Annotated in this window: 56 protein-coding genes, 3 pseudogenes and 1 other annotated feature (1 of these 60 running past the window's edge); of the genes and pseudogenes, 37 read left to right on the plus strand and 22 right to left on the minus strand. The window is 47.3% G+C overall.

What is annotated here, in order from left to right; genetic code table 11:
* Nucleotides 1-204 precede the first annotated feature (204 nt).
* From C8R34_RS16485 to C8R34_RS09695, 14 genes and pseudogenes are all read right to left on the minus strand, one after another.
* On the minus strand, nt 205-369 hold the full coding sequence (locus tag C8R34_RS16485) for a hypothetical protein (protein ID WP_165872596.1): 165 nt from the start codon (nt 367-369) through the stop codon (nt 205-207).
* Nucleotides 353-781, minus strand: coding sequence for a DUF5681 domain-containing protein (locus C8R34_RS09635; RefSeq protein ID WP_110340226.1), 429 nt, complete (start codon nt 779-781; stop codon nt 353-355). The genes C8R34_RS16485 and C8R34_RS09635 overlap by 17 nt, the downstream gene beginning before the upstream one ends.
* A gap of 255 nt (nt 782-1,036) precedes the next feature.
* Nucleotides 1,037-3,223 carry a DNA-primase RepB domain-containing protein gene (locus C8R34_RS09640; RefSeq protein ID WP_110340228.1) on the minus strand — a complete coding sequence of 729 codons (2,187 nt, stop codon included), beginning with the start codon at nt 3,221-3,223 and terminating at the stop codon, nt 1,037-1,039.
* Complete coding sequence (locus tag C8R34_RS09645) at nt 3,223-3,480, minus strand: hypothetical protein (protein ID WP_165872597.1); 258 nt, start codon at nt 3,478-3,480, stop codon at nt 3,223-3,225. The genes C8R34_RS09640 and C8R34_RS09645 overlap by 1 nt, the downstream gene beginning before the upstream one ends.
* A gap of 77 nt (nt 3,481-3,557) precedes the next feature.
* Nucleotides 3,558-4,604, minus strand: a complete 1,047-nt coding sequence (locus C8R34_RS09650) for a hypothetical protein (RefSeq protein WP_110340230.1) — start codon at nt 4,602-4,604, stop codon at nt 3,558-3,560.
* A 112-nt stretch (nt 4,605-4,716) separates the two neighbouring features.
* A complete protein-coding gene (locus tag C8R34_RS09655; protein WP_207896496.1) occupies nt 4,717-4,899 on the minus strand; it encodes a hypothetical protein in 183 nt (60 codons plus the stop codon).
* Between the two features lie 11 nt (nt 4,900-4,910).
* Entirely contained in the window at nt 4,911-5,213 is a 303-nt protein-coding gene (locus C8R34_RS09660; RefSeq protein ID WP_110340232.1) for an addiction module antidote protein, read from the minus strand.
* Complete coding sequence (locus C8R34_RS09665; RefSeq protein WP_110340234.1) at nt 5,210-5,536, minus strand: type II toxin-antitoxin system RelE/ParE family toxin; 327 nt, start codon at nt 5,534-5,536, stop codon at nt 5,210-5,212. Before C8R34_RS09665 ends, C8R34_RS09660 begins: the two co-directional genes overlap by 4 nt.
* Before the next feature lie 41 nt (nt 5,537-5,577).
* Nucleotides 5,578-6,879 carry an integrase family protein gene (locus C8R34_RS09670; protein ID WP_110340236.1) on the minus strand — a complete coding sequence of 434 codons (1,302 nt, stop codon included), beginning with the start codon at nt 6,877-6,879 and terminating at the stop codon, nt 5,578-5,580.
* Between the two features lie 230 nt (nt 6,880-7,109).
* The gene (locus C8R34_RS09675; protein ID WP_132467149.1) at nt 7,110-8,108 is read right to left on the minus strand and encodes a site-specific integrase; all 999 of its coding nucleotides are present in this window, start codon (nt 8,106-8,108) and stop codon (nt 7,110-7,112) included.
* Nucleotides 8,018-8,326: pseudogene (locus tag C8R34_RS17030) on the minus strand (helix-turn-helix domain-containing protein); the annotation flags it as partial. The gene C8R34_RS09675 and the pseudogene C8R34_RS17030, both read right to left, overlap by 91 nt.
* Before the next feature lie 52 nt (nt 8,327-8,378).
* Nucleotides 8,379-8,807, minus strand: a complete 429-nt coding sequence (locus C8R34_RS09685; RefSeq protein ID WP_110340240.1) for a conjugal transfer protein TraM — start codon at nt 8,805-8,807, stop codon at nt 8,379-8,381.
* A complete protein-coding gene (locus tag C8R34_RS09690; RefSeq protein WP_110340242.1) occupies nt 8,804-9,535 on the minus strand; it encodes a conjugal transfer protein TraL in 732 nt (243 codons plus the stop codon). The genes C8R34_RS09685 and C8R34_RS09690 overlap by 4 nt, the downstream gene beginning before the upstream one ends.
* On the minus strand, nt 9,535-9,858 hold the full coding sequence (locus tag C8R34_RS09695; RefSeq protein WP_110340244.1) for a TraK family protein: 324 nt from the start codon (nt 9,856-9,858) through the stop codon (nt 9,535-9,537). Before C8R34_RS09695 ends, C8R34_RS09690 begins: the two co-directional genes overlap by 1 nt.
* A 347-nt stretch (nt 9,859-10,205) precedes the next feature.
* Between C8R34_RS09695 and traJ the strand changes: the two genes are divergently transcribed.
* From traJ to C8R34_RS09795, 20 genes and pseudogenes are all read left to right on the plus strand, one after another.
* Nucleotides 10,206-10,574 (plus strand): conjugal transfer transcriptional regulator TraJ, encoded by a 369-nt coding sequence (traJ, locus tag C8R34_RS09700; protein ID WP_110340246.1) that lies wholly within the window; start codon nt 10,206-10,208, stop codon nt 10,572-10,574.
* Between the two features lie 40 nt (nt 10,575-10,614).
* Entirely contained in the window at nt 10,615-12,240 is a 1,626-nt protein-coding gene (gene traI, locus C8R34_RS09705) for a TraI/MobA(P) family conjugative relaxase (protein WP_110340248.1), read from the plus strand.
* On the plus strand, nt 12,240-14,084 hold the full coding sequence (locus C8R34_RS09710) for a type IV secretory system conjugative DNA transfer family protein (protein ID WP_110340250.1): 1,845 nt from the start codon (nt 12,240-12,242) through the stop codon (nt 14,082-14,084). Before traI ends, C8R34_RS09710 begins: the two co-directional genes overlap by 1 nt.
* Nucleotides 14,085-14,113: 29 nt before the next feature.
* Nucleotides 14,114-14,653 carry a conjugative transfer signal peptidase TraF gene (traF, locus tag C8R34_RS09715; protein ID WP_107786267.1) on the plus strand — a complete coding sequence of 180 codons (540 nt, stop codon included), beginning with the start codon at nt 14,114-14,116 and terminating at the stop codon, nt 14,651-14,653.
* A gap of 25 nt (nt 14,654-14,678) precedes the next feature.
* Complete coding sequence (locus tag C8R34_RS09720) at nt 14,679-14,900, plus strand: conjugal transfer protein TraD (protein ID WP_107786268.1); 222 nt, start codon at nt 14,679-14,681, stop codon at nt 14,898-14,900.
* Entirely contained in the window at nt 14,887-17,727 is a 2,841-nt protein-coding gene (locus C8R34_RS09725) for a zincin-like metallopeptidase domain-containing protein (protein ID WP_110340252.1), read from the plus strand. The genes C8R34_RS09720 and C8R34_RS09725 overlap by 14 nt, the downstream gene beginning before the upstream one ends.
* A 20-nt stretch (nt 17,728-17,747) precedes the next feature.
* On the plus strand, nt 17,748-18,863 hold the full coding sequence (locus C8R34_RS09730; RefSeq protein ID WP_110340255.1) for a JAB domain-containing protein: 1,116 nt from the start codon (nt 17,748-17,750) through the stop codon (nt 18,861-18,863).
* 76 nt (nt 18,864-18,939) lie between these two features.
* A complete protein-coding gene (locus C8R34_RS09735) occupies nt 18,940-19,242 on the plus strand; it encodes a helix-turn-helix transcriptional regulator (RefSeq protein WP_110340257.1) in 303 nt (100 codons plus the stop codon).
* The gene (locus tag C8R34_RS09740) at nt 19,239-20,489 is read left to right on the plus strand and encodes a type II toxin-antitoxin system HipA family toxin (protein WP_110340259.1); all 1,251 of its coding nucleotides are present in this window, start codon (nt 19,239-19,241) and stop codon (nt 20,487-20,489) included. The genes C8R34_RS09735 and C8R34_RS09740 overlap by 4 nt, the downstream gene beginning before the upstream one ends.
* Nucleotides 20,490-20,654: 165 nt before the next feature.
* A complete protein-coding gene (locus C8R34_RS17035) occupies nt 20,655-20,837 on the plus strand; it encodes a hypothetical protein (protein ID WP_258195646.1) in 183 nt (60 codons plus the stop codon).
* Nucleotides 20,838-21,140: 303 nt separating this feature from the next.
* A complete protein-coding gene (locus C8R34_RS09750; RefSeq protein ID WP_207896474.1) occupies nt 21,141-22,295 on the plus strand; it encodes an AAA family ATPase in 1,155 nt (384 codons plus the stop codon).
* Nucleotides 22,292-24,511, plus strand: coding sequence for a S8 family peptidase (locus C8R34_RS09755; protein ID WP_110340261.1), 2,220 nt, complete (start codon nt 22,292-22,294; stop codon nt 24,509-24,511). Before C8R34_RS09750 ends, C8R34_RS09755 begins: the two co-directional genes overlap by 4 nt.
* A 50-nt stretch (nt 24,512-24,561) precedes the next feature.
* Nucleotides 24,562-25,353, plus strand: coding sequence for an RNA polymerase sigma factor (locus tag C8R34_RS09760; RefSeq protein WP_110340263.1), 792 nt, complete (start codon nt 24,562-24,564; stop codon nt 25,351-25,353).
* Entirely contained in the window at nt 25,343-25,927 is a 585-nt protein-coding gene (locus tag C8R34_RS09765; protein WP_107786276.1) for a hypothetical protein, read from the plus strand. Before C8R34_RS09760 ends, C8R34_RS09765 begins: the two co-directional genes overlap by 11 nt.
* 3 nt (nt 25,928-25,930) lie before the next feature.
* The gene (locus C8R34_RS09770) at nt 25,931-29,353 is read left to right on the plus strand and encodes a UvrD-helicase domain-containing protein (protein ID WP_107786277.1); all 3,423 of its coding nucleotides are present in this window, start codon (nt 25,931-25,933) and stop codon (nt 29,351-29,353) included.
* Nucleotides 29,354-29,441: 88 nt separating this feature from the next.
* Nucleotides 29,442-30,575 carry a multiubiquitin domain-containing protein gene (locus tag C8R34_RS09775; protein ID WP_107786278.1) on the plus strand — a complete coding sequence of 378 codons (1,134 nt, stop codon included), beginning with the start codon at nt 29,442-29,444 and terminating at the stop codon, nt 30,573-30,575.
* Complete coding sequence (locus C8R34_RS09780; RefSeq protein ID WP_107786279.1) at nt 30,572-31,963, plus strand: ThiF family adenylyltransferase; 1,392 nt, start codon at nt 30,572-30,574, stop codon at nt 31,961-31,963. The genes C8R34_RS09775 and C8R34_RS09780 overlap by 4 nt, the downstream gene beginning before the upstream one ends.
* Before the next feature lie 158 nt (nt 31,964-32,121).
* Nucleotides 32,122-32,301: a DUF6527 family protein gene (locus C8R34_RS17040; protein ID WP_258195647.1), complete on the plus strand. Its 180-nt coding sequence runs from the start codon at nt 32,122-32,124 to the stop codon at nt 32,299-32,301.
* Nucleotides 32,295-32,420 (plus strand): hypothetical protein, encoded by a 126-nt coding sequence (locus C8R34_RS17045; RefSeq protein WP_258364449.1) that lies wholly within the window; start codon nt 32,295-32,297, stop codon nt 32,418-32,420. Before C8R34_RS17040 ends, C8R34_RS17045 begins: the two co-directional genes overlap by 7 nt.
* Before the next feature lie 12 nt (nt 32,421-32,432).
* Nucleotides 32,433-33,493, plus strand: a pseudogene (locus C8R34_RS09795) (IS3 family transposase).
* Nucleotides 32,711-32,827: a sequence feature (AL1L pseudoknot), on the plus strand. It overlaps the preceding pseudogene by 117 nt.
* Before the next feature lie 230 nt (nt 33,494-33,723).
* On the opposite strand, the gene C8R34_RS09800 reads toward C8R34_RS09795, so the two are convergent.
* On the minus strand, nt 33,724-34,071 hold the full coding sequence (locus tag C8R34_RS09800) for a KfrB domain-containing protein (RefSeq protein WP_258364450.1): 348 nt from the start codon (nt 34,069-34,071) through the stop codon (nt 33,724-33,726).
* A 63-nt stretch (nt 34,072-34,134) separates the two neighbouring features.
* Entirely contained in the window at nt 34,135-35,190 is a 1,056-nt protein-coding gene (locus C8R34_RS09805; RefSeq protein ID WP_107786284.1) for a ParB/RepB/Spo0J family partition protein, read from the minus strand.
* A gap of 593 nt (nt 35,191-35,783) precedes the next feature.
* Between C8R34_RS09805 and C8R34_RS09810 the strand changes: the two genes are divergently transcribed.
* The 14 genes from C8R34_RS09810 to flgB all read left to right on the plus strand — a co-directional run bounded on the left by C8R34_RS09810 (nt 35,784) and on the right by flgB (nt 47,405).
* A complete protein-coding gene (locus C8R34_RS09810; protein ID WP_110340267.1) occupies nt 35,784-36,164 on the plus strand; it encodes a helix-turn-helix domain-containing protein in 381 nt (126 codons plus the stop codon).
* Between the two features lie 72 nt (nt 36,165-36,236).
* Complete coding sequence (gene trbB / locus C8R34_RS09815; RefSeq protein ID WP_375342120.1) at nt 36,237-37,196, plus strand: P-type conjugative transfer ATPase TrbB; 960 nt, start codon at nt 36,237-36,239, stop codon at nt 37,194-37,196.
* 21 nt (nt 37,197-37,217) lie between these two features.
* Nucleotides 37,218-37,607, plus strand: a complete 390-nt coding sequence (locus tag C8R34_RS09820; protein ID WP_110340271.1) for a TrbC/VirB2 family protein — start codon at nt 37,218-37,220, stop codon at nt 37,605-37,607.
* 10 nt (nt 37,608-37,617) lie between these two features.
* The gene (locus C8R34_RS09825; protein WP_110340273.1) at nt 37,618-37,929 is read left to right on the plus strand and encodes a conjugal transfer protein TrbD; all 312 of its coding nucleotides are present in this window, start codon (nt 37,618-37,620) and stop codon (nt 37,927-37,929) included.
* Complete coding sequence (locus C8R34_RS09830; protein WP_110340275.1) at nt 37,926-40,463, plus strand: VirB4 family type IV secretion/conjugal transfer ATPase; 2,538 nt, start codon at nt 37,926-37,928, stop codon at nt 40,461-40,463. Before C8R34_RS09825 ends, C8R34_RS09830 begins: the two co-directional genes overlap by 4 nt.
* Nucleotides 40,460-41,224 (plus strand): VirB8/TrbF family protein, encoded by a 765-nt coding sequence (locus tag C8R34_RS09835; RefSeq protein WP_110340277.1) that lies wholly within the window; start codon nt 40,460-40,462, stop codon nt 41,222-41,224. The genes C8R34_RS09830 and C8R34_RS09835 overlap by 4 nt, the downstream gene beginning before the upstream one ends.
* A gap of 14 nt (nt 41,225-41,238) precedes the next feature.
* Nucleotides 41,239-42,147, plus strand: a complete 909-nt coding sequence (trbG, locus tag C8R34_RS09840) for a P-type conjugative transfer protein TrbG (protein WP_110340279.1) — start codon at nt 41,239-41,241, stop codon at nt 42,145-42,147.
* 2 nt (nt 42,148-42,149) lie between these two features.
* Nucleotides 42,150-42,647 carry a conjugal transfer protein TrbH gene (locus C8R34_RS09845; protein ID WP_013648916.1) on the plus strand — a complete coding sequence of 166 codons (498 nt, stop codon included), beginning with the start codon at nt 42,150-42,152 and terminating at the stop codon, nt 42,645-42,647.
* A gap of 12 nt (nt 42,648-42,659) precedes the next feature.
* Nucleotides 42,660-44,072 carry a TrbI/VirB10 family protein gene (locus C8R34_RS09850; protein ID WP_013648915.1) on the plus strand — a complete coding sequence of 471 codons (1,413 nt, stop codon included), beginning with the start codon at nt 42,660-42,662 and terminating at the stop codon, nt 44,070-44,072.
* Between the two features lie 17 nt (nt 44,073-44,089).
* Nucleotides 44,090-44,890, plus strand: coding sequence for a P-type conjugative transfer protein TrbJ (trbJ, locus tag C8R34_RS09855; RefSeq protein ID WP_013648914.1), 801 nt, complete (start codon nt 44,090-44,092; stop codon nt 44,888-44,890).
* A 23-nt stretch (nt 44,891-44,913) separates the two neighbouring features.
* Nucleotides 44,914-45,105 (plus strand): hypothetical protein, encoded by a 192-nt coding sequence (locus tag C8R34_RS09860; protein ID WP_013648913.1) that lies wholly within the window; start codon nt 44,914-44,916, stop codon nt 45,103-45,105.
* Between the two features lie 32 nt (nt 45,106-45,137).
* Complete coding sequence (gene trbL / locus C8R34_RS09865; RefSeq protein WP_013648912.1) at nt 45,138-46,226, plus strand: P-type conjugative transfer protein TrbL; 1,089 nt, start codon at nt 45,138-45,140, stop codon at nt 46,224-46,226.
* A 28-nt stretch (nt 46,227-46,254) separates the two neighbouring features.
* A complete protein-coding gene (locus C8R34_RS09870; protein WP_041363329.1) occupies nt 46,255-46,698 on the plus strand; it encodes a conjugal transfer protein TrbN in 444 nt (147 codons plus the stop codon).
* Between the two features lie 287 nt (nt 46,699-46,985).
* Nucleotides 46,986-47,405 carry a flagellar basal body rod protein FlgB gene (gene flgB, locus C8R34_RS09875; RefSeq protein ID WP_013648910.1) on the plus strand — a complete coding sequence of 140 codons (420 nt, stop codon included), beginning with the start codon at nt 46,986-46,988 and terminating at the stop codon, nt 47,403-47,405.
* Nucleotides 47,406-47,904: 499 nt separating this feature from the next.
* On the opposite strand, the pseudogene C8R34_RS17370 reads toward flgB, so the two are convergent.
* The 6 genes and pseudogenes from C8R34_RS17370 to C8R34_RS09910 form a co-directional block, all read right to left on the minus strand.
* Nucleotides 47,905-48,952 (minus strand): annotated as a pseudogene (locus C8R34_RS17370) (IS5 family transposase).
* A gap of 183 nt (nt 48,953-49,135) precedes the next feature.
* On the minus strand, nt 49,136-51,841 hold the full coding sequence (locus C8R34_RS09890) for a DUF3570 domain-containing protein (protein WP_110340281.1): 2,706 nt from the start codon (nt 51,839-51,841) through the stop codon (nt 49,136-49,138).
* Between the two features lie 54 nt (nt 51,842-51,895).
* On the minus strand, nt 51,896-52,129 hold the full coding sequence (locus tag C8R34_RS09895) for a DUF4266 domain-containing protein (RefSeq protein ID WP_110340283.1): 234 nt from the start codon (nt 52,127-52,129) through the stop codon (nt 51,896-51,898).
* Nucleotides 52,130-52,163: 34 nt separating this feature from the next.
* A complete protein-coding gene (locus C8R34_RS09900) occupies nt 52,164-52,670 on the minus strand; it encodes a TlpA disulfide reductase family protein (protein WP_258364451.1) in 507 nt (168 codons plus the stop codon).
* Between the two features lie 124 nt (nt 52,671-52,794).
* A complete protein-coding gene (locus C8R34_RS09905) occupies nt 52,795-53,256 on the minus strand; it encodes a hypothetical protein (protein ID WP_013648906.1) in 462 nt (153 codons plus the stop codon).
* 204 nt (nt 53,257-53,460) lie between these two features.
* The gene (locus C8R34_RS09910; protein ID WP_013648905.1) at nt 53,461-54,210 is read right to left on the minus strand and encodes a hypothetical protein; all 750 of its coding nucleotides are present in this window, start codon (nt 54,208-54,210) and stop codon (nt 53,461-53,463) included.
* A 591-nt stretch (nt 54,211-54,801) separates the two neighbouring features.
* Here C8R34_RS09910 and C8R34_RS09915 point away from each other — a divergent pair.
* The 3 genes from C8R34_RS09915 to C8R34_RS09925 form a co-directional block, all read left to right on the plus strand.
* Nucleotides 54,802-55,068: a hypothetical protein gene (locus tag C8R34_RS09915; RefSeq protein ID WP_258364452.1), complete on the plus strand. Its 267-nt coding sequence runs from the start codon at nt 54,802-54,804 to the stop codon at nt 55,066-55,068.
* A 122-nt stretch (nt 55,069-55,190) separates the two neighbouring features.
* Nucleotides 55,191-56,618 (plus strand): TolC family protein, encoded by a 1,428-nt coding sequence (locus C8R34_RS09920; protein ID WP_013648903.1) that lies wholly within the window; start codon nt 55,191-55,193, stop codon nt 56,616-56,618.
* Between the two features lie 24 nt (nt 56,619-56,642).
* Nucleotides 56,643-57,671, plus strand: partial view of an efflux RND transporter periplasmic adaptor subunit gene (locus tag C8R34_RS09925; RefSeq protein WP_013648902.1) — the 5' portion only. 507 nt of this gene lie beyond the right edge of the window; only the first 1,029 of its 1,536 coding nucleotides appear in the window; its start codon is at nt 56,643-56,645; its stop codon lies off the right edge, out of view.

A 57,671-nucleotide genomic window follows, 5' to 3' on the forward strand; every position in this document is an offset into this window, starting at 1 on the left:
CTCCGACTAAATGTCGGATATTTAACAATCCTGGGTGGAAACTTTTCAACGCCGATTTACCCAAAATCCCGGTAAGTTTTGCACGCCGATTGACAATGCAAAACTTTCAAAATATCTTTAATTGTCACATTCACACCTAACTTGGTTTCCAGTTTCGAAAGTCGGTTTTTCAGCATCGCCATCTTATATCAGCCTATTAATTTATTAAACAAATTCAACCATTATAATTTTTTGTTCATTTGCTTTGGCTTCATCGATTTGTTGCTGCTGTTCAGGAGTCCAAGCATCCTCAAATTTAATCATAACCAAAGGTGTTTGTTGAGGCCTGAGCATTTGCCCCAGTTTCATCAATCTATTTTTTAGATTCATTGGCTTGCTCAAGTGCAGTTAAACGTTTCTCCAACTCATCCATTTCTTTGATCCTTGCCAATGTTCCTAAGCTGGTTAGTAGTGAGCTACCTTGACTTGGAGCAAGCGTTCCATTAGCAACCGCCTGAATAATTGATTGACCTTGAGTTGATATATCCGCATCTACCGGGAAGCTGATCTTTACGGATTGTTCCATTGATTTAACTGGCGGTATAACCCGCTCCAGTAGTAACCTGGTTGCTTGTGAATCGCCTTCCTTAGCTTTGATGACCAACTGTTCGATTATTTCCGGTAGATGTTGAGTAATGTTCTCCCTTAACCGCGCCACCTTTCCAGTACCAGGGGTGCGGCCACGCGGATTACCGCTTTTCCCTTTCTTCCAGCGTCCACGTTCTTTTTTTGCTGTTGTCATTGCTTTTCTCCTGCTTTAACAAGTGAGGGAGTTCTCAATTCTCTTCATAGTTCTCGCCCTGAGAGAACTGGATTTCCCATACTGGACAATGACTTATGCTTACAGTTCTCCAATTCTCCAGTCCTCTATTACACCCCCATAAAAAAGTAATTTTATACTTAGTAGAGAGACAGAGAGAGAATAGAGAACTATTGTTTAAAACCCTTGCCCAGCAACGATTTCCCAGTTCTCTACGGTGAGAGAACTGGAAGAGAACTAGAGAACTGAAAAACATTTAGTCCCCTCATCATCACATTGCCTAATTTGGCGAGTTTCCAATAAATAAATAATGACCTCGTCAATATCTTTGGATTTTGCTTTCAATAACTTCGTTAATTTGCCTCGTGGCATTAAACCCCGTCGGCAATACTCCCCAAATTGTTTATCATTTGAGTAACTGATGGCATTCTTAATAAAATCCAATGCCTTCGCAGCCTGCTTCTGGAACGGGTTTTCTGCTAAGTCCTTATTAAGCTTTTGTGCGAAAGCTTTGATTGATCCGTTAACATAACTCCATGCCCAGGTAATATGCTCTCGTTTAATAACCCCTCCGTCACCAATCGCAAGTAATCCGGCTACTCGGATCGTTTGTTCTTCTGCACGGCTCCATAAATTTGCAAATTGATCATTTTCATTTAACTGTTCGGCGAATTGAATGAGCAAGTCGTATGCACCCTCCTCATAATCAATGACCGAAGTGTCAATAGCGCGGATTGCTGCCATTTTGTGTTTGAGTTCGTCACTTATCCAAGTATCAGGCTTTCGATTAATCGGGTTTTCTTTATCGGCTTGAACAAATATAATCCTGTTCAACAAGCCGTTATCAATCATCCTGGGTGTAATGCCATCCAGCAGCTCAAGCGGCGTCGTAGTACCGATCAGATTGATATAAGGATTGTCAATCTGGCCGATGTTTTGCTTTTTGTCAGCATAGGCCTTACCTGCAAAAAATGAGCGGCCTAGTCCGTATAAAGTCATTAAGTCTTTGATCAAATCCTTTTGATGGATTGATCCACGTTCTGATAGCGCGGTTTGCAAATAAATGCCAAACTCATCAATGAGGATTAACGTTGACGGATTTCCTTCAAGGGAACGTAACAGTGCTGCGCCGCTTGCTATGCTCTCGTGAATACTTTCTCCCCGAGGCACATTTCTCACCGAATCAATTAAACGTTTAATTGCTTTTCTAGGATCTTCCTTACCGCGTCCTGTATCACCAACTAAGCATATGTACAGGTTCAAAGCTGTATCGCTTCCTCCTACATAAGCTTTATTACTATTCAAATAAGAGATGGTAGTTAGGGCGCCAGCAATGGCAAAAGATTTAACTGGCATGCGACTGCTTTGGATAATATATTTCGCTATTTCCCCAACGAGTTCAGGCGGGTATTGTAGGCAAGAGATTGCCTCCTCTTCCGTTACTGGCTTTTCATTGAATTCTGGTAGCGAGGGCAGATCATTGCCCCTTAGCGCGGCCTTCCTGGCGCTGTGCAGTGTTGCCGTAACCTCCGAAGGCTCAAGACCAATTCTACTGGCGGCATCTTCCAGTTTACTTGTCACTTGATCCTCATCCAATCTGCCCGCCTTAACGAATCCATATGCACGATATGCGACTTTGTTAAGTGTATCGTTACGATTTCCCTCAACGGCTGACAAAAGCTTATGTAGAAGATTATCAAACTCAATTACCACATAAAAGTCATCCTGCACACATGGTATCGTTATAACTGGCACGGGCTTGTTCGGAATTCCTTCCAGATTACCCACACCAATCCAGTCTTTTAGCGCTTTAGCGGTATACCGTTTACCTGAGTTAAACACCTCTCGCACCATGAATGGTTTCCCCTTTTGATGCAGGAATCCAGGAACGCGCATAACGCGGGGCAGGTCGCATATCTTTGGGTCAGAACCGAGCAGGTTAGCCAAAGCCTTCTGGCACCCTTTAAACTCATTCAGGGGAAGTGTGTCTTCTATTATCCAGTAAGCGTGGTGTTTCCCGGGAGACGACTCAATTACTATTGACGGGACTAAGGGGAGATTGTCAAAAGTGCGGTTAAAGTCTTGCGTATCAAAATCTGCAACTAATGCGCGCACCCTGACCACATTGTTTGTAGCTCTTCCCTGTAGGTCTGTTTCATTGACGGTAAAGAATATGCCAGCACCACGGCGATTAAGTTCTTCTAGCTCAGGTCGGCGCTCCTCTAAGGTGCCGTGCGTGACCCGAGCCAGACTATTACTTTTGTCCTTATCCCCGAAGGTTTGAAAAGTATGACTTTTACCCAAAGCATCAAGAATAGAAGCTTGACTAATTACTTGATTATGAGTATATTTTGATTTGCAAAAAGCTTCAAAACTACTCGCCTCGTGCCTACCAGCATCCGGGGCGTTTTCATTAGTGATCATTATTCACCGCCAGATAGCAAATTTCTGATTTCGCTAACATTCCACGCCAGGCGGCCATTTATACGCACCGGTCGCAGTGCTCCATTTTCAAGGCAAGCCAAGGCACGTAAGGTTTGGGGTCTGCGATTCAAATAAAACGCTGCGGCATCTGTTGGAACTGTTGGACGCGTTACCGATTCGAGCGGCGGGAATATTAGTTGATTATGCGAAGCGAGTGCTTCTGATGGGGTGAAGTTATGATTTGTGTCTATTTGCATTTTGCACCTCGTTTTTTTGTTGAGGTGCGAATGATTTATCAAATAAAGCTATTTACTGCTATGCGCGGCAGCTATCGTCAACAAACGGTATTTGGCGGCATTTGGCGGCGCTTTAGACGTTTTCCTAATGCAGATCTACTAAGCTTTGCTTGTATGTCATTCTCGTTTGTATAGCACAAAGCATCACCCTCAAATATGCCGGTGAAGGGGGGGCATTCATCTTTGGCCAGTTCCTTCAGTTGCAAGTAAACATCTGCCAACTCTGTGGTTCCAGCCTTTTTTATTGCTTCTTCTATCGCTGGGTCTAAAATATTCCGGCGAAGTTTGTTAACTCTTGCTACAGATATCTGTGGCGTAACTAGTATAGATTCTGCTTGTTTAAGTTCTTGTTCGTTGTTTGAATTTGAATAACCAAGAAGTTCTTTCAGTTCAATTTCTCGTTCTTCAAGTTCTTTTATTTTGGTATCGATTATTATTTGCTCACTAGCAATTCCATTTGGATTAAGTCTTTGCCAATTAAAAATTTGATCAGGAATAGATTGTCGCTCTAGCTCCCAGTCACAGTATTGATTTACTGTTTTTTCATAGTCTGGCTGCAGACTGGCATCAAAATCACGTGCCATTTGCTTACGTTGTTCTGTCGATATTTCATCCCATTTCTGGAAAATATCAACAGAAGCAATATTCATTCTCATTTCTTGCGGCAAGTCTGAAAACTTTGTTTTTAGATATGGTGTTATAGCCTCCGCTAATTTACTTGATGCTACTTTTTTTCTAAAGCCAAAGCAATTTTTAAAATCATACCTTGCCACCGCATATTCACGTTCTAAGGGTAAAAGTTTGTCCCAAATGTAATAATGTTTCGATTTTGTTTTGGTTCTTATTCCCTTGCCTTTTCTTATTCCTTCACCTTCTTCAATTTCTTTTACTTCATCATCGTAAAGATGTTTGTCTTCCGCCTCGATATATGCCCATTCAAATTCTTCGACTCCATCGGGGGTTTCCTCTGTTTCTTTACCCATGCCAGCAAGTGAAATTTTTTCTTGTATATCTTTTGGTATTTCAGAAAAATGATTTTTTAAATAAGGGGTAATTTGGTCAAGTAGCAATTCATAGGTATCCATACCATTCTTTATCGATATTTTGAAAAGGTATTTTTAAGCAAAAGATAAATCATTCTGCAGTAATACACTAAGACTTCATCATGCAGGCGGAATGGCATAATCATCCTGCGCTTTACGCTGTCAATCTTTCCAGTGATTTAATATCCGGTTTCGGTGGTTTTTTTTCTTTCAACGCCTTGGAAAGCGTGACACAGGAAACCTGCAATTCCTTCGCCGCTTGTGTGACGGTCATTTGTTCCGGTAACCACTCTTTTAATACTTCTCCGGGGTGCGCTGGGTTGTGCATTCTGCTCATGCTAAATTTCTCTATCGGTGTACAGACAACTTTAAACCCGCCGCATTAATCACAGCTAGCAAGGTTTTTATTGTCGGATTGCCTTTTGTGGATAATGCCCGGTAAAGGCTCTCTCTCGGGATTCCGGCGCGTTCCGCTACGGTGACCATGCCTTGCGCTTCCGCGACATGACGCAATGCCGCTAATAAAGCTTCGCGTCCTCCAGGTTGATTTGCTTCATCAAGTGCAGCGGTTAGGTATTCATCAGCAAAAGCCGGATCATTTTGTAGCAATTCCACTACGACTTCATCATGTGGGCGGGATGATTTAATCATGCTTTATTTTTCCTCTTCCAGTTATTCCAATATTCAAGAGCGGTTTCAATGTCAGTTTGCTGTCTCCGTTTATCGCCACCTGCCAGGATTAAAATCAGTTTTTCTCCGGCTTTGGCGTAATACACCCGATAGCCTGCGCCATGATCTATTCGCAATTCCCAGATACCTTCGGCAATCGGTTTGCAATCTCCAAAGTTTCCGGCTGCTAGTCGTTGTATTCGTACCAAGATACGCGCTCTGGCTTGTCGATCTAACAAGCTTTCCAGCCATTTCTTAAAAGGATCATAGCCATCATCAGAAATGTAATCGGAAACTTTGAGCATTTTGTGAATTATAAGTTACATTCCGACAAATACAAGCACTATTACTTCACTCTATGAAGCACGGTTATTGTTGGCGAGAAATCTATCCCGGCTTGCTCTAATATCCATGACTCAATCTTGACGTGCCACATCCGCAGCAGATCAAGCGGGCGGCGTATGTAATGCTTTTCCCTTACCCCTTGCGGCTTGTGTCCTTGAATTTGCGCGGCTATCCCGGCAGGTGTCTCTATCCATTCGCACAGGCTGGCAAATGATCGCCGCAACCCGTGTAATGTCACGTCCAAACCAGCAATAGCACACGCTTTATCGTGTGCAATACGCGGCTCGACTAAGTGTCCACTTGCTGAAGTCAGGCTACTGAATACCCATTCATTACGGCGTGGCAAGGCAACCATGAGGCGTGCTGTATACGGGGTTAATGAAATTACCCGCAATCCTTCGATCTTGTCTCTGATGGTCAAAGTGTTCCATTGAAAATCTACATCTTCCCAGCGAACAGAAACTAACTCATTAGGACGTACGCCAGTTAGTAGCAAGGCTTGCAGATATGCAGATATAACAGGATTTTGAATTTGTTTGACTGCATTAAACCATGCGGGCAATTGTTCACGCTGCAATGCGTCATTTTTGGCTATCGGTTTGCCTAGATGCCTTTTAATCTCTTTGCTCTGCGCGGCGTTATTCGTAACAATTTCACCGTAGACAGAATGAGCTATACACCAATTCAGAAATGTACTTAATAGGGTTCTGGCATTACGGGCGCGGGCTGGTCTTTTTGTTCCCTCTACTTTTGCCCATGCTGTTATGCGCTCAGTGGTCAGGTCAATAAGCCGCATCTCTGCCAGCGACGCAAGTGTACCCGGCTCAGTTAGTTTTTTGCTTCGTGTTCTTTGCTCTCCACCGGCTTGCATGGCGCGTACATGGTCATGCAAGTGAAGCGCTCCCCATGTGGGCTTCATAGCAGTTACGTACTCATCCCAGGCCTTGCCTATCGTCAAAGTTTCGCGGGCTTCCTGTGCTTTCTTGGCAGCGTCTGCGGTTTCCTTAGCGGCTGCTTTATCAGCCTTTACTTCGCGTGGGTCATTGCCTTGGTCAATTATGGTTTGAAGGCGGCGTGCTTCTATTTGAGCATCCACAATGCTCCATATACTCACATCACCAATGGTAATCCGTCTTGTTTGCTTGTTAACTTTGGATTGAAAAATATAACGATTGCGGCTTGATCCAGGTGTTGCACGTACTGCAAGACCGGGCACTTCATCGCACCATAAAAAGACTTGTGCAACATCATCAGGGCATTTAAAGCGAGTAACCCGCCCGAAAGTTAGTTTTACCTTTGCCATAATATCGCCCCTAATATTTGTAACCGTTTTGTAACCGCTTTTGCAGTATACAGACGAATATTAATCAACACAATAATCAAGGGTAGTGCTGTTTAGTGTATGAATATTAATATAATTTAATTTATATAGAATGGCAATCAATACAGATAAATAGTTCTTTACTGGGACTCATAATCCCTTGGTCGCTGGTTCGAGTCCAGCCAGACCCACCAACAAATCAAGAGGTTAGATTAATTTCTAACCTCTTTTTTCTTAGGGTGTGCCAAATTTGTGCCAATAAAGACATTTGAAACCAGTTCGGCATGCTGTAAAAGTTGGGGTTTTGATAGGTGAGCATACCGCCTGACCATCTCCTCCGATTCCCAGCCACCGAGTTCCTGTAATACATTCATCGGTGCGCCCTGTTGAGCTAACCAGCTTGCCCAGGTATGGCGCAGGTCGTGCCATCTGAAATTTTCTATTCCGGCTCGTTTTAAAGCATTTCTCCATGCGCTGGTATTTGCCCAAGAAATTGAGCAACCTTTGTAAGTAAATACTCTGCTTGGATGCTTGCCACTTTGCCGAAATAAAACAGCCAAAGCTATTGAATTTAACGGCACATGGATTGCCTTTCTTGCTTTTGCCTGATCAGGATGAACCCATGCAGCCTTGCGTTCCAGATCAACCTGGCTCCATTCCAAGTTAATTACGTTTGATTGTCTTAAGCCAGTTGATAAAGCAAAAATCACCATATCCTGCTGATGAATGGGTAATTCCTTAAGAAGCATTTTCACCTGCTCAGGGGTTAACCAGCGAACTCGATGTTTGGGTTCCGGAAATAATCTAATTTTAGGAACCTTGTCAGTCCACTCCCAGTCATAGCATGCCTTGCGCAAAATTGTCCGTATCAGCGCTAAATGCCGATTAGCAGTTGATGGGCTAGTTTCTTTGGCCTTGGTGTGTGCAATATGATCTATTAGCATCCGATCAATCTCATTCAATAGCTTTTTACGTAAAAACTGCTGTAGCCATCGTAATTTCTCCTTGTCGCGTTCATGCGTCGCTTTGTGCTGTGTTTCTAACAAAAACTTGCATGCCGCTTCATCCCAAGTCCGCTTTGGCTTATCCCCCAGTCTTGCAACACGCCAGGATTCCGCTTTCAGCTTATCGTGGAATTCTTGCGCCTGGGTTTTATCTTCAGTTGCAGCAGAGCATCTAACTCGCTCGCCGCTTGGTGTGGTGAAACTAATCCACCACGTCTTACCACGTTTACAGAGTGACATAATTGTTTCTCCTCATGTCCCACTTGCAACGCTTGCCGAGTGCAAGCATATAACGAGCGAATGTGGTCAGCAAGATCATCTTCAATAAATGTCCACCGTTTACCTAATTTCGCACCCGGAATGATTCCCGCTTTAGCACGACGGCGCACTTCTTCAGGATGCAACTTCAAGAATTGGGCAGCTTCACTTAAATTTAATGTTCTCCTGGACTATCCAACTTATTTTTAGAAAATCTTGCTATAACAAAATCAAAAATATGGTTACAACTGAAACCAAGTTTAAAGCTGATGCCAGTAAATTAATGATGGCCGCCTGCCTGGAAATTCTCGCTAGATCATAAGTTTCCTGATCCACCCCGCTTTTTATCTTTTCATCGATCAGCTGAATACAGCTTTCCAGGAATTGGTTTCGTGTTAATTGCGCGTTACTCATGGATGCGCTGATAATGGTATTGGATTTCTTGGTAGAGTACTCACACCACCGATTAAAGTTCTCTTCCAATATCGCCTGGTAATTGCTTAGCAGCTCAGCATGGGCTTCTTTATTTTGTTCCAGCAACACTTCATTCAAGGTGTGCATCATCAATACCGGATCATCCTGTGATAGAACGATGCCGTGTTCCGATGCTACTCGCTCAATAAGTGCATCTAATTTGTCATTACTCATGTTAAAACCGCAGCCACATTTTCAATGCTGGTGAAGAGCTGTCTGCGGATAATCGTTAATCGTTGTCGCACCATCACCGGCAAAGCACTATTTTTAAGCGCTTCATCAAAGGTAATTTTTGATTGCAAGATTTCACTTAAATCCTTGCCGAAAGTCTCAGGCTTGTAGTGCGGAATTCGGATAATGGCGGATACTCGGGCTTTGTTATCCACATATGCTTTCATTTCCTCAAACTGCTTGCCATTCATGGTGATTTCACCCCAATAGGGATTCAACCAGACAACAAACAGTGCTTCTTTCGGAAACTGTTTAATCAGATGTACAAAACCGTTCAATGTATCCAGTAAAGCCTGACTACCTGTGATGACGGTATGTACAACCAGTTCATGCCCCATATCCAGGAGCAAGGCAGGTATCTGATTGCTGATGAGGTAATGTGACATGGGCACAAAGGTGCTGGCACCATTATCAATAATGACGTCATTGTCTGCTTTAGCGATCAATTCAATTAAGTCATCAAACTTTCTCGGATCAATCTCATCATTGTTCATCACATTAATCTGCTTAACATTGAGTTTTTTAAAGCCATAAAAAGTGGCATTAACTGGGTCTGTATCAATGCATAATGGATTGCCGCCTTTGGCAAACTTATGTTGTGCTAGCGTGGATGATATGAACGATTTGCCTACTCCGCCCTTCCCTTGCAAAATCATATGAATTTTAGCCATTAAACTAACTCCTCTTTTTCAGTTGCAGAATTAAAACGAAATCCTTCATGACCATTCCCAGCTGATTTTCCTTGATCAATGCGCGAATGTTGCTTTCTGTCCTCGCCAATATGTCGATTGACCAAAGTCCTGAACCATTGATAAGAACATTTGATTTTTTCTTCCTGGTGCAAAATGTTCCAGATCTGGCGAATCGTCCAACCATCCTTTAATGCTTGTTCAATATCAGGCTTCAACGCAATGAACGCCGGTAAAAATTGCTTACCGGTACTTTTGTTTTTATCCGCATAAAGTGCGATTCGATCTGATAAGGATTTAGTCATCACACAATTTCCACAAAAATATTTATCTTGGCGTCCAAACAGTTCTTGAGTTTCTTTTGAATTATTTCTTGTTTCTTTTTGTTGCTTTCAGTTTATTTGAATTGCTTATCCTTTCTTTTTGTTTGCAAGTGACTGTTATTTAGTTGAATGAAGCTTCTTTCAAGCGTTTTTGCATTGTTTGAAATTATGATATAACGAAAATAAACTATTTGCAAACATCGATTATAGTGTTAGTATATTTCTTGAAACTCACAGAACCGGGCAAGATATGTGGAGATGGCCATCTCCGCCCCAACTTATTCGCACTTTGTGCTCAACGTTGATCTTGCTCTTCGAGGAAAACTGGAATGATTGCCAAAAAGAACCCCAACACAATCAAAAAAGAAAGAAGAGATAAGAAGCTCAGGGTTCCTGTTTTGCCAATCGAGGAGACTGAAATAAAGAGTAAAGCAACGGATGCCGGATTAACCGTGGCAGAGTACCTGCGCAATCTGGGTCTGGGTTATCAAGTGCCCAGTGTTATAGATAACCGGAAAGTGGATACTTTGTTAAAAATAAACGCGGATCTTGGCAGGCTGGGTGGATTAATCAAGCTCTGGCTCACCAACGACAAGCGTACAAAATTAATTGGCAAGTCGCAGTTGCAGATGACCTTGGACAGTATCCGGAATACGCAAAGCACGATGCTGGATGTCATTATGAAGCTTAAAAAATAACTTTCGGAATAGTCATTTTTACTTAAGCAGCTTAAATACGATGATCGCTAAAATCATACCCATCAAATCAGTGCGCAAAAGCAGCTTCTCTGTGCTGATACAGTACTTAACTGATCCTCAGGACAAGAGTGAACGTGTCAGCCAGATCAATGTATCAAACTGCTATACAGACGATCTAACGGCTGGCTTACTTGAAATTCAAAACACACAGGAAATGAATAAGCGCGCCAAATCAGACAAAACCTGCCATCTTGTATTGAGTTTTCCTGAAGGAGAGCGTTTATCCCTTTCTGATTTGAATGCCATTGAAGAGCGATTTTGCGAGGCTCTGGGTTTTAACGGTCATCAACGCATCAGCGTAGTCCACGATGATACCAATAACCTGCATATGCATATTGCGATCAACAAGATACATCCTAGAAGCTTAACAATCCATAACCCCTATTATGATTACAAGAAAGTAGCCAAGCTTTGTGAGCAAATCGAACAGGAATATGGCTTAACAACAGTTAATCATGAAACTGTGAGTGATAAAGCAGCCAGAGTGGCGCAGGAAATTGAAATCCGAACCGGTGTGGAGAGTTTGCTGGGCTGGCTCAAGCGTGAGTGCTTGGATGAATTGAAGCAGTCGGACAACTGGCAGGATTTAAATCGGGTGCTTAAAACACATGGCCTTGAAATCAAGGAGCGCGGCAACGGGTTTGTATTGGTTGCCAACAATGGTGTGGCTGTTAAAGCCAGTTTAGTTGATCGATCTTTGTCCAAAGGCAATTTGATCCAGAGACTGGGTGCATTTATACCTGGTGTGCATCTTGCACAATCTTCCCGTTCAGACACCAAACAATACCAGCCAAGACCGCTACAAAGCCAAATGGATACTTCAAGGCTCTATGCAAGATACCAGCAAGAGCAAGCGAATAGCGCCAGACAGCGTTCAAGCCAGTGGGCAATATTGCGACAAAACAGAGATCAACTCATTGACCGCACCAAACGGGAAGCCAAACTCAAGCGCAACATCATAAAAAGCATCAAAGCTGGGAGATTGGCTAAAAAAACGCTATATGCAACCGCACATCAGCAATTCAAAATAACGATAGCAGTCATTAAAAGCGATTACCAGAAAGACTATCAAAGTTCTAAAACCCGTCATTCCAGAATGGGATGGCTGGATTGGTTAGCAAAAGAAGCAAAAAATGGCAATGCTGAAGCATTGGCTGTTTTGCGATCCAGAAGAGTGGGTCAATTTAAGGGTAACCAGGTATCGGCCAAGAAAAGCCATGATGGTTTCAGCACTGATGGCCACTTCAAGGATAGTTTGGTGGAATCGATCAGCAAAATCGGCACAGTCACTTATAAAGCAGGATCAACCACCATTCGTGATGACGGTAAACGGCTCATCGTGCTGCCGGATACATCAAGGGAGGCCTTGAAAGATATTTTGCAAGTGGCCATGAAGAAGTACGGCAGCCACCTGGCGATCAATGGGACAGAACAGTTTCGCCTTCAGATAGCACAGGTTGCAGCGCAAAACCAAATGCGCATCACTTTTGATGACAAGCGGCTGGAACAATATCGTCAGCAGTTGATGAAACAGTACAAAGTATCCAGAGCGCAATCGGTAGGTGGAATACGATCCATACCCTCAACTCCCAGAAGGAGTCTTTGATGAATAAGAATAGTCTGTTATCTCAAAACAATAGGAAAGTTAAGAAGGATAGGTTCATCGTTCGACTATTATCCGTTGTGTGTCTGATCGGAGGGTTGCAGGTAGCTACCCAGTATTTTGCCCACCAATTCAATTACCAGCCGCAATTAGGCGCGCACTTTTTTAACATTTATGAATCCTGGGCAATTCTGCTATGGGCAAATAAATGGTATGGCGAGTATTCAGGCATCTTCGATCTGGCAGCAGGTTTCGGCATTTTATTTTCCAGCATTGGTTTGATACTGGTTCTGGTCATTAAAATGGTGCTGGCTAATTCATCCAGAACTAATCAGGGGTTACATGGATCAGCCAGATGGGCAGATAAGCAGGACATTGTAGCCGCAGGACTGCTTTCAACAGGCAAGAATAGTAAAAGTAACCAGAGCGACGCCGTTTATGTCGGCGGCTGGCGGGATAATTCCGGCAAAACCCACTATCTGAAACACAGCGGCCCGGAACATGTGTTGTGTTATGCCCCGACCCGCTCAGGCAAGGGGGTGAGTCTGGTTATACCCACCCTGCTTTCTTGGACTCAGAGCGCAGTCATTACTGATCTCAAAGGTGAATTATGGGCACTCACTTCCGGTTGGAGAAAGCATCATGCCAAAAACAAGGTGCTGCGCTTTGATCCGGCATCAACCATTAGCGCGCATTGGAATCCTCTGGATGAAATCCAGATTGGCAGCGGCATGGAAGTCGCTGATGTGCAAAACCTGACCACCTTAATCGTCGATCCAGATGGCAAGGGATTACAAACGCATTGGCAGAAAACCAGCCAGGCATTGCTGGTAGGTGTTATTTTGCATGTTTTGTATAAATCAGAGCGAGAAGGATCCCCTGCCACATTATCGACTGTCGACTCAATGCTGTCTGATCCAGATCGCGATATCAGGGAGCTGTGGATGGAAATGGCCATGCAGGATTATCTGGTTGGCAAAAGTCATCCGGTTATTGCAGCCAGTGCGCGTGACATGCTGGATCGCCCTGAAGAAGAAGCCGGTTCCGTGTTGTCGACGGCCAAATCGTATTTGTCCTTGTACCGCGATCCGATCGTCGCCAACAATATTAGTGCATCGGATTTTGCAATCCGTGATTTGATGCACCATGAGAGTCCCGTCAGTTTGTATATTGTGTCGCATCCCAATGACAAATCGCGGTTGCGTCCTTTAATCCGCATTCTGATCAATATGATCATCAGAAAGCTGGCCGATAGAATCACGTTTAAAGACGGTCAACCAGCCGCGCATTACCAACACAAGTTGCTATTGATGCTGGACGAATTCCCAAGCTTAGGGAAACTTGAAATCTTTCAGGAATCACTCGCGTTTATCGCAGGCTACGGTATGAAAGCCTATTTGATCTGCCAGGATTTAAATCAACTCAAAAGTCGCGAGACCGGCTACGGGCATGATGAAGCAATTACGTCTAATTGCCATATCCAGACCGCTTTTGCACCCAACCGGATTGAGACAGCGGAGCATTTATCCAAACTGACCGGACAGACCACGGTTATCAAAGAGCAGATTACCACCAGCGGCCGCAGGTCATCGATGATGCATGGACATGTTACCCGTACCCTGCAGGAGACGCAGCGCGCGTTATTAACGCCGGATGAGTGTATGCGACTGCCCGGCCCCATGAAAGATGCTGAAGGCAAGATCACCCGACCGGGTGAAATGATTATTTATGTGGCTGGTTTCCCTGCCATCTATGGAACGCAGCCTTTGTATTTCCAGGATGAAACCTTTACGGCACGGGCACAAGTCAATTCCCCAAGCTTCAGCGATAAATTAACCGGATTGTGAGATACCCCGCACGCATGAGAATCAACTTCATGAAAAAACCCATCAAAATCCTGATTGTTTTGATTCTGACCATGAGCGCTAGCCTATTTGTACTGAGTATTGGTGCACGGATCAGCGGGATTTATATCAATACCACACCCAGCTTGCCAGTGGGTTTTTACAAAGTCGTTGATGAACCGATTGTAAACGGCGCTTATGTCGCTTTCTGTCCACCGCAAATTGAGGTTTTTGATATGGCTAAGGATAGATCCTACATCAATCAAGGTAATTGCCCTGGTGGCTATGGTTTGTTGCTCAAACGTGTGCTTGCACAATCCGGAGATCGAGTTTTGATCGCTCAGGCTGGCATCTATGTGAATGGTGAACATTTGCCGAATAGCGCCCAGCTAACAGCCGATGCTGAGGATCAACCATTGCCGCAATATCGGCTTCAAACTGTGCTGGATGATTCTGAATACCTACTGCTATCCGATGTGAACCCCCAATCCTTTGATGCGCGCTATTTCGGATTGATTGCGCGTGATCAGATTAAGCAAGTTGTTCGTCCAGTTTTTACCTGGAGTCATTAATCAAAAATTAATAGGAGTCAAAGCCATGCATAGACCACCGATTGATGCTGAAACAAACAATCCTGACATTCAAGAGCAGGTGATACAGGAAAAGCAACTTGATGCAGAAATACCGGGCTTCCAAGCTGAATTTGATCCCTTGGAGGCAGAAAGGCTGGGCGCATTCAAGGAAGATGCCTTAACCGAACAGGATGCACTGGATAGCACGATTGATTATGTAGAGGAGGTTGACGATGAAAGAGGCTAAGAAGGCTTTTCATGAACAAGTCGCCGAGAATCTGATTGAGCAACTCAAAAAAGGTGTTGCACCCTGGCAAAAACCTTGGAAACCCGGTGATCTGCTGGCTGCATTACCTGTCAATCCAACAACCGGCAAACGCTACCGGGGAATTAATAGCCTGAATCTGATGAGCCGTGCGTATACGGATTCGCGTTGGTTGACGTATAAGCAGGCAATAAACATTGGCGCACAGGTGCGCAAAGGTGAAAAAAGCACACTCGTGCAATACTGGAAATTTACCGATGAACGCATCAAAACCGATGACAACAATAATCCTGTACTCAATAGTGAAGGCAATCCTATTAAAGAACAGGTGAGACTAGAGCGCCCCAGGGTGTTTTATGCCGCCGTATTTAATGCGCAGCAGATGGATAATCTGCCAGAACTTGACATTAAAGCTCCTGATTGGGATCCGCTGGAGCGGGCTGAGCACATATTACAAGCATCCAATGCCGTGATCCGTCATGGCGAAGCTGATCGCGCATTTTACCGGTCATCAACTGACAGTATCCACTTGCCACACAAACACCAGTTTCCGACACCCGATCGTTACTACGCAACAGCACTGCATGAACTGGGCCACTGGACTGGCCATGAATTGCGCTTAAACCGTGATCTTGCGCATCCATTCGGAAGCGAAGGCTACGCCAAAGAAGAATTGCGTGCCGAGATTGCCAGCATGCTACTCAGCGGTGAACTGGGTATTGGGCATGATCCGGGGCAGCATGTGGCTTATGTGAGTTCATGGATCAAAGCGCTACAGGAAGATCCGACAGAAATATTTCGTGCCGCTGCTGATGCGGAAAAAATCCAGGATTATGTACTGGCATTGTCACAACAACAGGAAATTGCACAGAGAATTGATACGCAGGAGGCAATCAAGATGGATCAAATCAAGCAAAACACCGCCACTTATTTGCAGAATCTCTCGCCTGATCTGGCAACTATCGCATCCCACAATATCAAACGGTTTAATGATCTGACACAGGCTATGCCAAAAAAGGATCAGGATGCCATCATTCTGGTTGCTGATGCACTCAAGTTTTTGAGAGGCGGCGGTATTGATAACCTGGAGTTTGAAGAGGTAGCAGAAGACAAACTGAGTTTTAGAATCCCGGCTGACTGGAATGGACAGATGCAGATTCAGGGTAATGCGATTCGAATCGATGAAAATGGTATTGAGTCTATAGTATCCGCTGATTCAATAAACACGGAGCCACAATTCTGGGGCGTGTATACGCAGCGTGATGATCAAACTTTCCAATGGGTGAAAGACTGTGAATCCAAGCAAGAAGCGCAAGATTTAACGGATCTGCTCGCACTCATTGATGTCGCCGCAGAACAAAATGAGTATGAAAAGGCCGTTAAGCTTGCCCACATCCATGAAAACCGCATTCGAAATGATCCAATTAGCACTGAAGTATCGATATCAGGAGCCAAGACCGAGCAAAGCGATGACAATGCTCGTCAATATTTGATTGTTCCTTATACGGAAAAAGATTTGGCAAAGGCCGCTGGCGCTCGTTGGGATAAAAAGACCCGTGCCTGGTACGTAGGGTCAGAAGCAGATATTCAAACATTACAGCGTTGGCTACCGGAGAATGTTGCCAATCAACAGGAACCTGCGATAGATCCTCACGTGGAATTTGCTGAATTGCTGCGCGCAAATAGTTGTCTGGTTGATGGCAATCATCCGGTGATGGATGGCAGCAAACACAGAATTAAAGTTGAAAGCGACAAGTCCGGTGAGAAATCGGGGTTTTATGTGGCGCATCTGGATGGGCATCCTGCCGGGTATTTCAAGAACAATCGAACCGGTATTGAGACCCGTTGGAAAGCCAAGGGGTATTCGTTAACGGATGAGCAGAAAGCAGAACTGATCGCACAGGCCGCTATCAAGCAGCAAAACAGAAAAGCTGAACAACAGGCACAGCAAAATAAGGTTGCTGATGCAATTCAACAATTGCTGACTATCGCACCAGTTGCCGATGCTGAGCATCCTTATTTGAAAGAGAAGCATGCCCGGCCAGGCGATTTGAGAATCGTGCCGCAGAATGCGGATGATTTACCCCGTGACTCAATCATCAAAATTGGTCAAAACTGGCAGGAAGTCAAAGCACTACGAGAAAAAAATCCAAACAGTATTGTACTGACAGCCGGTGATTTGTTGCTGGCCGCACAAGATGTTCATGAAAAAATATGGGGTGTACAAACGATACAACCCAGTGGTGCAAAGCTTTTTGCAGCGGGTAGCAAGAAAGAGAATAACTTTCATGTGGCGGGTAATGCAGGTCAGCGATTGGATGCAGCAATTAACAAATTACCTGCCATTGTAATTGCTGAAGGTTATGCCACCGCAGACACGCTATCCCAAGCGCTGGACTATCCTGTCATAGCCGCTTTTGATTCGGGTAACTTATCCAAAGTAGCTAAGGATTTACATCATAAATACCCGCACAAGCCAATCGTCATCGCAGGTGACGATGATCATCACCTGGAATCCACCCTTGGCAAAAACCCCGGCAAGGAAAAAGCGCTGGAAGCAGCGGCATTGGTAAATGGTGTAGCGGTATTTCCGGTTTTTGCGCCAGGTGAGCAGGCCTCAAAGAAATTAAATGATTTTAATGATCTGGCCAATAAAAGCGCGCTAGGTATTGAGGCGGTTAAACGTCAGGTTGGATCGGTTGTTGAAAAAATATCTCAGCAGGCTAAACAGGACAGCTTATTGAAGTTACAAGTCCCTATTGAACCTAAGCAGCAGGAAATCAAGCAAAAACGAGTATTGACCAGGTAATCTTTTAAGGAGGCTACAAGATGCGCGATAATAGGCTGAAGATTCCAGGAACCCCATCCAATTCTGATGAAGGTGATCTTTATGAAAAAATTGAGACTCGTCCCGGTACTACCGAAAAGCAAAAGGAAGCAGGAAGAGGCGCCTATACAGAACGGCTCGAATCTCATGCTCGATGGGCAGGTGGCACCTTACTGGGTTGTGATTTCCCAAAAGACTTCAAAGAAAAAGGAGGAACCACTTTCCTGAATCAGCGCATCAAGTCAGGCCATGATCTGGCAATAATGGCGCAAATATTACGCGATCCGCGTTATGAAACACTGAGAATCTTCTATACCCGTATGAATCGCATCGTTCATCATACGGCTGTGAGTTCCAGATTACCGGGCGCAGTCTATCTGGAAAAGATTGGGCATGACAAACATGATCTGGGTGTTTTGGTAGAAAAGACTAAACGTCATGTTAAAGCAGATGGTTATTGGTTATTGCATAACCATCCATCGGGTAATGCTACGCCATCGAGTCAGGATGTCAGACTCACGGAAATTCTTGCATCAACTGTTCCGAGTTTCAAAGGCCATGTCGTTATCAACACCAGTCAATACAGTGTCATTGATAAAGACGGTCATGTCGATTTTGTGGATTGGATGGGTAATCAGGCAGGAGGTTATCAGAATAATCATTATAAAAGTCATGAACTGCTCCTGGAGAAAATAGCCTCACCGGAGGATCTGGCAAAGATAGGCCATGCTTTAAAAAAGCGAGACCAGTTTTTTAACTTGATAGGCATCAGTGCAAATGGTTTTGTATTGTCGTTAAGTGAATTACCTCTATCTGTACTGAATCGTCCTCAAAATCTGCTGCTGGCGCGGCTACAAAATTTTGCACGCAATTCCGGCGTCAATACGGTATTTGCCATCACGAATGCCAATGATTATAGGCACCCGGTATTATCCAAAGCCTGTGAAGTTGGCATACTAAAAGATGTGCTAACCGTAGAGGGCTCTGATTATCGTTCATTGCGGGAAGAAGGGTTATTTGCATCGATATCTGGTGAAATAAGCGCCATTTTTAGGAAACCCAGAACCTTTGTGAAGGAAGATGGCGGATTGAGCAAACGCAGAAGTCGTACACGCTGACAATTATTCGGTATTTGATATCTATAGTATACTATAATGATCTTTATATCATTGCATGTGTGCTATAGTATTCATTATGTCTGTCAGATCATTTCGTATTGAACAAGTCCTGAAGAAACTCGGTGGTGACATTCGTGACGCAAGAAAGCGCCGGGGAATTACTGTGCAATTGATGGCTGAGCGCATGGGCGTCACACGGGTTACGGTTGCAAAAATTGAACGCGGTGAGCCTAATACCAGTATGGGCAATTACGCGATGGCGTTATACATCCTTGGCAAAGCCGATGAACTCGAAATGCTGATGGATCGTACCCATGATACTCTCGGTCTGGATCTGATGGATGAAAAACTACCCAAACGGGTCAGGGTCTCTAAATGAGTGATACGCACCTGCTTGTCTCATTAGATTGGCAAGGACAATTGCATCGCATTGGTCACCTGGAAATTCATAAAAGCCGTGGCAGGGAAAATTACCGCTTTATCTATGAACGCTCCTGGATCAAACACCCCAATCGCTTTGCCATTGACCCGGAACTCCCTTTACTGGTTGATATGCCGTATTTGAACAACCGCTTATGGGGTGCTTTCCAGGATATTTCACCAGATCGTTGGGGCAGACTGATTCAGACACGCACAACTGGTATTTTTTTAAGTGACAGTGACTATATGTTGGGTGTTAGTGATTACATGCGCATGGGTGGACTTCGCTTAAGTCACAGTCATATGCCGGACGTGTTTCTTGCAGAACATACAAATATCCCAAAGCTGATTCATATGCGACAACTTGAAACCGCAGCCAGACATTTTGAGAGCGGTACTGAGACCGCAGCTGATCTTGCCATGCTTGCGCAGCCTGGTTCATCACTTGGCGGAGCGCGACCTAAAGCGGCGATTGAAGACGCCGGTGAACTGTGGATTGCCAAGTTTTCTTCACAGAACGATACCGAACGAGTCAGTTTATGGGAAGCCGTTATGCTGGATCTTGCACAACAAGCCGGAATTGAGGTAACAGCATTCAGGGTTTTAAATGCAAAGAGTGATTCACCTGTTCTACTGGTCAAGCGATTTGACCGTGAGAAAACACTGCGTACCCCTTTTATGTCCGCCATGACGCTATTAGGACGCAATGAAGATACCAAGGAGGGTGCGAGCTATCTGGAAATTGCCGATGCCATTAATCGTGAATCTGCACAACCAGGACAGGATCGCCTGGAATTATGGCGGCGCATGACATTCAACGCCATGACCGGCAATATTGATGATCATCTCCGTAATCATGGTTTTTTGCGTGTTTCCCAGGGATGGCGGCTGGCACCTGCTTATGATTTAAACCCAACAACCCAGCCTTTTACCCAACGAGTGCATCAACTGGCGTTTAACCAAAGCGTTAAGCCATCATTAGATACTTGTCGGGAGCTGGCAGACTACTTTGCATTAAATCAATCAGTAACCGATCTTGCATTAAAAAAGATCGGGAAAAGTCTGGGTAATTGGCAGCTGACCGCAAAACGCCATCAATTACGCAGCGATGAAATCAAGCGTATGGCACCGTCCTTTGAGCATGAAGATAGTCAACGGTTAATCACAATGACTAGACAAACAATTTCACGTTCACGTAACACGTAATGGCCGACTTATTATGTGCGGCGGAATTGAATATCAGGGTGAAAAGATATATTTCCCGCAACCGAGTGCGCGGTTGCCGGTGCGTTTGCGAGATGGCAGAGTTACTTGGATGGCGTGGGGTAGGCGCAAGGATGAAGCCACCGGTAAATTTCCGCTGACCAGTTCATGGAAAAAGACCATGACAATCAATCCCACTGGATAGAGCTGGATAAGCGGATGGTAATTCAGGGATTATTGGCAGAAAGAGACAAAGAAACTCGGGTTTATGTGGTGACTATCGACACACCACCTGAATATGCCTGGATACATGACCGTTGGCCGAGGTTGGTGCGATTGACGGATCAATAATCTGGTCTTAGTTTTCCGAACAAAGACCATTTATGAAACAAACCTACTTCGCCCATTTTAAACCTCTGGAAACTCATATCCAGGGGCAAATTTGGCACTGGAAACGCCATAGAGTGCTAAATGATTTCTTAACCACAGTCAGTATTCTTTGACTTGCAGCATTGACCACAACCGTTGCACCCCTCTTGACATCACACACGTCGTTCTTCACATCTCAGTAAAAACGTGAGAAAATACATATATTCCGTTTTTAAAAACTAAAAACAAAATTAGAATCAATAAATTGAAAACATGTTGGACGAAATGAATGAAGTTCAATCTGATTTAGCCCAGTTAATCAGGCTGGCGCTCGCCGAGCAAACAGAGGACGTGCGACTGTTCGTGGCTCGGCTCGTGCGCAAGTACCGCAATACCGATCCAGAACTGGCTGAACAGATGGATTTGTATCTGCGTGCGAAGACGCCTCGCTCAAGCGCTCCCATGCGCAAGGTCATGCAGCCCGCACTGCCGACGCAGACCTTGCCGGTCGACGACGAATCGAGACTGTCATTGCTGAAGGTTTTCAAGGACGAGCCCAGTCGCGAGCAGCCCCTTCTCTCACTTGACCTCGAAGAAACTTTGAGTCAACTGATTCAAGAGCGTCGTCAAACGGAGCGGTTGGCATCAATGGGCCTGAGCCCAACACGATCCGCCATTTTTGTGGGACCGCCAGGTGTCGGCAAAACGCTCACGGCGCGTTGGTTAGCCTCGCAATTGGGTGTGCCGCTGTATGTACTGGATCTGACCGCTGTGATGAGCAGCCTGCTCGGACGCAGCGGAAGCAATCTGCGTACAGCACTTGATTTCTCGAAACGTGGCCCTTGTGTATTGCTCCTGGATGAGGTCGACGCCATCGCCAAGCGCCGCAGCGACGACGCCGATATCGGCGAGTTGAAGCGACTGGTCACCGTCATCCTGCAGGAAGTCGATGAGTGGCCTGCCACGAGTTTGCTGCTGGCTGCCACTAATCATGCAGAACTGATCGATCCCGCGTTGTGGCGACGCTTCGATTTGGTGATCAATTTCAAGGCACCAGAAATGCCGGCCGTCAAACAGGCGATCAAGCGCTTTCTGGGTCAAGACTACGCGCTGTTCGGGCGCTGGATTGACATTCTGACCTTCGTCTTCAATGGTGAATCATTTAGCGACATTGAGCGGGATCTTCAACGATTCCGGCGTGCCGTCGCATTAGGTACAGCCTCGGACGCCGATCTGATCGAAGAATTCGTCAAATCGCGCGCGCTCGTCCTGGAGCGTCAGGGGCGTATTGATCTGGCGGTGTTGCTGGCTAAGCAGACTCGTCTTTCGCAGCACACGATCTCCGACATCACCGGGGTAAGCCGCGACACCATCCGAAAGTACACGAGCGAGCAACCGCCTGCCGCCAAGAAATCTTCAAAAAGGAAGCCTGACGCATGAGCCAAACCAATTTTTTGATCGGACGCGGTGAACTGCTGACCCACGACATCAAGGGACCCAAACGCATGCCGGGCAAGACCGAGGTGTACACCCTCGCGCAAGCCGCGCAGCGGCTAATGCCCCAGTTCTTGGCGACCGCCACCGCACTCGACGCTTTACCTGCGCATGCTTGCCCCGGCGATTTCGGTGTTGCAAGGCTGACGATGAATCCCAGCTACATCGCCCGGTCGTTCTTTCCAGTGGCGATGCTGCGCACCGTCGGCCTGGAGTCGGTCGGTAGTCGTACCGTGAAAGTAACACCAGGCGGCTGGACCAAGAAGGGAGCGCCACAGGAATGCACGACGACCGAATTATTCGTCGCCGGTAAGCGGCAAGCGTTTCGCCACCTCAATGACTGGACTCAACAAATCGAGCCCGAATCCGATGAGGCGCTGGACCTGGCACACATCGAGCAGTTCTCCGCTTTCACACCCCATGAGCGCGTTGCCGACTATGGCAGCACCAAGGATCGTTTCTTCGAGGTGGGTGTCCATTTGCTACCTGATGAGAGCCGCCTCTTCGTCCAGCAGTCCTTCGTGAAATACGCCAAGGAGGTCGGCGTCAAGGTTTACAGCGACCTTGGCTTCACAGCGAGCAACTTGTGGTTCGTGCCGGTCGAAGGCAAGCATGACCACATCGAACGGCTTGCCGAATTCGTGTTCGTGCGCGTCATCCGCCCGGTGCCCAAGCTGCGTGGCATGCGGCCTGTACAACGCACCGGCGAAGTGTCGGTGGGCTGCAATCTGCCGACTGAGCAGCCGCTGTCGTCGGAGCCCAAGGTTGCCATCCTTGATGGCGGCTTGCCCAAACAGCACGCAATCGGCCCGTGGCTGCGCTCGTACCGCGTTCTCGACGAAGATGCGCAGGACGATCCAGCAGGCATAGAACATGGCCTTGCCGTCAGCTCCGCATTCCTTTTCGGTCCCATCCAGCCAAACGGCACTGCGGCCCGTCCCTTTGCTTATGTCGATCATTTGCGCGTACTCGACAGGGACGCCGATAAGGAAGATCCGCTGGAGTTGTACCGGACCTTGGGCTTTGTCGAACAGGTTCTGCTCTCGCGGCAGTACCAGTTTATCAACCTTAGTCTCGGACCAGACTTGCCGATCGAGGATACCGATGTACACGCCTGGACGTCGGTCATTGACGACCTGCTGAGCGACGGTGACACCTTGATGACCGTTGCCATCGGCAACAACGGTCAGATGGACCGCGCATCCGGCAATGCTCGCGTGCAAGTGCCTTCGGACTGTGTCAACGCATTGGCAGTAGGTGCCGCCAACAATACCGAGGCGAGCTGGGCACGCGCGCCATATAGCGCGGTCGGTCCCGGCCGAAGCCCTGGTGTTGTCAAGCCGGACCTGATGGCGTTCGGCGGTAATGCCGGTAACTATTTCCACGTGTTGTCGCCGGGTAAGAAGGCTGTGCTTGCGCCTCAGTTGGGCACCAGTTTCGCCTCCCCGTACCTGCTACGCAGTGCTGTCGGTATTCGATCCATCCTAGGCGCGGAACTGTCGCCGCTGGCGATCAAGGCACTGCTGGTTCACGCCGCAGACATCGCGAAGCACGACAAACTTGAAGTGGGTTGGGGCAAGGTGCCCGAGGACTTGATGAGCATCATCACTTGTCCGGAGGGCGTGGCGCGCATTGTCTATCAGGGCGAGTTAAAGCCTGGCAAATACCTGCGCGCCTCATTGCCACTGCCAGCGGGCGGCCTGAATGGCAGCATCCGTCTCAAGGCGACTTTCTGCTACGCCTCGCCGACCGATCCACAGGACGCAGCGGCGTACACGCGTGCTGGCCTAGAAGTTGTATTCCGTCCCAGCGACGAGAAGATCAAGGATGGCAAAGCCAACGCCGACACCAAAAGCTTCTTCGACATGAAAAAGTACGCGACCGAGGAAGAGCGGCGCTCCGACATGGGCAAATGGGAAACCGTCTTGCACAGTGCTAAGAACATGCGTGGCAGCAGTCTCAAGAATCCGGTGTTCGACATCCATTACAACGCGCGCGAAGCAGGCGGTCGAGCCACCGGTGCCGAAAAGATCCGCTACGCGCTAATCATCACCGTCGAAGCCCCCAAGCATGCGGATCTCTACAACGAGATTCTGCGCGCTTACGCGAAGACGCTGGTGCCAATCCAGCCGCAAGTGTCGCTGCCGATCCGCATTCGGTAGAGCGATGTTGACCCCTCAATCGATTGAGCTACCTATAGCGGAGGCAACGAATGCCGGAACCCCTTAAACGGAAAAAAAAGGACGGTACCTTGTATGAGCGTCCTCCCGAGATTGAAGCGTGGCTCAAGAAGCTGGAGATGGTTGAGGTCGCAGAGCGGCTCCGACAATTCGCGACGCTGTCCACAAAGAGCATTGATTATGTGCCGTCGGAGGCACTGATTTACTTTCTGCGAAGAGCTTGGGCAAACGGAATGCAGGGAGATTTTAAAGAAATATTCTGCATTCTTATGAAACGGATTGAGCAGTCGTTGTGCTCAGCTATCTCTGATTCACGCATGGTCGGTGCCCGAGGCATCCGGGAAGAGATCATGGGTCGATTCGCGGAACGAATCGCCAAAGACTGCAAAGGGCGAACTGGTCTGCTGGACTTCTATGAAATCCGCTTCGACAAAGCGTTTTCGGCTTCTCGCACCTCCGCTCTGCGCCAGATTGGCCCGACGGTGGTGGACACGGTGTCTTTGGGCACGGATGAAGACGATGGCTTGGAGATTTCAGCCGAGGTGGAGGCTGCTGCTGCCGACTTTCTAAGTAGCGATCCCGAAAAACTTGACGATCCTGCTTTCCGGTTGGCGCTAACTGCAGCGATTGACTGTCTGCCAGATGATCAAAAGCAAGTCATCGGGCTACTACTGCAAGGTTTTCAGATTGATTCTAAGGATAAAAACATTATGAGCATTGCACGCATTCTACAGTGCGACGAAAGGACGGTTCGCAACCGCCGTGATCGTGCCTGCAAGGCGCTCAAGGCCATTCTTCAAGAGGAGATGCACAATGACTGCTGAAAAGCACAGTGAGGAAGAGATTCTTCTGGCCTTTTCCGTCGAACCGACGCATGACCGCGAGACGTTGGAGCAATACCTAATTGAGTATCCAGAGCATGCGAAGGCACTCGTTACCTACTCGATTGAATTGATGGTTGATGCAACGCGCAATGACGATGCTGTAGTTACCTCTGAAGGTGCGGTCGATCGGGCTTGGCAGCGGTTTCAAACGGCTGTTGATCAGCCCGGCAACGTGTTGGTCACAAACCCGTTTGCCACACTCAACCCAACCGCTTTCAGGTCGCTCGCAAAAAAACTCGATATCACCAATCTGCTGCTAATACGTCTACGTGATCGGGCTATTGTCGCAGCAACGATACCGAGACGCTTTGTTCATAGGCTCGCAACCGAATTGGGCGCGACTGCAGAAGTGGTTACGGACTATCTGCAAAGTCCGCCAGCAATTGTTTCCGGCCACAGTTTCCGATCAACTGTGAAGCCGGCGGTCACCGAACAGATTTCTTTTACGGAGGCTATTGAGACGTCTCAACTCGCGCCGACCCAGCTGGACGCCCTCAAGGCACTACAGGACTAGGTCATGGACGCGACCGAGGCCGCTCGCCGAGAAGCAGAGCGCATTCACCGAGCGGCGGTCGCAGCAGGTGATGATCCGTGGAGATTGCTTGATTTTGTCCGACGGGAAGCGATTCGAAGAGAGTTGGATGTGTATGCCTTGCCGTCCGGTGACTCCCAACTGAAAGGCGGGCGGGCGGCCTTCGATAGTCAGGCCGGGATCATTCTGTATGAAGACAAGGGGTCCGAATTTGACCGCGCTTTTCTCATTGCCCATGAGCTCGGGCATGTTGTCTTGGAGGGTGGCACGCAGGACATTGTGACAGAGCAAGTTGAACCGGATCGCTCTGTCCAGGATGCGCCGGTCGGCATTGAAAAGGTACTTGACTATGGCGCGCGGGAGCGGCGGGAAATCCGGATGGACCTCTTTGCCCGTGAATTCCTCCTGCCACGTTCGTTGGTCCGACATCTTCATGTGAGCAATGGTCGTTCTTCGACGGACATTGCCACACGCCTCGGTGTACCGCTGCAGGTGGTTCAGCAACAGCTTCTGGATGCGCTGTTGCTGCCTGAGGATTCCTCGATCGAATCATCAGTGGTTCCTGCCGCGACGTTGACTCCCGATCCAACTCAGATTGCTGCGGCCGAACATCGCAATAGTGCGTTCCAATTGCAAGCTGGGCCTGGCACTGGCAAAACGCGAACGCTTGTGCGTCGTATCGAGAGTTTACTAGCCGAAGGTGTGGACCCCATGTCCATCCTTGTCCTCACCTTCTCCAATAGAGCAGCTAATGAACTGAGTGAGCGACTGGCTGCGAGCAGCCCCACGGCTGCCGCAGCGATGTGGATCGGCACGTTCCACGCTTTCGGTTTGGATATTGTTCGCCGCTTTCATGACAAATTGGGACTGCCGCCGGATCCGCGCCTAGTCGACCGGTCGGAAGCGATCGAGCTGCTCGAAGATGAGCTGCCACGACTTCCGCTTCGTCACTATCGCAACCTGTGGGACCCGGCACTCGATCTCAGTGACATGCTCCATGCGATATCGCGCGCTAAGGACGAGGTCATCGATGCGGCTGGATATCGAACGTTGGCGCAGGCCATGGCAGACAACGCCGGTTATGATGAAGAAGCGACCATACGCGCGGAAAAGTGTCTGGAGGTCGCGCTGCTGTTCGAAACTTATGAACGGCTACTGGCAGCAGGGCACTTGATCGATTTCGGTGATCTGGTTGCGCTACCGGTGCGTCTGGTTGAAACCGATACCGAGGTGAGAGCGGCGCTAAAGGCTCGGCACCATCATGTTCTTGTCGATGAGTATCAGGATGTCAATCGCGCCTCGGTGCGATTGCTGAAAGCCATCGTGGGTGATGGCCGGAATCTTTGGGTTGTGGGCGATGCGCGCCAGTCCATCTATCGGTTTCGTGGGGCATCGGCCACCAACATGGCGCAGTTCGCCGTTGATTTTCCCGGCGCGCAGTTGCGTCAATTGGGAGTCAACTATCGCTCGGGGCGAGAGGTCATCGAGGTTTTTACAGCGTTCTCCAGCACGATGAAGGCGTCGGCGGGTGCCTTGCCGCTGCAACTGACGGCTGATCGCGGTGTCTTGAATGCCAGGCCGGAATTTCGGGTAGTCAGATCAACCGAGGATGAGATTTCTGCAGTTGCGGCCGTGATTCAAGCGCAGCAGGAGGCAGGAATTCCATATCGCAGGCAGGCGCTACTTTGTGCATCCAATGCCCGCTTGAGTGACATCGCCGAAGGCCTGGAGGCCAGAGGCATTCCGGTGCTGCACTTAGGCAGCCTCTTTGAGCGTCCGGAGATTAAAAATCTGCTTGCCTTACTTTCGATGTTGACGGACCCGCATGCAGTCGGACTGGTGAGGGCCGTTACGATGCCGACGTACGAGATGCCGTTGCAAGAGGTCACGCAAATCATCGGACATCTCAGGGAAAGCAAAGCTGCTGCCCTCGACTGGAGGCAGGCCGGCGCGAAGCTACCGAGTCTTGCGACAGAAAGCCAGACTGCGTTGTCGCGCGTAGCCGCCCTTTTTACCGGATTGAACCCGATGGGCACTCCTTGGACGATCTTGGCCACGTGGGTGATTGACCAGCTTGGATTGGCGAAGACTCTGTATCTGGCGCGCGACCCGCAAAGCCGAATGAAGGGTCTTGCGCTGTGGCAGTTCCTCAACTTCTGCCGCCACCAGCCATCGGGAGCGGGCATTCCCAGTGTGCGTCTGCTAGATCGCATTCGCCGTCTTGTTTTGCTGTCAGAAGATCGCGGCCTTCGACAACTGCCGGGAGTTGCAGAAGGCATTGATGCGGTGCGTCTAATGACCATCCATGGCTGCAAAGGTCTCGAATTCGACATCGTGCATATCCCCGGCATGGTGACCTCCGGTTTGCCGCGCAACAACATGGCACCACGCTGCGTGCCGCCGGATGGATTGATTCACGGTTCCCAGGGATTAACCGGACTGGAAGCGATCAGGGCAGGACATGATGAGGAAGAAGAATGCCTATTCTTTGTCGCACTGTCACGTGCCCGAGATCGGCTTTTTCTCTATGCATCCTCAGTTCAGTCCGATGGCAAGGTACGCAACCCTTCAAAATTTATTCCTGCGATCAATCATCTGCTTGTCCGTCCCGCCAATCCGGCACAGCGGAACGGAACTGCGAGACCGGCAACTACGGTCGGAATTACTTGGGAGGAGAAGCCGGTCTGGACCGAGAACCAAGTTAACCTGTTCGAGCGATGCCCTCGCCGGTTTCTGTACACGCATGTGCTCAAGCTCGGCGGACGCCGCACAGAAACAGCTTTCATGAAGATGCATAACGTAGTCAGCGACGTGTTCGATTGGCTAAAAACCGTTCACGAGACGACAACCCCAAGCGAATCTGAGCTTAGTTTTCGCTTCGAAGAAGCGTGGCAAGCCAAGGGCGCGGCGGATCATGGCTATGCAGAAGACTACCGCCGCATCGGTCGCCGCCTAGTCGACTATCTTATTGAGACCCGAAGCAATGGAATCCGCTCCCCGGTCGCGCCGCTTTCGCTGGGTTGGATCGAGGGCGATATCCTCGTCAAGCCGGATAGCGTGGCCCGAGGTGACCAAGGACAGGTTGTGGTGGGGCGTGTCAAGACCGGCAAGCCGCGATCGAAGGCTTTTGACGATATCGAATATACAATTCTCTATCTCGCTGCCGTGCAAGCCTACGGCGGGCAGACGCAGGTTGAAGTGACCTATTTGACCAGCGAGACGACAGAGCCGATGTCGATCTCGGCAAAGAAGCTTGAGACCCGACGCCAGAAAGTACAGGGCATTGTGCAGAGCGTCCGCTCGGGCGATTTCCCGTTGAAAACAGAGGCGCGAGCTTGTCCGCGCTGTCCCAACTTCTTCATCTGTGGTGAGCTGCCGGACGGTGCCGTCATCATAAAAAAGTTGTAGGCAGCTTTCCGGTTCTGAAATGCGCTGCGATTGACTAACTGAAGGCCAGAAATCTGCAATTCCGCAGGGCCAACAGAAAGGTAATCACATGCAAACTACTACTTCTACCGGCGACGACCGGATTCCTACCGAAGATGTTGGTGCGGCAATTCGCCATACCATCAACGTCGCCGATCAGACCTTGACCTATCGTCAGGTGGGTATCGACGACTTCACCCTAACCGGCGCACAGCTCGCTATCGCTGCCGGCTTCAAGTCGGTCGATGGCGTCAGCGTGCTGCAAGTCTTGGCAACCGGCGATCTGGAAGACGTTCGCCCGAACGAGACGGTGGACCTGCATAGGGAGGCGGGACGCTTCGTCATCGTCGAGAGCGATCGCGCTTACCGGCTGACGATTGACGGCCAGCGTTTCGATTGGCCGTGCCGCATTGTTTCTGGAGGATTGCTGCGCAAGCTTGGCCAAGTACCGGCTGACAAAGTGATCTACTTCGAACGGCAGGATCAGCCGGATCGCCAAGTTGATGACCAAGATCTCGTCGACCTCGACGCTGCTGGTGTCGAATCTTTTGTCAGCCGCAAGCCCGCGTGGAAACTTAATGTCCAGGGCGTCATGCTGGAGCTTTTCGCACCGACCATTGTGGTGCGAGAAGCGCTGATTGAGGCCGGGTTCAACCCCGATCAGGGCTGGCATATTTTTCTCAAGGTCGTCGGCCAGCAAAAACAGCCAGTCGAGCTCACCACCGTGATTGACCTGCGCACGCCGGGTATCGAGAAGCTGCGACTCACGCCGAAGGACGTTAACAACGGCGAGGCACCGGTGGTGCCTCGCCGCACGTTCGCTCTACTCGACATAGACGAGGCGCATCTCAATCGCCTTGGCCTGAAGTGGGAAACTCTCGTCGAGGCCGAGCGCCGCTGGCTTCTCCTCCATGACTATCCGTTGCCGGTCGGCTACACCGTTTCCCACAGCAAAGTTGCGTTGGAAATTCCACCCACCTATCCCGGCGCACAGATCTATGGCTTCTATGCCTATCCACCGCTTGCATTGTCATCTGGCAGAGTGATCGCGAGTACCCAGCTTCGGGGTGTGCTACTTGGTGCCGAATACCACGGCTGGTCTCGCAACCGCGGTCCAGCGGCGCCTTGGGACTCCAATACCGATAGCGTGGTGACTCAGCTCGCGCTGGTCGATGCTGCACTCGCCAAGGAGGTTGACGAATGATCCCCGAAACTACTTTGGCCTTTAGCGGTACCCTGCATGCTCAGTTGAAGCGGCACCTTTTTCCGCGAGACGGTTTGGAGGCGGCGGCGATCTTGATCTGCACGCGTACACCAGGTCCGAGGCGGCGTTTTCTAGTTCGAGAAATCATTTGTGTTCCATATGCCGCCTGCAAGCGCCGGGAGCGCGACGCCATCACGTGGCCGGGCGAATACCTCGAACAGGCTATTGACCTAGCCGAGTCGACCGCCTCCGTCATGATCCTCATTCATTCGCACCCCGGCGGACTGTTTGGATTCTCCGATGCAGACGACGAAAGCGACCGTAAGGTCATCCCCAGCTTGTTCCACGCGTTCGGGGGCCTGCACGGTTCGGCCATCATGACGGCCGACGGTGCAATTCGCGCGCGACTGTATGATCCAAGCCTCCAGGCGCGTGCAGTCGATCTTGTGACGGTCGCTGGGGATGATCTGTGCTACTGGTGGGAAGACGAGGCGAGCTTCACCGGCCCCGAAGATCGGCCCATCGCCTTTACCAGTGGCATGACTGCCGAACTCGGCCGACTTTCGGCTGCGGTGATCGGCGCGTCCGGGACGGGTTCAGTCGTGGGCGAGCAACTAGCCCGCCTCGGATTTGGGCGTGTTTTCGTAATCGATTTCGACCGTCTCGAATGGAAGAATCTCAACCGTATCCTCAACTCGAGACGCGTCGACGCCGACGCGAATCGGCTAAAGGTTGAAGCTTTCGCCGAAGCTGTGGCTGCCTATCGCGGCGAAGGCGTGGCCATCCCCGTGACGGCATCGATCGCAACACGGGATGCAGTGCTTGCAGCTGCTCAGTCCGATGTTGTTTTCTGCTGTGTCGATACCCTCGAAGCCCGACAAATCGCAGACCTGATCGGGGCAGCGTTCCTTCTTCCTTTGTTTGATGTCGGTGTCGTCATTCCCGTGCGCAAGAAAGGCGGAGCGTTCGCGATCGCAGATGTATGCGGTCGTATCGACTATGTCCAGCCCGGCGGCTCAACCCTGCAGGACCGCGGCGTGTACACGCCGGAGAGCCTGCGCGGTGAATATCTTCGGAAGGTGGCTCCTGATGCGCACCAGCAAGAACTCGACGCCGGCTATCTCAAAGGGCTGGTCGAAGAAGCACCAGCGGTGATTACGCTCAATATGCGCGCGGCATCGGCTTGCGTGAATGAGTTTATATCGCGCGCCTTTCCCTTCCGCTTGGAATCCAATCGTCTCTATGCTCGCACGCAGTTCAGTCTGGCGGCCTGTGAAGAAGAACACTTCTCCGAAGATGCATTCAAGCGCATGCCGAATCAGCTCCTCGCACGCGGTGACGCCGAACCACTGCTGGGCTTGCCGGCATTTAAGGCCCCAATACGATGAAAATAGCAAAGAAGATAGCGAAGTGGTTGCGTGATATATGGGCTCAGCTCGGTCCGCCCCGGAGACTACGCATCGTTCGGGGCGATAGTTTGCCGCCCCAACTACCCAGGCGGGATCTTGTTCTCGCACGAGATGATGGCGAGGACTGGTGTGTGGGCATGCGTTGTCCGTGCGGCTGTGGCCATGTGATTGAGCTCTTAATCATCGCCGAGGCGAAGCCGCGATGGGACGTGTCGGTAGATGCCAAGGGCAGGCCCACCCTTACTCCGTCGGTCTGGCTAAAGAAGGGCTGTCGTTCTCATTTTTGGATTCGCGGAGGCCGTGTTCATTGGTGCTGAAAGTCGCAGGAGATAGCTCGCAACTCACTGCAGAGACTGCGCGCTTCCGCGCCGCCTCAATCAGTGGGCGATGGATTCGACTGAATCGCCCCGGTATTTCCGGAGATAAAATGATTTGAGAGGAGGAAGAGATGAAAAACCAAATCAGTTATTCACCGGAAGTACGAGAACGAGCGGTAAGATTGGTATTCGAGCAGCAAAAGGAGCATAAATCGCAATGGATGGCGATCAAGTCGATCGCATCAAAGATTGGCTGTACAGCGGAGACGTTGCGCACCTGGGTAAGACGAACAGAGATTGATCAGGGAATTCGAGGCGGCCTGTCGACTGCGGATCGTGAGCGGCTCAAGGAATTGGAACAGGAGAATCGGGAATTAAAGCGAGCCAACGAGATATTACGTAAGGCATCGGCCTATTTCGCGCAGGCGGAGCTCGATCGCCGACCGAAATAATGGTGACATTTGTCGATAGCAACAAAGCAGAATACAGGGTCGAGCCAATCTGCAATGAAATCTGGATTGCCCCGTCGAGTTATTACGAGCACAAAGCACGTGAGCGAGATCCCGATCGATTGCCTGATCGTATCAAGTGGGACATGAGACTAGAACTTGATATACAGCGGGTATGGAAAGACAATTTTCGAGTTTATGGTGCTCGCAAAGTATGGCGGCAGTTGTTGCGAGAAGGTATTGGTGTTGCTCGTTGTACGGTCGAACGGTTAATGAAGAGGCTTGGGATGCAAGGTGTCCGGCGTGGCAAAAAGTGTTGGACAACCATTGCGGACGATTTGCTTGACCGGCCAAAGGACAAGGTTAATCGGCAATTTGTAGCTGCCCGGCCCAATCAACTGTGGGTGGCGGATATTACATTTGTAGCGACATGGACAGGATTTGTTTATGTGGCTTTTATCACCGATGTTTTTGCCCGGTATATTGTTGGTTGGCGAGTGAGTCGTTCATTGCGAACGGATCTGGTACTGGATGCATTGGAACAGGCACTATGGTTTCGGAAGGAAACCGCAGGATTGATTCATCACAGTGATAGGCAGCCAGGGTGCCAGCAAAGCATACCGCAATCTGCTGAAAGCATATGGTTTTATTGGCAGCATTACCAAACCCGCTATGAAGCACAGCAGGTTACGACGCGTACCACTTGCCCCGGTTCAATCCCACTAATCGCTGCGCCTTTGTGAATGTCATTGACTTTCAACATAGCCTTCTTCTGTATTTTTTGCCTTGAGTATAATTGCAGAAAGCTATTTTTGATTTGTTTTCGTGTTTTCGATTAAAAAGAACCTTGGCGGATTCAAGTTCGAAGTGCAACGTTGACTGCTGAATGTGGTAAATGTTTTGACGCTGATTTGCATCATAGAATAAAAATGCGTGGTTTAGATTAAGTTTGCTCTGGTATAAATATAACCACTTATAATTTCAACGTTCTTTTATTCTTAAGCACATCTATTAGAGTTAACGTAGCTTTCTCCCCATCATATTGAATTGTCACATCTTTGCCAGCAACAGGTTTGCCATCAACAGCATTTAGCCGGTGCACAATAAAATCCTTCTTGACCTGCTGATAAAAAACAGTATTCTCTTTATCAATATAAATAATTTTCCCTTCATACTGGTTTTTATCAACGGGTGCTGTAGCCAAGTAAATATTGTAGACGCCAGGTTTGATACCTTCATCAACCTTCTTGATGGTGCCAATCGTTTCCCATTCATTATTATTCTGAGTTTGTAGAATCTTTTGTCCATTCATTACAATCATTCGTAGCTTTGCGGGTGTCGTCATTTCAAATTAGTTATAAGTAGGATTACTGGCAAGATTAAATTATCCTGCTTCCTGTTGTCCGGCAATTTCTTCCAGTATTTTCATGAGATCAAAAGACTCTGATCTCTCCATACCATGCAAAAAAGCAATCAATTGCAGTGCGCCGCTCCCCTTGGCTGAGAAGCTGCCATCCTGCAATGCTTTAATGGTGAATTGAACGATATTTTGGCAATTTCTGCCCTGCTCAAAATAATTCTTTATTTTGCTTTGGAGAAATTCTTTATTCTCACTAGATAGATCTTGCATTAAATCATGTGGCTTGCGTTTGTCTTTTTTAATCAGATTGTAAATAGAGTCCAGCAATGGAAGTGAGGTGCTTTGTTTTTGATCGTTGATGTTATCGAGAGTCGTATTCGATTTGCCTTCAGCATTAATTACTTGATCATCCGCAGAATTAGATGGGGGCGTTTTTTTTAGCTTTAAGAATTGACTGAAATGATATACATCCAATCGTGATATCTCTTCTTGCGTACTGAGCGCCAGCCAGGTGATTACTTCCTCTTTATTGGCTTTATACAGCCGCGTTAAATCATAAAGCGCTGTGACATCGGTGCAACGGCCTGTCCGATACACTTCTCCTAGTGGATCAGGCAAATCAAGAAGTGCAGCATGCATGGTAATATAAGGATTGGTTTTGCCGATCAGCCTGGCAATTTCGGATTTGGTTTTCCCGCCTGCCAGTTGCCGTCCAATAAAGTCAGCAATCTCTCTGGAGGTTAAATTATCTCTTTGCAGATTCTCGATTACCTGATCAGCTTCGCTGTAATCAGTATCAATGAATGCAGGAATGTTTTTTAACCCGGCATCGATACTGGCACGATAACGTCTTGCACCATGATTGATGATATAGGCTCCAGGTTTATCCGGATTGGGGCGTACCGATATGGGTGATTTTACCCCGCGTAATTTAACAGTCTCCGTTAATTCTCTTAACGTTTCTTTATTGAATTCTTTTCTGGGTTGATTGAAATCTTCACTGATCAGCGTGATATCAATTTCTGTCGCGCCGATAGGCGCAACAAGCCCATTTTTATTTTCCTTCTTTTTTTCTGTCATTTTTATCTTAAGCTTAACTCGTGTTCGTTATATCGGGCAAAAATATTTATTTGAATCAAATAATTCTGTCCATTTAATGATTGGGCAGATAGAGGCTATGGGTGCAGTCATCAACAAACTAAACCGCGCAAAAAATTTGTCTTCGCAGTACTTCAAAGATCAGGTCTAAGCTCAACCCCGCAATGCCTGATTAGCCACAGAGTGTGTTTTTTGCGCTTTATTCTTCTTGTTCAATTTATCATTGAATGCCTGATCTTTCGTATCAGAAAACGGGTTACGTTTTAAGATTCTCCAGATTTTTCATCAGTTACTCGTCTACCTTCTATCCATATGCTTATAAGAACAATGATTAATACTAATAACAATGATATAAATCAATGATGTGATTGGTTTTGTAAGTATGATTGATATGCATATCTTATTTATTAATTATCATCTATAAACTATGTATATAACGAAACTATTATTTAGCCCTCCATTGAAATTAATGAATTTATGTTTTTATTTTGGATTAAAATAGCAGCAAAACTACTGCAAAACAATGGCGCCGATTAGTTAAGCTGCTTAAACCCTAGAAATGACAGGGCTATTATATGTACAATTTGATACTCATCACAAATATTCTACGCATCCTCGATGAAAAAGGTGTGACCAAATCGGAATTGGCAAAGAAGGCGGGGGTATCCATCGCATTCTTTACGGATCTGACGAATGACAAGGCTAATCCATCGCTCAGGATTATGGAGGCGATTGCAGAGGCGCTCGAGACTCCACTACCTATGCTGTTGGATAGCTCGGATATGAATGCAGTCGATCTTGAAGCATTGGCCAATCGAAAGTTAAAGCGCTTACCTAAAGGCTTTGTTTGGAAAGGAGGCGTTCTGAGTGAATATGAAGCTTTCCAGGTCGAGCAATGGGATAAGAAGAATAGAACATTCTTATCGAAAGAGGCAAAGAAATTAAAAAATAACTAAAAAGGGTTGCACTAAAATAATATTCGTTATATTGTAATGTCATGTGTAAGTCGTTGGAGTACTCGCATGACACTGCAGGATCAATTACCTCACATCACAACCGTTAAAGATCGCGCTAAAAGCAAGCTGGAGCGCGATGCAAGGGAAATACTGTCTGCATTACAAGATCCTGAAACGGTTGAAATCATGGTCAATGCCGATGGCCGTATCTGGCAAGAGAAGCTGGGTCAAAAGATACAACATATCGGAAATATCCAGGCTGCCCAGGTTGAGGCAGTCATCAAAACGGTTGCAGGCTTCCACGGTAAGGAAGTCAATCGATTCAACCCGATGATTGAAGGTGAATTTCCGCTCGATAATTCGCGCTTCGCCGGTCAACTGCCACCCATTGTTTCATCCCCCACATTTGCTATTCGTAAAAAAGCCATCAAGATTTTTACACTTGAACAGTATGTAGAAACCGGTGTGTTGTCACCCAGACACTCTGATGTCATCAAAGATGCGGTGCGCAAGCATCGCAACATACTGGTCATTGGCGGCACTGGATCAGGTAAAACGACCCTAATCAACGCCATTATTAATGAAATGGTTCGCAGTGACCCGGATGAGCGCATCTTCATTTTGGAGGATACCGGTGAAATCCAATGCGCTGCCGAGAATTTTGTCCAGTATCACACCACACTCGATGTCGACATGACGCAATTGCTCAAAACAACCTTGCGTATGCGCCCGGATCGCATTCTGGTCGGTGAAGTCAGAGGAGCGGAAGCACTGGATTTGCTCGATGCCTGGAACACGGGGCATGAAGGTGGAGCTGCAACTTTGCACGCCAATGATGCGCTATCAGGACTAACCCGTCTGGAATCCCTGATTTCACGCAATCCTCACGCACCCAAAGAGATCATGCCATTGATCGCTGAGGCGGTTGATATGGTCGTGCATATCACGCGGACACCACACGGCAGGAAAATCCAGCAGATTATCGAAGTACAAGGTTTTAAAAGAGGAAGTTACCAAATCAAGAAGCTGTAAATCATCCATAGGAGCCAGTCTATGAAACTGATTCATATCAGGGATATCTCTCCATTCTTTTGTTTCTTCTCAATCGCTTTTCTGTTTGCGCTTTTGTTTTCAACCGATAACGCACAAGCCGCTGTTGGCGCAGGCGGTGCGCTTCCTTATGAAACCTGGCTGGTGAATCTCAGAAACTCTGTTACCGGCCCGGTTGCTTTTACCTTATCGATTGTCGGCATTGTCGTTGCAGGCGGCATTCTGATTTTTGGTGGCGAACTCAATGCATTCTTTCGCACCCTGATTTTTATCGTGCTGGTTATGGCATTACTCGTCGGTGCCAACAACATCATGACCAATCTATTCCAGGGCGCGGTCATTCCGGGCGAAATACCCCAAGACCAGGAATCGATCCTTGATCCGCAGGAATAGGAAGCAAATCATGGCGCTTCGAACCATACCTATCCGTCAATCGGGAAATCGTCCTAACTTGTTTATGGGTGGCGACCGGGAACTGGTTATGTTTTCTATCCTGATTGCAGCCACTTCAATCTTTGTTGCCATGGAACTCAAGGCTACGCTTTTCGGCATAGCACTGTGGGTCTTTGCACTGTTTGCGCTACGACTGATGGCTAAAAATGATCCGCAACTGCGTCATGTTTACCTGCGCCAGATGCAATACAAGAAATACTATCCGGCGCGAAGCACTCCTTTTCATGACAATACCCGCCAGCAGGAGAAACAGCATCTATGATTGCAGCAATTTCTATCTTGATCGCAATATGCGGTGCTGCGCTGCTCTTGATACTATTTATCCGTATCCGTGATGCAGGCAAAGAATTAAAACTGGATCAACATCGATCAAAAGAAATGGGTTTTGCCGATCTGCTGGTGTATGCGGCAGTGGTGGAAGACGGCGTGATTGTGGGCAAGAACGGCTCATTGATGGCCGCCTGGGTATTTTGTGGCGATGATACCGCCAGTAGTACCGAGATTGAGCGCGAGCGGGTGTCATTCCGCATTAACCAAGCATTATCGCGCTTAGGCAATGGCTGGATGATTCATGTCGATGCAATCAGAAAACCCGCACAAGGTTATTCCGATAAAGCCCACTCCAATTATCCCGATCCCGTTACCGCTGCCATTGACGAGGAGCGGCGCAATCTGTTCGAGCGTATCGGCACCCTATACGAGAGTTACTTTATCGTATCACTGACGTACTTGCCGCCGATGCTGGCGCAGCGCAAGTTTGTTGAGCTGATGTTTGATGACGATACCCAGGCACCCGATCAGAAAGCCAGAACACAAGGACTGCTGGAATATTTCCAGCGCGAATGTACCAACTTTGAATCCCGATTATCCAGCGTTTTTCACTTGTCGCGCTTAAAAAGCCGCAAGCTGGTGAATGAAGACGGTACAACCATCACCCAGGATGATTTCTTACAGTGGTTGCAATTATGCGTGACCGGCCTGGATCATCCGATGGTGCTGCCAGTCAACCCCATGTATCTGGATACGTTGCTCGGTGGACAGGAAATGTGGGGCGGGGTTGTGCCTAAAATCGGCCGTAACTTTGTTCAAGTGGTATCGATTGAGGGTTTCCCGCTCGAATCCTCACCCGGCATGTTGAATCTGCTCTCTGAATTGCCAAGTGTGTACCGCTGGTCATCGCGCTTTATCTTTATGGATGCGCATGAAGCAGTCAATCATCTGGAAAAATTCCGCCGCCGCTGGAAACAAAAAATCCGTGGATTCTTTGACCAGGTGTTTAATCTGCAAAGCAGCAACATCGATGAAGACGCATTGAATATGACTGAAGATGCGCAGTCTGCCATTGCAGAGACCAATAGCGGCTTTGTCGGGCAAGGCTACTATACCAGTGTGGTTGTGCTGATGATGGAAGATCGGGCAGCATTGGAAGAAGCCGGGCGAAAGGTAGAGAAAGCAATCAATCATCTGGGCTTTGCCGCGCGGGTTGAGACGATCAACACCATGGATGCCTATCTGGGCAGCTTACCCGGCCACGGTGTTGAAAATGTGCGCAGACCCCTCATCAATACGATGAATTTGGCTGATCTGTTGCCGGTCAATACCATCTGGACTGGAAAACCTATCGCGCCTTGTCCGATGTACCCACCCAATTCACCGCCCTTGATGCACTGCGTGACACAAGGTGCAACGCCTTTTCGGCTGAATTTGCATGTGCGCGATTTAGGTCACACCTTCATGTTCGGGCCCACCGGAGCGGGCAAATCGGCGCACCTGGCACTGATTGCCGCACAATTGCGGCGCTACCAGGGTATGTCGATTTATTGCTTCGATAAGGGGCTATCGATGTATCCATTGACCAAAGCCGTGGGTGGCCAGCATTTCACAGTAGCAGGGGATGACGAATCGCTGTCTTTTTGTCCACTGCAATTCTTGCAGACTAAGGGAGACCGTGCCTGGGCGCTGGAATGGATTTGTTTAATGGTTGAATTAAATAACATCACCGTCACGCCTTTGCAGCGTAACGAAATCAGCCAGGCCATTACTAACATGCATCAAAGCGGCTCAAAAACCTTATCGGATTTGTCAGTGACGATCCAGGATGAATCTATACGCGAAATTCTTAGGCAATACACCATCGACGGCATGATGGGGCACTTACTCGATGCTGAAGCCGATGGGTTGAATCTCTCGACCTTCACCACGTTCGAAATCGAAGAATTGATGAATCTCGGTGATAAATACGCACTGCCGACGCTGTTGTATCTATTCCGGCGCATTGAGCGCAGCCTTCATGGTCAGCCTTCCGCGATTATCCTCGATGAAGCCTGGCTCATGCTGGGTCATCCGGTGTTTCGCGCCAAAATTCGCGAATGGCTCAAGGTCATGCGTAAAAACAATTGCCTGGTATTGATGGCAACGCAAAGTTTGTCCGATGCCGCCAACAGCGGAATTCTCGATGTCATTGTTGAGTCCACCGCCACCAAGATATTTCTGCCCAACGTATTTGCGCGCGATGAAGATGCTTCGGCACTCTACCGGCGCATGGGATTGAATACGCGCCAGATTGAGATTCTGGCTTCTGCCATTCCCAAACAGCAATATTACACCGTATCCGAGAACGGCAGGCGGCTCTATGACCTGGCACTCGGGCCATTAGCGCTGGCTTTTGTGGGATCTACGGATAAGGAATCGATTGCAACCATCAAGAGCCTATCTGATAAGTATGGCGACCTCTGGGTTCACGAGTGGTTGGCGATTAAAGGGTTAACGTTATCAGACTATGGAGTTGCCGCATGAATATGATCAACGAACTATTCAAGTTAAAGCCGAGTGCGGATGAGACTGTGCGTGCCAATGGCGACGGGATGGAAGGCGGTCGCCGCTCAGGTGAAAATGAAAACCCCTATCTGTCAGCAAGACGCAGCTGGAATGATCACATGCGCGGAATTCAGGCTTCGCGCAATATGTGGCAAATCTTGGCCATTCTTTGTTTACTGATTGCGCTGTCTGGAGTAGGGGGAGTCATTGCTATCGGCAGTCAATCCAAATTCATCCCTTATGTCGTGCAGGTCAATAAACTGGGTGAAGCCATCGCGGTTTCCCGCGCGGATATCGCAGCTGTAGCCGATCAGCGCGTAGTGCATGCATCGATTGCCGCATTCATCAATGATTTGCGTATGGTCACACCGGATATCGCCTTGCAACGGCGCGCCATCTTTCGTGCGTATGCCATGCTGTCCAATAATGATCCTGCCACGGCAAAAGCTAACGAATGGTTCAACAGTAGTGAAGCCAGCAGTCCTTTCAAACGGGCTGAAACACAAACCGTCAACGTTGAAATCATATCGGTTATACCCCAATCACCGGAGACCTGGCAGGTCGATTGGCTGGAAAAAGTCTATGACAGGCAAGGGCACTTAACCGAGCCGCCTTTCAAGATGCGCGCTTTGCTTAGGGTCTATAACAAGCCGACCACGCAAAGCACCACCGATGAACAGATCCGCAATAACCCGCTGGGTATTTATATCCAGGATTTCTCCTGGTCGAAACAAACATAAAGAGGCCGCTCATCATGAAACCGTTATTCGATTTATGTAAGCTCGGCACGCTGATTCTGTCCATTGGACTGGCTGCTCCAATCCATGCCGATGGCCTGTCTAATGCGTATTTCACCGATAAGAACCCGCAATTAACCCCACAGGAACGTGCGGCTATTGATCTGGCCAAGAAATGGCAGGCAGTTAATCCCACCGGCACAAAGCCGGTTGCAGGGCCGGGTGGCTCCATTCGTTTTCTGTTTGGTTCACAGCAGCCCAGCATCGTCTGTGCAGTATTGCAGGTTTGCGATATCGAATTGCAGCCGGGTGAGCAGGTTAATTCCATCCATCTGGGCGATCAGGCGCGCTGGTTGATTGAACCGGCGGTTACCGGTCAAGGATCTGCTGAGGTACAACATTTGATTGTTAAACCATTGGATGTGGGCCTGGAAACATCACTGGTAGTAACGACCAACCGGCGCACGTATCACATGCGCCTTCGATCTCACCGGCGAGATTTTATGCCGAGAGTGAGTTTTACTTATCCGGAAGATGCGCTGATTAAATGGGATGCGATCAGAGATAAAGAAAGCCATGCGATGGGAATCAGAAAATCGCGCACTATTCCTGAAACCGGGGAATATCTGGGCAATCTGGATTTTGCGTATGCAGTGTCTGGCGATGCCGCCTGGAAACCGCTGCGGGTTTATAACGACGGCCAGAAAACTATCATACAGATGCCTAGCATCATGGCGCAGACGGAGGCACCGACTTTACTGTTGTTAACTAAGGAAGGCGGGCTGTTTAGAGAGGATGAGACGGTCATGGTGAATTACCGCTTGCAAGGTGATCGCTATATCGTAGATGCCGTGTTTGACAAGGCAATGTTGATTGCGGGTGTAGGTGGCAATCAAAGCCGGGTGACGATTACGCGGGGGAATTGATCATGCGACCCAATAGTTTAATTATCATTTTCTTATTGCTGCTGGGTGGCTGTGCTACGCAACCCTATGGCAGTTTTATTCAAAATCCTTCAACCATATACAGCAAAGTCATGGCCGATGAAGTGACGGCACAAATAGTACGACTGTATCGGGCTGCAAATACGCAATTTAATCTGCGTCATGCGGTTAATGACCCGTTTGGTCATGCTTTGATAGAAAATCTTCGTCTCGAAGGGTTTGCGGTTCAAGAGAGAATCAATTCTGATAATTCTCTTTTTGTTTCAAGAATTCTGATGGGCGACAGCATTCCGGATATCGCTATTAATCATGAGACAGATGGTGCCAGTCAACCGGCAAGATTAGCCTTGAGTTACATAATTGACCAGTCGGGTGATTTGTATCATGTCAATATTACGATTGACGATACGCGATTGTCACGTGCATTTGTGGCACAGGCCGACAGTGTTCATCCTGCCGGTCTTTGGGTAAGAAAAGAATAAGGGGTGAGGTAGATGTCGACCAATTCAAAACTCTTATCACCCGATTCATCGCCGGATGTAGTCGCAAGAAGCGCCGGTGTGCGGCGCGTCAATAACCTTCCGATTGTAATTTTTGGCGCGATCATGCTCATATTCATGTTGCTTATGATGATCGTCGCCATGAATCGCGCAGCTGAGCGAGGCCAATACGATTCTGCTGCCAATAGTGATATTCAGTCGAGCAATTCCTTTGCTTCACTCATTGCCAAAGACTATATCGGCGGCATCATAGAACCTAAAGCCCAATCTATAAATTCGGATTCAGCCGCAAAATCACCCATTCAGAGAATCATTATCGAGCGGCCATCGGACTTGGATAGGCCGCCTCTGCCGCCAACCCTGAATGCAGTTACTGATCCCTCGCATCATGCTGACATCGAGCATATTCGGATGCTGAAACGTCAGCAACTGGAAGAAGCGATCAAGGCCAAAACAAATGTGAATGTGATTGCACCCAGAAGTACAGGATCATCGCCGGATTTAACCAATACTGGTGCACCTAAAACGCGCGAGGAAATGTTGGCAAAATTGGCATCGGTGCGTCAACAGATCGATGCAAACCTGCGGGAAGATCCAACGGCTGCCTATCATGCGCGTCTGGCGCGGTTGAGACAGGATGGGGAGTCAAGTGTAGCGGGAGGAATGGGAGCGGGTAGGGGTGATGAATTCATGAACGATGGCGCCCCTCGTTTGCTGGATGATGATGTTGGCAGAGAGGCTCAAGATTATTCTCGTTTTGATTCGGCAAAAGGGGATGCACGCTGGAATCTGGATAGTGAAGTCAAAAAACCTCCCACACCGTATGTCTTGCAAACTGGATTTGTCATCCCGGCAACGCTGATATCCGGTATTAATTCCAGTCTGCCGGGCCAGATCATGGCACAGGTAAGTCAGCATATTTATGATTCCCCTATTGGTAAATGGCGTTTGATTCCGCAAGGCTCAAGGCTGGTGGGTACGTATTCCAGCGAAGTGGAGTTTGGTCAGGCGCGTGTGTTGGTCGCCTGGCAGCGCATCATCTTTCCGGATGGCAAGACCATGGATATTGGTGCCATGCCGGGTGCTGATGGGGTGGGTTATTCGGGATTTCGCGATCAGGTCAATAACCATTACCTGCGCATCTTTGGTTCAGCCTTGATTATGTCGGCCATTGTGGCCGGTTCAACTTACAGTCAGCGTGATTCAGGAGGTGCTTTTGGGCGGCAAAATGCCGGTAGCATCATGAGCCAATCGCTGGGTCAGCAATTGGGGTTGGTGACAGCCAATCTTATCCGTAAGAACCTGAATATATCCCCAACGCTTGAAATCAGGCCGGGCTATCGCTTTAACATCATCGTTACCAAAGATATGAAGTTTTCTAAACCCTATCAGTCGTTTGATTATTAATGCAGGAGCATTCGATTATGATAAATAGTAAAAATCTAGCTATTCAGTGGATCGCAATATCATTAAGCCTGGGTATTTTAAGCTATTCCTCAATCAATAAAGCCGGTGGAATGGCTGTCATAGATATGGCAAATGTAAAACAATCCACCATTACAGCGATTGAAGCAATCAATCAAACTGAAAAGCAAATTGAGCAATACAGAACCCAGTTACAGCAGTATGAAAACATGATTCGCAATACTTTGGCACCACCGGCTTATGTATGGGCGAAGGTAGAATACACCATGACTAAGCTAATAAATTTATCCAATTCCATACGGTATTATGAACAACAATATGGAGGTCTAGACAGCTACATGCAACGGTTTCGTAATGTCGAATATTACCGTAGCTCATCTTGTTTCACTTTAGAGGAAAAATGTAGCGATTCCGCCTGGAAACTATTACAGGATGGACAAAACACGAGTACAGACTCACAAAAACATGCTAATGATTCCCTTTTACGAGGGCTTAGTGAGCATCAAAATCAGATTCCTCTGGATGCGGCTCATTTGCAACTTTTACAGCAAAAAACTCAATCAGCTCAAGGGCAAATGGAAGCTTTTCAGTATGCCAATCAATTGGCCGCCTATCAAGCGAATCAGCTGTTGCAAATGCGTCAAATGCTGATAGCTCAGCACAATGCTTTCAATACAAAAAATCAGGCTGAGGTAGATCAAAAAGCCATGCAACAGGCCGCGCGTGAGGCAGCAACCAAGCGATTGAGTCCTGAAATATTACCTGCTGGTAGAAATTGGTCGGTAAGAGACGCTTTTTAAAACACTAATCTAAGGAGATATCGATGAAAAAGAGTGATTTGAGTATTGCAGTTATATGTTTACTGTCTTTGCTGCTTTTGTCAGGGTGTTATAAGGATGGCGATGGCAAGCTTGAATTGAAGGAGCCAAAGAAGGAATTAAGTGAAATGCCAGAAAGAAAGAGTTGGTTTGAAACACCAATATCTCAACAACCTACAAACGGATCGCAAGAATAATTGTGCACTCTATGAATAAAGGGGTAAATAAGATGTTCAGAACACCAGTTACCTTTTACTTCCTATTTTTTCTATTGTTCTTTTCTGCTGGTGCATTTGCCGAACTTGCCTATATTGATCCAGCAACCAATCAAAGTGTTTTGGATCAAGTTGTTAATAAGTTTCAAGGCAAAGTTAAATCCTGGCAAAATATTATCCAGGCTGCAGCCGAGCGTTTGTTCTGGACGTTGGTGCTGATTTCAATGGTCTGGACATTTGGCATGATGCTATTGCGTAAAGCCGATATAGGAGATTTCTTTGCTGAATTTACTCGTTTCATTATTTTTACAGGGTTTTATTTCTGGCTGCTGACCAATGCCGTATCGGGCCACAATATTGCGGGCACTATCATAGATTCGATGCAGCAATTAGGTGGAACTGCCGCCGGTTTGCCGAGTGGTGCCAGTCATTCCAGTATTATGGATATAGGTGTTTTAATCTGGAACCAGGCAACACATAGTCTTACATTCATGCAGCCTATGGATAGTTTGATGGGTTTTGTTATTTCGTTGATTATTTTAATTATCCTGGCTGTAATTGCAGTCAATATGTTGCTCTTGCTGATCTCATCCTGGGTACTCATGTATGCAGGTATCTTCTTTTTAGGTTTTGGTGGAGCGCGCTGGACATCCGACATCGCCATTAACTACTTTAAAACAGTCCTGGGTATCGGTATTCAATTATTTGTGATGCTTCTGATCGTTGGCATTGGCAGTGATCTGTTATCCAGTTTTTACGCCAAAATGGGTAAAAATGTTATGAATTATGAAGAACTGGCGGTTATGCTGATTTTTACGATTGCATTTTTTGTATTGATTTCCAGATTACCATCGTTACTGGCTGGCATTATAACGGGTAGTAGCATAGGCTCGAGCACTGGAATTGGCAGCTATGGCGCCGGTGGTTTTATGGCAGCGGCAGGTACCGCTGCAGCTGTTGCATCTTATGGTGGATCACTGGCAGCCGATCGGTTAGCAGCGGCAAGAAGTACGGGACCGGATGCTTTACGTAGTGCTATTGAAAAGGGTCAGGCTCAGGAATCTGCGGGTATGAACAATATTTCGCAAGGAGGGGGTAAATGATGGATAAGGCATTTAAGCGATTCGCTTGATGATGGATTTGCCGCCGGACATGCAGGAAAGGGTAGTGTGCTCAATTACAGCCGCCATCAAGTATGAAATACCAGCCAATATCTTACTCGCGATAGCCGAGAAAGAGGGCGGCAAACCGGGGCAATTTGTGCGTAACAGTAACGGTACTCATGATGTTGGCTCAATGCAGTTTAATACTTTGTTTCTTCAAGATTTATCCAAATATGGCATTACGCCAGATCATGTAGCCAATGCGGGTTGTTATGCCTATGATCTGGCTGCTTGGCGAGTGCGGCTACATATCAAGAACGATAAAGGTGATATCTGGACGAGAGTAGCTAACTATCATTCGCGTACTCCAAAATATAATGCAAAGTATCGCGCTGATTTGATTGTCAGGGCGGTCAAGTGGGCGGACTGGTTGGAAGATCGATTCCTTTCGTCAAATACCCATAATCAGTAAGAGAACTTTTCCGAAAAATCTTTGGATAAAGCTGTAGATGAATGCGCTAAGTTATAGGGGGAATAAGCTCTCGATTTTTTACAAAAAAGGCGCAGCAGATTGTGTGGGCAATGTTAATTAGTCGTTATATGGATATTCTAAACAGGTGCTTAATAATTTATGTTTAAAGATAGCATCTAATTCATGCCTTTTTCGTGAGTTAGTCATTTAATAAATGCATTTACTATACCATCCATGTTAAATGCTAGAAATTCTTACAGATATTATATTTAATATGGATTTATTCAATGATTAGCAAACTTGATAATGATAAGGAGTTGAATTTATACCACCAAGCTTTGAATTTAAGAGCTGCAAGGCAAGAATTACTTGCAAGCAATGTGGCTAATGCAGACACTCCTAATTTTAAGGCGAGAGATATTGATTTCTCTAGTGTACTGCGTGAAAAACTTTCATTAACAACAAATATAACCCAGGTTGGTTTAATAACAACATCATCAGGGCATATTAGTACCAGTCCAGCAGGGATCCTCGGAGGCGATAACTTGTTATATCGTGTTCCTTTGCAACCAAGTGCAGATGGAAACACAGTAGATATGAATATGGAGCGTACCCAGTTTGCCGATAACTCGATTAAATATGACGTGATCCTAACACTTATTAAGGATAAGTTTGACGACTTATCCTTAGCCATGCAGGAGAGATAAATATGTGTATATTTGTTGTAATAGACATCACAATCTCACCGCTTGAATAAGTGTAATAAGCATAGGTAACGTAGAATTTGCTGCCAAACCACCGTGCTTGACCGCCCACGGTACGTTTTGCTATATAGGGCTTACTCAGAAATTCAGCGATCAGTCATACACTGCCAAATAAAGATTCTGGTTTGAGATGAATTGGCAGGCACGCGCAACCCCAATTTCTCTGAGCATGCTCTTTTCTGTCACCCCAATTGCTATTTTGACAGCAAATTTCTTCAGACAAATAAAAACTCGCACCAAAATGAGCAGATTCATGACCAAGAAAATGCTATTAATCCATGCGCAGAAGTATCAGCTTGCTTGGCTCGAATATGGATACCTCCAAAAGCCGAGAAAAAATCCCGTGAAGATAAGCCGAAGCTTTTCATGAGCAATTATATGTTATAGAAGAGTATCTATTTTTCTGTATTTCAGGCAATTCAGCCCATTTTATACTTATGATCTAGACAAGACCTGCTCGTTTTGTCCAGAATCGTAGCCGCTTCATATTGTAGATAAGGTTTACCCGATGCGGATTTGAGCTCTCGTGATTCCGATGGTTCTGATTATCAACCCCATACGATCTTAGAGTTCTGCAAAGACATGTTCTACCCAGGCGCGATCTGAATGTCAGTGTGTTGGTGCAGACCAAGTGCTCGGGCCTGGGTTCGCCTTTGGGTTTTTTGTGGTGGATTTTCGATGTCAGGCTCTTTCCAATCAGTATTTGCTTATTCCTGGCAGACTGGTAAGCTGTATCCGCATAAACCGTGGCATTGAGTCTATCAAGCTCTCCAGTTGCGCCCCATCGTGAGTTGATGGCGGGTGTGACTGTCCATTTGCGGATAAAACTGAAATGATTGTCGATACTGATGTGATCCTTATAGCCAAACTCAGGTATCGCCAGATCAACAAGTTTGCGTCTATCTTCTTTGATTTTTGCCTTGCTCTATTTCACTATCCAGCGCGCATCGATATCCTTTTGTGCTGCTTTCGCAGGATTGGCCCGAATTTCGCTGGCCAGCTTACCTGCTTTGATGGCATCTTTCTCTTCCTGATTGTTATGCTGATGTGGGGCTTTGATGGAAGCATCCATCAATTGTCCGCTCAGGGCAACATAGCAACCGCTGCGTAGGCACCCATCGAATTGATCAAAAAGCGCGTTGATCGCTCATGCTTTGGCTAACGATTCATAAAAGTCGCGAATGGGATTGGTATCCGGTCACTTAATCCCAGTCCAAAAAACCGCATCCACTTCAGGCGGTCACGTATATAAAACTCATACAGTTCGTATGACAAGCTATTATGCGCCTGCAGTATCAGAATCTTGAACACCAACACGTGATTAAAGGCAAGCCTTCCGCCACGACGGCGATCTCTCGACGAACAACTTGACCCAAGAGGGGACGGAATTGCTCAAAATCAACTATTGATTCCAACTCATTCAATCTATGACCTTTCTCCGACAACTTCGCCATGCGTTCGTCCAGATCAAATAATCCAAATTGATTCATGCCTTTCTTCAACCTCCGGTTCCTTAGTGATTCTTCTATCAAATAGAGATTATGACAAAGTTATTAGGTTTTCGGTGGTGTCCAACTTCAATCCTGGCAAATTTCACGCTTTTTGAATGCCATTCAACGTCAGTATTCGGCAATATTCAGAGACGGCTACTTATTTGGAGTTTCCTTCGGATTTTAAAACCGATAACTCCAGGTTGCCGACAACATTCCCTTACGATCCAGCTGGAATCCGTTGAAATCATTCCTAACCGGTTGTATCCATTCAAAGCCGAAACGGTTACCGGCAAACCGCCCGCCCGGGATGATGGCATTCAGCCCCAACCCGATATCCCAGAATTGTCCGCCATAATTTGCGGGAAAATCCATCGGGCCAATACGCGCGTTGAACGCATCAAAGTCCCGGTGTACCGCGCCTTGCAAGGTATACGCACCACGCACTGAAGCGGTCAACCACTGCGTCAAGTCATAACCGCCCCAGGTTGTCGCCTGAAACATATCGCCCAGGCGATAACCCGATTTGTTTTTTTCTTCCAGTCGCTTCACACCGCTGAGTTGCGCACCCCAGGACCAGCGGCTCTTCTCACCGGCATACGTCAGACTGGGCATGAAATCCCAAGTACCGCTGCCGAGTTGCATGCCGAAATGGATCAATCCGCCATCAATCTTGGCCATGCGGCGTAATTCGATATCCACCTTTCCGGTCGGTGCGCTGAGTCCCAGATTCATATGGACGCGATGACCTGGAATATTAATCAGCTTAACTAATGATGAAAAATACGTATCCCCAACAGCACCGGTTTCATGACCTGCCGCGCCGGTATGTTCATGCACACCCGGTGCAGCGGGCGGCGCTCCGGACAGTCTGCGCAGATTCATATCCATGTCCATGAATGTGGGCATCAGCATGACGTTCCACCATTTGGTGGGTGCATACATGATATCGAGCATATGCATGCGCATGTTCATAAAAGTCGGCGTAAACCGGCACGGCGAAGCATCGCTGCAACCCTGATCGACAATCGTCTGGTCAGCCACGCTATGGGTACCATGCATCATATTCCCACCGGTCCAGTTATACATAAACCGGTATCCCGCCATGAAATCCCCCGGCTTATCGAGCATATGGCCAAACATGATACCCGCAGGAGGGATTTTGTGATGGTGATGCGAGGAAGCATGAACATGGGATCCGGAAGATCCGCTGGAACCACCGATCGGCAGCGAAGTAGTCGGTTCAATATCAAACTTTATCGCCGCATTCGCCACATAGTAATCGAAATCAGCAAAACTGTTATTTCCACTGCCTATCTGCATCGAACTGGCGCGGGTGTAGTATTCAAAACCGGTTTCCAACGCGACGCCTTTAGCGAGCATCTTACTCAATACCACGCCACCGCTTAATGCGCCAAAACCCGCCAGACGATGATCACTGGAAAAATTTTCGGGTAATTTTCCGGCATCATAAGTAATGAATTTGGGTTGCACGGTTTGAGACAAGGCATCGTCAATCCGATTACCATTCTGGTCTACATAATTAAAAAAGCCGTCACGAAAATATTGCTCATTAGGATTTTTGGGATTGAAAAAAATTTCCCGCCCCAGACTATCAACTGCTTGTTTCTGAAAAGCTTGTTGTGAGAATAAATAAGGCCGATAAAAACTGGCAGCATCTTGCGAGTAATAGCGAATGCGCGGTGTCAATGTCCATCCGCTGCCAAGCGGCTGTACCCAATTTGCATCAAAGGTATGCGTATTGACGCCCCAATCGTCTACCGACAACCGGTAACCAAGATGTAAGGCCGCATTAAACGGGCTGATATAGTGAATATACTTTGTATTTAAGGCCACCTGATTACGAATATCCGGTCGCTGTTCGATCAGTGCGCGTACCTTACCGGTAATTAAATCCGATTGTCCATTATTCAATTCAGCCGGATCAATAAAAATGATCGACATCGTTTTATAAGGATTCTCCTGAAAGCCATTGCTATGGGTATAGCCAATATTGACATCCAGCAATGCGTTCTTGGTCAACACCTGTGACACACCGACATTCGCTACCCAGTCCTGCCGATTGCCTTGCAGGATCTCGGAACCACCACGGCTTACAATCTGTGGCAAATAGGCAGTCTTCGTTATATAAGGGGACGAATCATGATCGAGGATTGCGCCAATTTCACTATGCGTATATCCGCCATTAAACTTAACACTGGTCAACTTCTGGTTAAAATCAAGGCGTCCGCCAATACTGCCAAAACTTGACTTATAGTCACGCTCTCGTGAAAAGCCACCTGCCACATTGATGGCTGCTTCATTCCATTCATGACTTAAGCCGAAAGTGGCTTGTCGGCGCGTTTCCGGCGAGGCTGATGACATGACCATCACGGATCGGGTATCGACGACTCCCAATGATTGTTTCGTGATGGGATCTAGTCCAATGGGATTTAGATCACGATCTAACAGCACATTGCTCTGTAGAAGAGGAGAGGCACCAACCACTACGCCATTATTGAAATACGGACGATTACCGCCATCGGTAGCCAATGGGGTCGTTGTCACGGGTGTTGCGCCCGACCAGGTATCTTGCGTATAACCAAAAGAAAATTTCGTGCGGTCTGTCAGTGAAAAAATACCAATGCCATGCAAAACGTCGGCGCTGATTGGTTTTAGGCTTGGAACGCCATACAGATTACGCTCGCCTTCCTGGTAGCGGCTATATTGAAAATTGATCCGGTCTTTTCCTACGGCATGCCCAGGTGTTATTAACAGACCTGGCAATACCAATGCGGCAGATGTCAATGCATGGAGCGTATTTCTTGATTTTACAGACGAGACTTCCGGATCGCTCAACTGATGGCTGCCACCCTGGCGCTGCGGCATTCTATTCCGTTGCAAATTTCATTCACCTAGAAACAACGTTTAACGGGGATTCGCTTAGTAGCAACCACAACCGCCGCCACCTGACGAGGATTTATGGCTTGGCGCTGCCTCGCGGCTGCTGTAGTTATGTGATTGTAATTCACTTTGCAGCGGATGTGGATCCAATTCCATCTGAGGTTTCGCAAGAATGCCGCGTTCCCATGGCGCTATATTGACACAACCGGTTCCCCCAATACCCATTGCGAGTAATGATCCGAAAATCGTTGCGTAATAGCGAATTTTTCTCATGAAGGAAGGCAAATTTAGAAAAATCCCTCTATGTCTAAGGCTCCATCACCAGTTGCGTAATCAATGCACGCAATTTTTCCGATTCATCAGGACGAAATCCTTGATGAATATGGCGGATGTTTCCTTTCCGGTCAATTAAATAGGAAGTTGGCATTGCCATCACTTCCAGGCCTTTGGCGCATTGTTTGCTTGGATCCGCAACAATCGAAAAATCGACTGGATTTTTAGCAAGAAAATCCTCGGCGTCTGCAATTTTCTCATCCAGATTAATACCAATTACGTGCAAGCCTTTATCTTTCAGCTCATGATCCAGTTGATTCAGAAACGGAAAAGACTTGACACAGGGAGGGCACCACGATGCCCAGAAATCCATGTAGACAACCTTCCCCTTCAATTCTTGCAGATCATGCGCAGGCTTGCCATCCAATGTCGTCAATGTACAAGCAGACGATACCTGCTTCAGGTGTTCTGCAAGTGACGCTGTTGCAAACAAACTCAACACTGGAATTATAAAAAACAACAATTTTATTTTCTTAATCATTGTCCTGGTACCCTCATTAATTACTTGAATCATTTGACAATACTATCCAATCGTCTTCCAGGTTCATACTATAAGAAATTGGGGTATCAAATAAATCACGATTTAGCATTCAAGAAGTCAAGAATCACTCAAATTGTTTGACATTAATATCTGTTCCGGTATGAATACCTGTTGCTGTCTTACAATGATAGTCGACGACAAATTGTCTTGCGCCCACATCGGTTTTGTTTACCACCAACAAATAAACCCCGTTCCCTCCTTGCAGTATAATGGATGGACTTGGATTTGCATCCCCTGAAACTGTATCGCTGACACTAATCGCCCTGTCACCCTTTAGCAACAGCAAATTAACCAATAAATGTTCCACTGGGGCAGAGAGGTCTATGATATCGGCTTCTAAATAATCAGCCGGTCCATTGCCGTTATCAAAGCAGGTGATTTGCGCATAACCGGTAAAATTTCTAACGGTACCCGTTGGATCCAATACTGCACCACCTTCATCCGCCCCACTGAGCTGCGCATAACCTATCGTATACGCCAACATGAAAATGCTAATTGATAATTTCTTCAAGATGTTGGGTTGCATAATTAATTCTCCTTATGTCGCAAAGACACATTAAGCTATTTTTGGAACTACACCTTTATCGTACTACCTAATCTTATTATCTTGTTCAGACAAACAAATAGCAATGCGACAAAATGTCGCACCTCAAAAAAATCGACAAGCTATTGCAAGCTTGTCGATTTTTACCGCTGCGGTAAGCCGCAAGGAAGTTACTGATTCAGCGATCTACGGCAGCGGCCAGATCTGTTGCCCGTCAATTACAACTGGCATGTCGCGATTAATCTGCGCGGCTGATGGTTTTACTTCTACCGTTACGCCAGTACCACTACACGATGAAGGCAATGGGTTTGTCACCAGATCGCGCGTAATAGTAAACGAAGCTGGGCCATCGTCGGTTGCGCTCACGCGATCATACGGGGTACCCAGGTTATTATGCGTCCACAAATCAACGACACCTTCTCTGCCAAAATCACCCACACTGGTAATTTCACAGATATTAGCAATCGAAACACTGATTTTCACGTTTTGGGCGCAGGATGCCGGTTCGATTCCGGCTGCTGTTAGTCTCACAGGCGTGGCAACATTCAAATCGCTCGGCATACCGGGTCCACCGCCCACCCAGAATCCAACCACGTTGCCGTTTGAATCTTTTTTCTCTGCCATCGCATCGAATGCTCCGCGATTCCATAAAAGCTGAAAATTATTTCCATAATTTGTCAGAAAATCGCTCAATGAACCACCATGCGGCTGGCCATCCACCAGAATAGTTGAATCCAGACCATTTGGAAATACAACTGATGTTCCAATGACACGGACAGTATCACTACAAGAGTGACCAATCACGATGTTATTGATTAATCGGGTTCCTTCAGTTTGCGTGGGCACATCTAGGCGCGTATGCGCCAGCACGCTCTGTCCCAAACCCATCAACATGATGCCAGTCAATGTACGAGCAAGTAATTTCATTTTGTTCATGGTTATTCTATTTCCTAAGAGAGATACTAATAAAGTAATTGTGTAATAGGGATTTAGCCTTGTTCGTAATTTTGACTATCTAATACTGTTGCTAATACCTTCAAATAGTATCTTTCTGCCCGCAATAAAAAGCAATGCGACAAAATGTCGCACCCATGATTCTGCACCTAGAATTTAATGATTAATTGAACGACATGCCAAGAAAATGGAGTCTTGATAACAACATTCTTCACACTCCATGAATTTATTTCTCTACGTCACATAGTCGCCGGATGGTTCATCTATTTGATTATGAATCATTAAAAATAAGTGATGATTCTCGCATATAAATTACGAGGTATTCTGGTTTAAATCTGCTTATATTTTTCCACGCCTAAAAAATATATAAAGCCAGTGTTGTTTAGAAAAATTTCTAAGTTGCAAATATACGAATAATGTGAAATGATCATATCCGAGTAAAATCCTACTTATATATAAAATTCGGATCCAATGCGGAAATATTCAACTTATCCTATTATCAATATGCTAATAATTAGCATATTGATAAATGGGCTCAGTTTATCCTTTCGAGGAGAGGTATTTGCACATGAGTTGGATCATATCCATCAAGAACTATCCTCTGATCCCGCGACACATCTAGAATTACATCACCACAATACTTCCGAAGACGGTGCTGATCTTGATGCAGCAACCCATTTATGCTTGCATTCGTCAGGACAATATCAACCTTTTTTCTTTAATTCCTTTCCGCTGATACCTGACCAAGCAATCGTAGAAGTTTTGACTGTATTTATTTCCGTAATTATTCCCGAAACCATTCCGGATTTACCCCTGCGTCCTCCCCGTAGCGTTTCTTAAGCTGAATTTTAATAGTGCGGTTTGTGGATTGTTTTCTTTGATCCACAGTACCGCTGAAACGGGTCATTCAGGCTTAGCTTGTGACTTGTTTGTATATGCTTAAGTACGCGCGGAGGAATTCCATGAAATTGAGCGATCTATTAATAGCATTGCGCTATTGGGTATCGTCAGAAGTACGAATCATATTGCTGAGCTCCATCCTATTACTGAGTTTTTCATCTCAGATAAAAGCCGGTGTGGATTCTTTTAATATTTCGCCCAATGGGATTGGGATAAAAGGTTATTTAACTAATTCAGTAGTGAATAAAGCGGGAAATGATCTTACTTTGCGTGACGCGGTTAATCTTGCGTTACTCCACAATCCTGAATTGGCGGCTTTTTCCAAGGAGATCCGTGCATTGGAAGGAGCAACCCTGCAAGCTGGGTTACTGAGAAATCCGGAATTAATGGTAAACGTTGAAAATCTCGGAAACATACAAAAGCTGAGTGGTGACATCAATTCATCCGAATCAGTATCTAAGGAGATCGTGCAGCAACTGACAACTATTCGTGTGAGTCAGTTATTTGAGCTGGGTGGAAAACGTGCCGCGCGGGTCAATGCGGCGTCATTAGGTGAAGAATTGGCTGCCAAGGATTATGAAACCAGGCGGGTGGAAATGATTGCCAGGGTTGCCAATGTGTTCACTGAAGTACTCGCTGCCCAAGAACGGTTTAGGCTTGCTGAAGAAACCATGCAAGTGGCACAGAACGTGGTGAATACCGTGACCAAACGTGTGCTAGGCGGTAAAGTGCCGCCCATTGAGGAAACCAGGGTTAAAGTAGGACTGTCGACTACTCGCATTGAACTGGAGCAGGCACAGCGAGATTTAACATCTGCACGGAAGCGATTGGCTTTATTGTGGAATAGCTCATTCCCGCAATTTAATAAGGCCTTGGGAAATCTTGAGTCATTAATTGCTCCTCCAAATTTTCAAGCGCTGGAGACGCGTATTTTAGATAATCCGATGGCGCTTCGTGCCATGAAAAATATCGAACATCGTAAAGCATTGGTGGAGGTGCAGCAGACACGCCGTATACCTGATCTCACCCTGAATGCGGGCGTCGTACATCATGCACTCTTGGGCGGAAGCACAGCTGTGGCAGGTTTGATGGTGCCATTACCGCTATTTGATCGTAATCAGGGTAATCTCAAAGAAGCTTACGAGCGAGTGGACAAAGCTGTGGATGAGCAGACCGCGATGGAGTTGCGCCTAAAAACCGAATTGGCACAATCGTATGAAGCGATGTCAGCGGCATGGAATGAAATCAACATACTGCGTGATGAGGTGTTGCCTGGGGCCAAAGATGCTTTTAACGTGACACGCAGAGGTTACGAATTAGGAAAGTTTGGTTTGCTGGAGTTGCTGGATGCGCAACGTGTGTTGTTTCAGAATCAGCTTCTCTACGTGCGCGCATTGGCAAACTATCAGCGCCTAGTCAATGACATTGAACGCCTAATTGCAATGCCTATCGATAGCTTACCGACCGCACAAAAAACTTCCGCACGTTGATATTAAAAGTAAAAGGATTAAATGATGAACAAAACTCGATTAAGGCCAATCATTATTGTGATTGTCATAGGGATTGTATTGGGTGGGTTGATTCTTACTGCGGAAAAACCTTCTTCGGTTACAACAGATGCGGCGAGTATGGATACCGATGGAAAAGTGGATGAACACGGTACATCAGATATGAAGGGGCACGGTGCAAGTAATCAGCCTGGTATTGGGCCCAGAGGAGGCAAGCTATTCATCGACGGTGATTTTAGTGTGGAAATGACGATCTTTGAAAAAGGGGTGCCGCCGCAATTTCGCATTTATTTGTATGAGAAGGGTAAGTTATTGCCGCCTACAGCAGCCACTGTCGCGATTACGCTTTCCCGGCTGGGCGCGTCGGCGCAATTGTTCAAGTTTACGCCTGAAGCGGATTATCTGTTGGGCGATCAAATCGTCGAAGAACCGCATTCATTCGATATCGCTATCGCAGCTGGACGCAATGGAAAACTCATGCGCTGGAGCTATCATCAGGTAGAAGGTCGGGTGGAAATACCGGATGCCATGCTGAAAAGCATGGGAATCGAAGTCTTGACAGCTGGGCCAGCCACGATCAAGCCTAAGTTGAAACTGCCGGGTGAAGTAATTTTCAACGAACATAACATTGTGCGGGTGGTGCCGAGAGTTCCCGGCGTTGTAACTGCAGTTCATGGGCAATATGGCCAACAAGTGAAAAAGGACGAGGTACTGGCTGTTGTTGAAAGCCCAATGCTGGCCGATTTGCGCAGTCAATATTTTGTTGCGAAGAAACGAATAGCTCTGGCAAAGACGACCTATGAGCGGGAAAAACAGTTGTGGGAAGAAAAGATCTCTGCCAAGCAGGAATTTCTTCTGGCTCAGGAACTGTGGAATGAAGCTGAGATTGCGCTGAAGCTCGCTTCAGTCAAATTGCGTGCACTGGGGGTACAGCCTGAATCGAATCACTTGAAGAACAATTATACCCATTATGAAATACGCGCGCCCATTTCCGGAATCATTATTGCCAGAGCGATTGCAGTGGGTGAAGCGCTG

The organism is Nitrosomonas sp. Nm84 (assembly GCF_003201565.1).
Lineage (GTDB): Bacteria > Pseudomonadota > Gammaproteobacteria > Burkholderiales > Nitrosomonadaceae > Nitrosomonas.

Bases quoted from the DNA above. Each gene is read 5' to 3' on its own strand.
- C8R34_RS16485 (WP_165872596.1), bottom strand. From the start codon at position 369: ATGAATCTAAAAAATAGATTGATGAAACTGGGGCAAATGCTCAGGCCT.
- C8R34_RS09635 (WP_110340226.1), bottom strand. From the start codon at position 781: ATGACAACAGCAAAAAAAGAACGTGGACGCTGGAAGAAAGGGAAAAGC.
- C8R34_RS09640 (WP_110340228.1), bottom strand. From the start codon at position 3,223: ATGATCACTAATGAAAACGCCCCGGATGCTGGTAGGCACGAGGCGAGT.
- C8R34_RS09645 (WP_165872597.1), bottom strand. From the start codon at position 3,480: ATGCAAATAGACACAAATCATAACTTCACCCCATCAGAAGCACTCGCT.
- C8R34_RS09650 (WP_110340230.1), bottom strand. From the start codon at position 4,604: ATGGATACCTATGAATTGCTACTTGACCAAATTACCCCTTATTTAAAA.
- C8R34_RS09655 (WP_207896496.1), bottom strand. From the start codon at position 4,899: ATGAGCAGAATGCACAACCCAGCGCACCCCGGAGAAGTATTAAAAGAG.
- C8R34_RS09660 (WP_110340232.1), bottom strand. From the start codon at position 5,213: ATGATTAAATCATCCCGCCCACATGATGAAGTCGTAGTGGAATTGCTA.
- C8R34_RS09665 (WP_110340234.1), bottom strand. From the start codon at position 5,536: ATGCTCAAAGTTTCCGATTACATTTCTGATGATGGCTATGATCCTTTT.
- C8R34_RS09670 (WP_110340236.1), bottom strand. From the start codon at position 6,879: ATGGCAAAGGTAAAACTAACTTTCGGGCGGGTTACTCGCTTTAAATGC.
- C8R34_RS09685 (WP_110340240.1), bottom strand. From the start codon at position 8,807: ATGAGTAATGACAAATTAGATGCACTTATTGAGCGAGTAGCATCGGAA.
- C8R34_RS09690 (WP_110340242.1), bottom strand. From the start codon at position 9,535: ATGGCTAAAATTCATATGATTTTGCAAGGGAAGGGCGGAGTAGGCAAA.
- C8R34_RS09695 (WP_110340244.1), bottom strand. From the start codon at position 9,858: ATGACTAAATCCTTATCAGATCGAATCGCACTTTATGCGGATAAAAAC.
- traJ (WP_110340246.1), top strand. From the start codon at position 10,206: ATGATTGCCAAAAAGAACCCCAACACAATCAAAAAAGAAAGAAGAGAT.
- traI (WP_110340248.1), top strand. From the start codon at position 10,615: ATGATCGCTAAAATCATACCCATCAAATCAGTGCGCAAAAGCAGCTTC.
- C8R34_RS09710 (WP_110340250.1), top strand. From the start codon at position 12,240: ATGAATAAGAATAGTCTGTTATCTCAAAACAATAGGAAAGTTAAGAAG.
- traF (WP_107786267.1), top strand. From the start codon at position 14,114: ATGAAAAAACCCATCAAAATCCTGATTGTTTTGATTCTGACCATGAGC.
- C8R34_RS09720 (WP_107786268.1), top strand. From the start codon at position 14,679: ATGCATAGACCACCGATTGATGCTGAAACAAACAATCCTGACATTCAA.
- C8R34_RS09725 (WP_110340252.1), top strand. From the start codon at position 14,887: ATGAAAGAGGCTAAGAAGGCTTTTCATGAACAAGTCGCCGAGAATCTG.
- C8R34_RS09730 (WP_110340255.1), top strand. From the start codon at position 17,748: ATGCGCGATAATAGGCTGAAGATTCCAGGAACCCCATCCAATTCTGAT.
- C8R34_RS09735 (WP_110340257.1), top strand. From the start codon at position 18,940: ATGTCTGTCAGATCATTTCGTATTGAACAAGTCCTGAAGAAACTCGGT.
- C8R34_RS09740 (WP_110340259.1), top strand. From the start codon at position 19,239: ATGAGTGATACGCACCTGCTTGTCTCATTAGATTGGCAAGGACAATTG.
- C8R34_RS17035 (WP_258195646.1), top strand. From the start codon at position 20,655: ATGGAAAAAGACCATGACAATCAATCCCACTGGATAGAGCTGGATAAG.
- C8R34_RS09750 (WP_207896474.1), top strand. From the start codon at position 21,141: ATGAATGAAGTTCAATCTGATTTAGCCCAGTTAATCAGGCTGGCGCTC.
- C8R34_RS09755 (WP_110340261.1), top strand. From the start codon at position 22,292: ATGAGCCAAACCAATTTTTTGATCGGACGCGGTGAACTGCTGACCCAC.
- C8R34_RS09760 (WP_110340263.1), top strand. From the start codon at position 24,562: ATGCCGGAACCCCTTAAACGGAAAAAAAAGGACGGTACCTTGTATGAG.
- C8R34_RS09765 (WP_107786276.1), top strand. From the start codon at position 25,343: ATGACTGCTGAAAAGCACAGTGAGGAAGAGATTCTTCTGGCCTTTTCC.
- C8R34_RS09770 (WP_107786277.1), top strand. From the start codon at position 25,931: ATGGACGCGACCGAGGCCGCTCGCCGAGAAGCAGAGCGCATTCACCGA.
- C8R34_RS09775 (WP_107786278.1), top strand. From the start codon at position 29,442: ATGCAAACTACTACTTCTACCGGCGACGACCGGATTCCTACCGAAGAT.
- C8R34_RS09780 (WP_107786279.1), top strand. From the start codon at position 30,572: ATGATCCCCGAAACTACTTTGGCCTTTAGCGGTACCCTGCATGCTCAG.
- C8R34_RS17040 (WP_258195647.1), top strand. From the start codon at position 32,122: ATGCGTTGTCCGTGCGGCTGTGGCCATGTGATTGAGCTCTTAATCATC.
- C8R34_RS09800 (WP_258364450.1), bottom strand. From the start codon at position 34,071: ATGATTGTAATGAATGGACAAAAGATTCTACAAACTCAGAATAATAAT.
- C8R34_RS09805 (WP_107786284.1), bottom strand. From the start codon at position 35,190: ATGACAGAAAAAAAGAAGGAAAATAAAAATGGGCTTGTTGCGCCTATC.
- C8R34_RS09810 (WP_110340267.1), top strand. From the start codon at position 35,784: ATGTACAATTTGATACTCATCACAAATATTCTACGCATCCTCGATGAA.
- C8R34_RS09820 (WP_110340271.1), top strand. From the start codon at position 37,218: ATGAAACTGATTCATATCAGGGATATCTCTCCATTCTTTTGTTTCTTC.
- C8R34_RS09825 (WP_110340273.1), top strand. From the start codon at position 37,618: ATGGCGCTTCGAACCATACCTATCCGTCAATCGGGAAATCGTCCTAAC.
- C8R34_RS09830 (WP_110340275.1), top strand. From the start codon at position 37,926: ATGATTGCAGCAATTTCTATCTTGATCGCAATATGCGGTGCTGCGCTG.
- C8R34_RS09835 (WP_110340277.1), top strand. From the start codon at position 40,460: ATGAATATGATCAACGAACTATTCAAGTTAAAGCCGAGTGCGGATGAG.
- trbG (WP_110340279.1), top strand. From the start codon at position 41,239: ATGAAACCGTTATTCGATTTATGTAAGCTCGGCACGCTGATTCTGTCC.
- C8R34_RS09845 (WP_013648916.1), top strand. From the start codon at position 42,150: ATGCGACCCAATAGTTTAATTATCATTTTCTTATTGCTGCTGGGTGGC.
- C8R34_RS09850 (WP_013648915.1), top strand. From the start codon at position 42,660: ATGTCGACCAATTCAAAACTCTTATCACCCGATTCATCGCCGGATGTA.
- trbJ (WP_013648914.1), top strand. From the start codon at position 44,090: ATGATAAATAGTAAAAATCTAGCTATTCAGTGGATCGCAATATCATTA.
- C8R34_RS09860 (WP_013648913.1), top strand. From the start codon at position 44,914: ATGAAAAAGAGTGATTTGAGTATTGCAGTTATATGTTTACTGTCTTTG.
- trbL (WP_013648912.1), top strand. From the start codon at position 45,138: ATGTTCAGAACACCAGTTACCTTTTACTTCCTATTTTTTCTATTGTTC.
- C8R34_RS09870 (WP_041363329.1), top strand. From the start codon at position 46,255: ATGATGGATTTGCCGCCGGACATGCAGGAAAGGGTAGTGTGCTCAATT.
- flgB (WP_013648910.1), top strand. From the start codon at position 46,986: ATGATTAGCAAACTTGATAATGATAAGGAGTTGAATTTATACCACCAA.
- C8R34_RS09890 (WP_110340281.1), bottom strand. From the start codon at position 51,841: ATGCCGCAGCGCCAGGGTGGCAGCCATCAGTTGAGCGATCCGGAAGTC.
- C8R34_RS09895 (WP_110340283.1), bottom strand. From the start codon at position 52,129: ATGAGAAAAATTCGCTATTACGCAACGATTTTCGGATCATTACTCGCA.
- C8R34_RS09900 (WP_258364451.1), bottom strand. From the start codon at position 52,670: ATGATTAAGAAAATAAAATTGTTGTTTTTTATAATTCCAGTGTTGAGT.
- C8R34_RS09905 (WP_013648906.1), bottom strand. From the start codon at position 53,256: ATGCAACCCAACATCTTGAAGAAATTATCAATTAGCATTTTCATGTTG.
- C8R34_RS09910 (WP_013648905.1), bottom strand. From the start codon at position 54,210: ATGAACAAAATGAAATTACTTGCTCGTACATTGACTGGCATCATGTTG.
- C8R34_RS09920 (WP_013648903.1), top strand. From the start codon at position 55,191: ATGAAATTGAGCGATCTATTAATAGCATTGCGCTATTGGGTATCGTCA.